General features: G+C 65.0%; 43 protein-coding genes and 2 pseudogenes. 24 read left to right on the forward strand and 21 right to left on the reverse strand.

What is annotated here, in order from left to right; all coding sequences use genetic code 11:
* A pseudogene (locus NCR38_RS06750) lies at positions 1–224 on the forward strand (transposase); the annotation flags it as partial.
* A 156-nt stretch (positions 225–380) separates the two neighbouring features.
* Positions 381–1766, forward strand: coding sequence for a glycosyltransferase family 9 protein (locus tag NCR38_RS06755; protein ID WP_250476652.1), 1386 nt, complete (start codon positions 381–383; stop codon positions 1764–1766).
* A 168-nt stretch (positions 1767–1934) separates the two neighbouring features.
* Here NCR38_RS06755 and NCR38_RS06760 read toward each other — a convergent pair whose 3' ends face one another.
* Positions 1935–2441 (reverse strand): CBS domain-containing protein, encoded by a 507-nt coding sequence (locus NCR38_RS06760; protein WP_061117318.1) that lies wholly within the window; start codon positions 2439–2441, stop codon positions 1935–1937.
* Positions 2442–2508: 67 nt separating this feature from the next.
* Positions 2509–2820 (reverse strand): zf-TFIIB domain-containing protein, encoded by a 312-nt coding sequence (locus NCR38_RS06765; protein ID WP_061117610.1) that lies wholly within the window; start codon positions 2818–2820, stop codon positions 2509–2511.
* 276 nt (positions 2821–3096) lie between these two features.
* Here NCR38_RS06765 and NCR38_RS06770 point away from each other — a divergent pair, with 276 nt between their 5' ends.
* Positions 3097–3780, forward strand: a complete 684-nt coding sequence (locus NCR38_RS06770; protein WP_250476653.1) for a carbonic anhydrase — start codon at positions 3097–3099, stop codon at positions 3778–3780.
* Positions 3781–3826: 46 nt separating this feature from the next.
* Here NCR38_RS06770 and NCR38_RS06775 read toward each other — a convergent pair whose 3' ends face one another.
* A complete protein-coding gene (locus tag NCR38_RS06775; RefSeq protein ID WP_061117317.1) occupies positions 3827–4372 on the reverse strand; it encodes a DUF4142 domain-containing protein in 546 nt (181 codons plus the stop codon).
* A 183-nt stretch (positions 4373–4555) separates the two neighbouring features.
* On the opposite strand from NCR38_RS06775, the gene NCR38_RS06780 reads away from it, so the two are divergent.
* On the forward strand, positions 4556–4780 hold the full coding sequence (locus NCR38_RS06780; protein WP_061117608.1) for a zinc ribbon domain-containing protein: 225 nt from the start codon (positions 4556–4558) through the stop codon (positions 4778–4780).
* A gap of 209 nt (positions 4781–4989) precedes the next feature.
* A complete protein-coding gene (locus tag NCR38_RS06785) occupies positions 4990–5265 on the forward strand; it encodes a DUF1488 domain-containing protein (RefSeq protein ID WP_061117316.1) in 276 nt (91 codons plus the stop codon).
* Positions 5266–5306: 41 nt separating this feature from the next.
* On the opposite strand, the gene NCR38_RS06790 is transcribed toward NCR38_RS06785, so the two are convergent.
* A complete protein-coding gene (locus tag NCR38_RS06790; RefSeq protein WP_250476654.1) occupies positions 5307–5762 on the reverse strand; it encodes a response regulator in 456 nt (151 codons plus the stop codon).
* Between the two features lie 105 nt (positions 5763–5867).
* On the reverse strand, positions 5868–6332 hold the full coding sequence (locus NCR38_RS06795; RefSeq protein WP_250476655.1) for a YqjD family protein: 465 nt from the start codon (positions 6330–6332) through the stop codon (positions 5868–5870).
* A 356-nt stretch (positions 6333–6688) separates the two neighbouring features.
* Between NCR38_RS06795 and NCR38_RS06800 the strand changes: the two genes are divergently transcribed.
* The gene (locus NCR38_RS06800) at positions 6689–7639 is read left to right on the forward strand and encodes a DMT family transporter (protein ID WP_250476656.1); all 951 of its coding nucleotides are present in this window, start codon (positions 6689–6691) and stop codon (positions 7637–7639) included.
* A gap of 5 nt (positions 7640–7644) precedes the next feature.
* Here NCR38_RS06800 and NCR38_RS06805 read toward each other — a convergent pair whose 3' ends face one another.
* The 3 genes from NCR38_RS06805 to NCR38_RS06815 form a co-directional block, all read right to left on the reverse strand.
* Positions 7645–8175 carry a cupin gene (locus NCR38_RS06805; protein ID WP_250476657.1) on the reverse strand — a complete coding sequence of 177 codons (531 nt, stop codon included), beginning with the start codon at positions 8173–8175 and terminating at the stop codon, positions 7645–7647.
* Between the two features lie 67 nt (positions 8176–8242).
* A complete protein-coding gene (locus NCR38_RS06810; protein WP_061117312.1) occupies positions 8243–8476 on the reverse strand; it encodes a hypothetical protein in 234 nt (77 codons plus the stop codon).
* A 30-nt stretch (positions 8477–8506) separates the two neighbouring features.
* Positions 8507–8833, reverse strand: a complete 327-nt coding sequence (locus NCR38_RS06815; RefSeq protein WP_250476676.1) for a hypothetical protein — start codon at positions 8831–8833, stop codon at positions 8507–8509.
* Between the two features lie 215 nt (positions 8834–9048).
* Between NCR38_RS06815 and NCR38_RS06820 the strand changes: the two genes are divergently transcribed.
* The 7 genes from NCR38_RS06820 to NCR38_RS06850 all read left to right on the forward strand — a co-directional run bounded on the left by NCR38_RS06820 (position 9049) and on the right by NCR38_RS06850 (position 20128).
* Positions 9049–9966: a LysR family transcriptional regulator gene (locus NCR38_RS06820; RefSeq protein WP_250476658.1), complete on the forward strand. Its 918-nt coding sequence runs from the start codon at positions 9049–9051 to the stop codon at positions 9964–9966.
* A gap of 162 nt (positions 9967–10128) precedes the next feature.
* Positions 10129–12426: a filamentous hemagglutinin N-terminal domain-containing protein gene (locus NCR38_RS06825; protein WP_250476659.1), complete on the forward strand. Its 2298-nt coding sequence runs from the start codon at positions 10129–10131 to the stop codon at positions 12424–12426.
* Positions 12399–14165 (forward strand): ShlB/FhaC/HecB family hemolysin secretion/activation protein, encoded by a 1767-nt coding sequence (locus NCR38_RS06830; RefSeq protein ID WP_250476660.1) that lies wholly within the window; start codon positions 12399–12401, stop codon positions 14163–14165. The genes NCR38_RS06825 and NCR38_RS06830 overlap by 28 nt, the downstream gene beginning before the upstream one ends.
* 8 nt (positions 14166–14173) lie before the next feature.
* The gene (locus NCR38_RS06835; RefSeq protein WP_250476661.1) at positions 14174–14827 is read left to right on the forward strand and encodes a FecR domain-containing protein; all 654 of its coding nucleotides are present in this window, start codon (positions 14174–14176) and stop codon (positions 14825–14827) included.
* Positions 14828–14838: 11 nt separating this feature from the next.
* Complete coding sequence (locus NCR38_RS06840; protein ID WP_250476662.1) at positions 14839–17097, forward strand: SLC26A/SulP transporter family protein; 2259 nt, start codon at positions 14839–14841, stop codon at positions 17095–17097.
* The gene (locus tag NCR38_RS06845; RefSeq protein ID WP_061117307.1) at positions 17094–19322 is read left to right on the forward strand and encodes a CHASE2 domain-containing protein; all 2229 of its coding nucleotides are present in this window, start codon (positions 17094–17096) and stop codon (positions 19320–19322) included. Before NCR38_RS06840 ends, NCR38_RS06845 begins: the two co-directional genes overlap by 4 nt.
* Before the next feature lie 20 nt (positions 19323–19342).
* Positions 19343–20128: a 3',5'-cyclic-nucleotide phosphodiesterase gene (locus NCR38_RS06850; protein WP_250476663.1), complete on the forward strand. Its 786-nt coding sequence runs from the start codon at positions 19343–19345 to the stop codon at positions 20126–20128.
* A gap of 42 nt (positions 20129–20170) precedes the next feature.
* Here the strand turns inward: NCR38_RS06850 and tehA are convergent, their stop codons facing one another.
* Both tehA and NCR38_RS06860 read right to left on the reverse strand, forming a co-directional pair.
* On the reverse strand, positions 20171–21220 hold the full coding sequence (gene tehA / locus NCR38_RS06855; protein WP_250476664.1) for a dicarboxylate transporter/tellurite-resistance protein TehA: 1050 nt from the start codon (positions 21218–21220) through the stop codon (positions 20171–20173).
* 129 nt (positions 21221–21349) lie between these two features.
* The gene (locus tag NCR38_RS06860) at positions 21350–21619 is read right to left on the reverse strand and encodes a hypothetical protein (RefSeq protein ID WP_250476665.1); all 270 of its coding nucleotides are present in this window, start codon (positions 21617–21619) and stop codon (positions 21350–21352) included.
* Between the two features lie 186 nt (positions 21620–21805).
* On the opposite strand from NCR38_RS06860, the gene NCR38_RS06865 reads away from it, so the two are divergent.
* Together NCR38_RS06865 and NCR38_RS06870 are read left to right on the forward strand one after the other, a co-directional pair.
* A complete protein-coding gene (locus tag NCR38_RS06865) occupies positions 21806–22249 on the forward strand; it encodes a diacylglycerol kinase (protein ID WP_250476666.1) in 444 nt (147 codons plus the stop codon).
* Between the two features lie 201 nt (positions 22250–22450).
* Positions 22451–22774 (forward strand): hypothetical protein, encoded by a 324-nt coding sequence (locus NCR38_RS06870; RefSeq protein WP_061117303.1) that lies wholly within the window; start codon positions 22451–22453, stop codon positions 22772–22774.
* A 7-nt stretch (positions 22775–22781) separates the two neighbouring features.
* Here the strand turns inward: NCR38_RS06870 and NCR38_RS06875 are convergent, their stop codons facing one another.
* Complete coding sequence (locus NCR38_RS06875) at positions 22782–24257, reverse strand: NCS1 family nucleobase:cation symporter-1 (RefSeq protein ID WP_250476667.1); 1476 nt, start codon at positions 24255–24257, stop codon at positions 22782–22784.
* A 164-nt stretch (positions 24258–24421) separates the two neighbouring features.
* Here NCR38_RS06875 and NCR38_RS06880 point away from each other — a divergent pair, with 164 nt between their 5' ends.
* The 5 genes from NCR38_RS06880 (at position 24422) to NCR38_RS06900 (ending at position 28929) form a co-directional block, all read left to right on the forward strand.
* Complete coding sequence (locus tag NCR38_RS06880; protein ID WP_250476668.1) at positions 24422–24592, forward strand: hypothetical protein; 171 nt, start codon at positions 24422–24424, stop codon at positions 24590–24592.
* 82 nt (positions 24593–24674) lie between these two features.
* Positions 24675–25586: a YihY/virulence factor BrkB family protein gene (locus NCR38_RS06885; RefSeq protein ID WP_061117301.1), complete on the forward strand. Its 912-nt coding sequence runs from the start codon at positions 24675–24677 to the stop codon at positions 25584–25586.
* Between the two features lie 67 nt (positions 25587–25653).
* Positions 25654–26553, forward strand: coding sequence for a DMT family transporter (locus NCR38_RS06890; RefSeq protein WP_250476669.1), 900 nt, complete (start codon positions 25654–25656; stop codon positions 26551–26553).
* Positions 26554–27044: 491 nt separating this feature from the next.
* On the forward strand, positions 27045–27824 hold the full coding sequence (locus tag NCR38_RS06895; RefSeq protein ID WP_250476670.1) for a hypothetical protein: 780 nt from the start codon (positions 27045–27047) through the stop codon (positions 27822–27824).
* A 40-nt stretch (positions 27825–27864) separates the two neighbouring features.
* Positions 27865–28929 (forward strand): GGDEF domain-containing protein, encoded by a 1065-nt coding sequence (locus NCR38_RS06900; protein WP_061117601.1) that lies wholly within the window; start codon positions 27865–27867, stop codon positions 28927–28929.
* Between the two features lie 13 nt (positions 28930–28942).
* On the opposite strand, the gene NCR38_RS06905 is transcribed toward NCR38_RS06900, so the two are convergent.
* Entirely contained in the window at positions 28943–29854 is a 912-nt protein-coding gene (locus NCR38_RS06905; protein WP_061117300.1) for a recombination-associated protein RdgC, read from the reverse strand.
* 53 nt (positions 29855–29907) lie between these two features.
* Positions 29908–30846: a DMT family transporter gene (locus NCR38_RS06910; RefSeq protein WP_061117299.1), complete on the reverse strand. Its 939-nt coding sequence runs from the start codon at positions 30844–30846 to the stop codon at positions 29908–29910.
* A gap of 112 nt (positions 30847–30958) precedes the next feature.
* Here NCR38_RS06910 and NCR38_RS06915 point away from each other — a divergent pair, with 112 nt between their 5' ends.
* Together NCR38_RS06915 and NCR38_RS06920 are read left to right on the forward strand one after the other, a co-directional pair.
* Entirely contained in the window at positions 30959–31429 is a 471-nt protein-coding gene (locus NCR38_RS06915; RefSeq protein WP_061117298.1) for an Lrp/AsnC family transcriptional regulator, read from the forward strand.
* Positions 31430–31518: 89 nt separating this feature from the next.
* Positions 31519–31839 (forward strand): hypothetical protein, encoded by a 321-nt coding sequence (locus NCR38_RS06920; protein ID WP_250476671.1) that lies wholly within the window; start codon positions 31519–31521, stop codon positions 31837–31839.
* Between the two features lie 80 nt (positions 31840–31919).
* Here the strand turns inward: NCR38_RS06920 and NCR38_RS06925 are convergent, their stop codons facing one another.
* Positions 31920–32075 (reverse strand): hypothetical protein, encoded by a 156-nt coding sequence (locus NCR38_RS06925; protein ID WP_250476672.1) that lies wholly within the window; start codon positions 32073–32075, stop codon positions 31920–31922.
* A gap of 191 nt (positions 32076–32266) precedes the next feature.
* On the opposite strand from NCR38_RS06925, the gene NCR38_RS06930 reads away from it, so the two are divergent.
* Positions 32267–33661, forward strand: a complete 1395-nt coding sequence (locus NCR38_RS06930) for a selenium-binding family protein (protein WP_061117295.1) — start codon at positions 32267–32269, stop codon at positions 33659–33661.
* A 20-nt stretch (positions 33662–33681) separates the two neighbouring features.
* A complete protein-coding gene (locus tag NCR38_RS06935; RefSeq protein WP_061117294.1) occupies positions 33682–34305 on the forward strand; it encodes a hypothetical protein in 624 nt (207 codons plus the stop codon).
* Positions 34306–34402: 97 nt separating this feature from the next.
* Here the strand turns inward: NCR38_RS06935 and NCR38_RS06940 are convergent, their stop codons facing one another.
* The 7 genes and pseudogenes from NCR38_RS06940 to NCR38_RS06970 all read right to left on the reverse strand — a co-directional run.
* A complete protein-coding gene (locus NCR38_RS06940) occupies positions 34403–35914 on the reverse strand; it encodes an efflux transporter outer membrane subunit (protein ID WP_250476673.1) in 1512 nt (503 codons plus the stop codon).
* Positions 35914–37110: an efflux RND transporter periplasmic adaptor subunit gene (locus NCR38_RS06945; protein ID WP_250476674.1), complete on the reverse strand. Its 1197-nt coding sequence runs from the start codon at positions 37108–37110 to the stop codon at positions 35914–35916. Before NCR38_RS06945 ends, NCR38_RS06940 begins: the two co-directional genes overlap by 1 nt.
* A 27-nt stretch (positions 37111–37137) precedes the next feature.
* A complete protein-coding gene (locus tag NCR38_RS06950; protein ID WP_250476675.1) occupies positions 37138–40326 on the reverse strand; it encodes an efflux RND transporter permease subunit in 3189 nt (1062 codons plus the stop codon).
* Positions 40327–40568: 242 nt separating this feature from the next.
* Positions 40569–41894 carry a phenylacetate--CoA ligase PaaK gene (gene paaK / locus NCR38_RS06955; RefSeq protein WP_061117290.1) on the reverse strand — a complete coding sequence of 442 codons (1326 nt, stop codon included), beginning with the start codon at positions 41892–41894 and terminating at the stop codon, positions 40569–40571.
* 48 nt (positions 41895–41942) lie between these two features.
* Positions 41943–43457, reverse strand: coding sequence for a 3-hydroxyacyl-CoA dehydrogenase (locus NCR38_RS06960; protein ID WP_061117289.1), 1515 nt, complete (start codon positions 43455–43457; stop codon positions 41943–41945).
* A 12-nt stretch (positions 43458–43469) separates the two neighbouring features.
* Positions 43470–44672: a 3-oxoadipyl-CoA thiolase gene (pcaF, locus tag NCR38_RS06965; protein WP_061117288.1), complete on the reverse strand. Its 1203-nt coding sequence runs from the start codon at positions 44670–44672 to the stop codon at positions 43470–43472.
* A 151-nt stretch (positions 44673–44823) separates the two neighbouring features.
* A pseudogene (locus NCR38_RS06970) lies at positions 44824–44955 on the reverse strand (phenylacetic acid degradation protein); the annotation flags it as partial.

Here is a 44955-nt window from a genome sequence, read left to right on the forward strand (position 1 = left end):
CCGAGCGGCTACACGTGAGCGTGCGGCAGATCGAACGGCTTGTCATGCGTTATCGTGCGGACGGTGCACGCGGTCTGGTGTCCGGCAAGCGCGCACGCACGAGTAATCACCGGTTGCCGGACGGCGTGGCGCAGCGTGCGCTCGCGCTGATCCGTGAGCGCTACGCCGATTTTGGCCCGACGCTGGCGTGCGAGAAATTACGGGAATGCCACGGCATTGAACTACTCAAACGAATCAGACGTTGCTCCATATTTCAAAAATTGTTGACCTTCTTAAACATTAATCAACGTTTTGAAATTTTTGTGCCAATAGCGTAGTCCCAACGTGCCCGCGCGCGCGTGCGCGCAATAATCCGGCATCAAGGAATCGACGCCTCTCTCATGATCGAACAATACGACGCGCAGCTTTCCGCCAAACTATTCGCAGGCGAGATCGACGAATGTTTCCGCTTTCTCGACGAGCGCGCCGCAGAGGACAGCCACCTTTCGGACTACTGGCATTGGCGCGCGGTCACGCATCTGCGAGGCGGAGATTTCAAGGAGGCGCTCGAGATTTGCTGCCGGCTTACGCGTGAATCGGAGTTCGGTTACCAGATTCATTGCATGAGCGATGTATGCGCGCACCTCGGCCTGAAAGAAGTCGCGCTCACCCTGATCGAATACTTCGCGCGCAAACCTTCCACCGTGCCCATCGGCGCCTTCTTGTGGCGCGTCTACGGCTGGCACTACCTTGGCGAGGTCGCGCGCGTCCTCCAGTTGAGCGCGGAAGGCATCGACGAACATTCGGCGTGCGTGCTCGGCCACCACCAGGGGCGCAGCGCGATGCGCCTGAACGGCATCGCGAGCGGCGTCGAGTTGATGCATCGCCACTGGTCGTCGCACGAGGCGCGGCGCGTGCTGTTCCCGCACGTCGACGTCGAACATTATTGGTGCGGATCGCGCGCGTTGCCGGCGCACATGACGTTCGTGTCGATCGCGTCGGGCCACGGCGATCACGTCAACTGGGCGCGCTACGCCGGAGCGCTTCAGGCACTGGGCGTGCAGATCACGTACGCCGACGGCTCCGATCACACGTATCGTTTCGTGATGCCCGAGGCCGAACGGCAACGAGACGCCGAAGCCATGCGCGCAGCAGGTTTCGTCGTGGCGCCCGATGGCTCCCAGTGGACGGAGCCTTTCGCCCTCTTCACCGCACTCTTCCCGGTGCTCGGCTATGCGTCCACGACGCGCTACATCGAGCCAGTCGATGCCAGCGCCACCGATGCCGTCGTCGATGAAATGCGACAGCGCGCGGCTGGACGACGCTGCGTCGGCATCTTCTGGTCCTCGTGCGAATCGGCGAACAATTTCGCCAATCGCAGTCTCAGCCTGCCCGATCTCGCGCCGCTTTTGGACAGTACGAACGATATTCACTGGGTCATCATGCAGCGCGGTTTCGAACGCAAGCGCTGGCTGAACGACCCGCGCGCGCACGATTTCGAGCGCTTCACGACGCTGCCCCCGGACATGACGCTCGCGCAGAGTGTGAGCATCATCGACAGACTCGATGCGTTCGTCGGCAACGACGGCGGACTGTCCCATATCGCGGGCGCGCTCGGCAAGCGCTGCTATCTGTTCCTCAATCAGGTAGCGGATTGGCGCTACGACAGCGATCCGCATCGCACGCCGTGGTATCCGACGATGCAACTGGTGCGCGCCCGTCGCCTCGGCGATTGGGACGATGTCGTGCGCAAGCTGCAACAGCATCTCGTCTCTGACATGCGCTGACGGTCGTGCAAACGGGTTAGCGATGCGTTGCCGGCTGGCCCCGCCCTGCGCCGCTGCAAAGCACGACCTCGACGATTGCCGCGCTCGAAAACATCAGCGTTCCTGACCAACTATCCGCGGCCGGCTTCATACTCGCCCAACCGCGGACAGCCGATCAAACCCGATCCACTACGCGAAGCGCGCCGCGAGCGTCTGCGGAATCGGGCTGCGCCGCGTGAGCGCGCACGTCGGCATGTCGTGGCGCGGGCCGCGCACGTAACTTTCCAACTGGTCGATGGCGAACTGCTGTTCCTCGATCAGATGCCGCACCATGTCGCCGATCGAAATCATGCCGACGAGCCCTCCGCCCTCGATCACCGGCAGATGACGAATGCGGTGCCGCGTCATCAGCGCCATGCATTCGTCGGTGTTCGTTCCGAGTCTCACGGCCATCACGGGCGCGGTCATGATTTCGCACACCGTGGTCGTGCGTGAGGCCTTGTCCTGCAGGATCACCTTGCGCGCATAGTCGCGCTCGGTGACGATGCCGCACACCGCGTCGCCCACCATGACGACGAGCGCGCCCACTTCCGCCCGCGACATCTGCGCCACTGCTTCGTACACGCTCGCCTCCGCGTCGATGGTGTGTACCGTCATGTCGCTTTTCGCCTTCAGGACTTGCTTCACCGTTGACATTTGCCGTTCTCCGTTGCTGTTTTCCGTAGCGTTTCAAAGCCTGCCCATGAGCCTCATGTTTTCGCGTTCAATCGAAATCGAAAAGGTCACCGAGAAACGATTTCTTGCGACGCGCGTGTTCACGCTTGCCGCGCTGATCGCCGTATTGATAGTCGTCGTGGCGATGGGTGCGGTGCTCGCGCTCGTGGCCGCGCTCGTGCCACTCCTCGCGTCCGCCCGCCTGCGCTTCGGCCGCCGACGCCTGCGCCGCGCGCCGGATGATCTGATCGAGTTCTCCACGGTCGAGCCATACGCCGCGGCATTGCGGGCAATAGTCGATCTCGATGCCCTCGCGCACGGTCATGAGCAGTTCGGTATCGGGGCACACGGGGCATTTCATGTCGATTCCTTTCTGATTGCTTTCGATGAAAGTCAATCTAACGGAAGAATCGAGATCGAAAAATGGGAGATTTTGAGCGCTTCAGTTCGGAAAAACCGAAGTAAGCGGCACACATCGGAGGATTGGCCGCGCGGGCGCGCATAGACTGCTCACGCGTGCTCGGAGCGGTACACACTTGCGATCCATCTCAAAACCCCGCAAGCTCTCGGTTTGAAACGGCGCGCGTCGCGCGCGCCGCAACCGCACACCAAAGGCCCCACGATGCCCGACAAATCGATGAGCGAAGAACGCGGCGGCGCCGAAACGCCCGATCTCCTGTATCTGCTGCAAGGCGCCGATGAATTCAGCCGCCTCGTTTTCCCCGACAGCGAAGCCCTTTTCAAGAGCCTAGCGCGGCGGCAGGCGCCGCACACACTCTTCATCACCTGCGCGGATTCCCGTGTCTCGCCGGAAATGATCACGCAGACGCGCCCCGGCGAACTCTTCGTATGCCGCAACATCGGAAATATTGTGCCGGCCTATGGCGAAATGCTCGGCGGCGTATCGGCGGTCGTGGAATATGCGGTGCTCGCGCTCAACGTGCGGCAAATCGTGATTTGCGGGCATTCGGACTGCGGCGCGATGAAAGGCCTCGCGTCCGGTGCAACAATCGCCGATGAAATGCCTACCGTCCATGCGTGGCTGCGCAATGCCGAAGCCGCACGCAGCGTCGTGATGGCGAGAAAGCTGGAAGAAGAGCGCATCGTCCAGGCGATGGTCGAGGAGAACATCCGCCTCCAACTCACTCACCTGCGCACGCATCCGGCGGTCGCCGGCAGGCTCGCGCTCGGCAAGCTCCAGGTGCAGGGCTGGGTCTACGACATCGGACGCGGCAAGGTGTCGGTCTTCGACGAAGCCGACAGCAAGTTCGAATCGCTGGAAGAAGCGCGCCTGCGCATGCTGCGCAAGGACGCGCGCTGATGCTCGCGCGACGCCGCGCGTGCTCCACGCGCGGCACGTCGTCGCTTTACTGCGCGCCCTTCTTCGCGGCTAAATCCTGCGCCATTTTCAGGTGCTGCTGAATCGTCGGCAGCGCTTTTTGCGCGGCCTGCTTGAGCTTCGCGTTCTGGCCTTCGTTCGCCTCCTTCTGGAAGACCTGCACCGCCTCCTCATGCCCCTGCACGCCCACCTTCTGGATGTACGCGGTATCGAATTCCTTGCCGTGCAACGGCTTCAGCGAGTCGAGCACCGACGTATCGGAGTTGTTCCTCGGCACCGTGACGCCGTGCGGCGCGGCCATCTTCAACTGCATCGCGAGCTTGGTGTGATCGGCCATCATGTGATGGGCGAAGCTTTTTACGTCCTTGTCCTGCGATTGCTTCGTGGCGAGCTTGGCGGCGTCGATCTCGGTCGATCCCGCCGCCGACGCGGCCTGCACGAACGCCTTGTCCACGGGCGCCAGGTCGTTCGCCATGGTCGTGCTTGCCGCCTCTGTTTGTGCGAGCGCGCCGAGCGGCAGCGTCGCGATGAGCGCCGCAGCGAGTGTCGTGCGCAGTTTTGCATTGCGATTCATGAGAATGGCCTCCTGAGCAGTTGATTCCCGATTGATTCCCGATCGATTCCCGGTTGATTCCCGATTGATCCGTTTCATTCGAGCAATGAAGGTGCCACGGCCTTTTCGCAGCCGGAACAAAAGCGCTGGCGTCTCGATTGCTAGACTGACTGGATCAGCGATCTTCTTCGAATGGAAAACGTCATGCCTGTCTACGATTACGAGTGCGCGGATTGCGGCGCATTCGAAGCCGTCCGCCGCATCGCCGAGCGCGACGATCCCGCGGCCTGTCCGCACTGCGGCGCGACGGCGGCACGCGTGACCATCGGCGCACCGAGCGTGGGCGGCGCGAGTTCATCCGGCGACGTCGCGGAGGGTGCCGGCAGCTACGGCATGTCGCATCGAGGCGGCTGCTTCTGCTGCCGCTAGCCCCGCTACGCCGCCACCGCGGGCACGGCCATTGCAAAGCCACCGTGCCGAACGTCCCGCGCATGGCGGGCGTATCATGCAAGACGACGATGCGCGGTGCGCAAGGCCGCGCGCAGTCGAGGGCATCGCCATCGCGGGCCGCTGACAGTTGCGGTTTTAGCGGTGATTGCGCTTAACGTGTTCCGATCGGATAACAGGAGGTGATAAGGATGACGATAGAGTTCAGCGGGCGGCGTCATGTCGTGGCGGCAGCGCGTGTCGCTTTCGAGGCCAGCGTGGACGGCCGCGAGGTATGGTGCAGCGTCTCCCTCGATGCGCTCAACGATCACTTCGGCAACAGCGGGACGTCGTCGCACGATCTCCTCTCCGCGTTCGAAGGAGGACGCGTGCAAATAGAAGACGCGGCCCGGCGAGCGCTCGAGCGCAACCACGGCCAGTCAGTCGAACTGGAAACCAGCGATTTCAAGGCATCCCGGGCGGTCTGAAGCATCGGGTCAGGCGGCGGCTCGTCGGCCGGCCGCCTGCGTCAGTCGGCATAGAAGCACTTCAGTACGTCGATCATCCACCATACCGGACAGGGCGTTCTGCAAAAGCCGTCGTAGCCGGCAGCACAGAGCGCATCGCGCGGGTCGCGTTGGGCATCGGCGGCCAGCGCGATCAGCAACTCGACTTCGCCTTCCATCCGATCCGCCGTCAATGCGGCGCGCAGCGCGCGCGCCAACGCGTGATCGTGCGCGTCACCGATGAGCGTATCGACGAACAGCACTTGGGGCCGCCAGTTGCAGAGAAACTGAAGGACGCCGGGCGCATTGCCGATCTGCAAAGCCTCGAACCCGCGCATCGCGAGCAGCAGCGCGAACGAATCGCCGACGTTCGTTTCCGAATGTACGAACAACACCCTTCGCGGACCGGCGAGCGCGGTGGTGACCGGGTTGAATATTTCGCACTTCTCGGTGCGGATGTCGTACGAACGTTCTTCCATGTCGGCCCGGCACCGCGAAAAAGCACATGCCGGTACCTCTAGTTCAGCAAGGATGAGGCCCGCTGTCATCCGCGAGGAGCCGCGAGAACCCGGTCGGCGGCTCGTTCAACGCGCGGCCAGCAGACCGACGATCAAGCCGCCGACCGCCGCCAGCGCGATCGACTTCCAGGGGTTTTCGTGCACGTAGTCATCGGTGCCTTCCCTTGCCTGCCGATAACGTGTCGCAACGACATCCTGAGCGCCCGCCAGCACGTCGCGCGCGCGGCGCGGCATAGGCCGGGACGGATGATACTGACTGCCCAGCCCCGCGCACGTCGTGGCGGCGGGCTGCGCGAGCACGGTCGGGCTGTCGCCGCCTTCGAGCACGCTGCCGTGCACGTGATACGGCGCGTACGCCGCCGGCTCGTGCGCCGTGGCCGGCGTAAGCGGCGTCACGCTCGCGCCCTGTCCGTGCGCCATGCCGGGCGCGAGCGCCGCTTCCATCGCGCTTTCGACCGACTTGCGGGTGAGCGGCGGATCGCCCGCCTGCATCGAATGAATCGGGGATGCGCTGCCGTTTGCATTGTCCATGGCTTTTCTCCGGTTGACTGCGTCCGTCGCATTGCAACATCCGCTATCCAACTTTCAATACAGCAAGAGTCGCACCGAATCCACATGCCGGCAACCCGCGTGCAAGCCGCCACGCACCCCGTGCCGCGCATGGCAATTTTTCTCACATAACGGTGAGAATTGCTCGTTTGTCGGCGTAAGCGCACGCGCCTACGATGCCGGCGTAGAGCGAAGCCGGGCGAGCGTCCCGAAAGAAGCGGCGAAGCCGAAACCACGCCGGCAGCGCTGCATCTTTCGTTTCACGCCGGGCCGAAACGTCGGGCCGCCACACGCCGATACGATGGCTTCGCCTCCCGACTCCTTTTGCGAAGCCCGCCATGAAGCCCGTCAATCTCGCTCAACTGTTCATCCTCGCCGCGCTGTGGGGCGGCTCGTTCCTGTTCATCCGCGTCGGCGTGACCGATCTCGGCGTCGCGCCGCTGATGGCATTGCGCGTCGGCATCGGCGCGTTATTTCTGCTTCTGATGCTCGCCTTGCGCGGCACGGCGCGACAGGCTTTCTCGACGATGCGCGAGCGCGCGTGGCCGCTTATCGTCGTGGGCGTGCTCAACTCTGCCGCGCCGTTCTGTCTGTTCGCTTATGCGGAGCTGACGTTATCGGCGGGCGTCACGTCCGTCATCAACGCGACGACGCCGCTCTGGGGCGCGCTCGTCGCGTACCTATGGCTCAACGACCGGCTCACGGGCATGCGCGTGGCCGGCCTCGCGATCGGTTTCGCCGGCGTGCTCGCGCTCGTCTGGAACCAGATGTTCGCGCACGACGCGAGCGCCGCGCCCGTTTCGCCGATGGCCACCGCGCTCGCCGCGCTGGCCGCGCTCGCGGCGTCCGCGAGTTACGGCGTGGCCGCGAGCTATACGAAAAAGCATCTGATGGGCGTCGATTCGCTGACGGTCGCCGCCGGCACGATGAGCGCGGCCACGCTCGTGCTCCTGCCGTTCGCGCTCTTCTTCTGGCCCGCGGGGACGGTATCGCTGCACGCGTGGGGCGCGGTGCTCGGACTGGGCGTCGCGTGCACCGGCGTCGCCTACATGATGTTCTTCCATCTCATCGCGGTGGCTGGGCCTGCGCGCGCGATCACGGTGACCTTTCTGATTCCGATTTTCGGGATCCTGTGGGGCGCGCTGTTTCTCGCCGAGCGTGTGTCGGTGGGGATGGCGGTGGCGTGTTCGATCGTGCTGATCGGCACCGCGCTCGCAACGGGCGTCGTCAAGCGCGTGCCGTTGCTCGGCGCGCGCCGGACGTCGTGCGCGAAGGAAAGTAAGGCCTGAGGCGGTCAGTGCCAGTGACGTGCGAGCGGCCCGTCTTCTCCGGCAACCGGATCGCTGCTCGGGAAAGGCAACGCTTCCATCGCGATGCGTTCGGCCTCGCTGATCGCATCGCGTCGAATATCCCACTGCTGGCCGGGCGGATACGCGCCGACCACCTGAAATCGGCGGCCTGCCGTCAGCAGACAATGGCCGGTGCCGGCGGGGAGAACGAGCGCATCGCCGGCGCTGACTGCGATCACGCGGCCGTGCGGACCGCCGAGAATAAGCTCAGCGTCGCCGGAAGCAATGCCGAGCGCCTCATGCGCCGTCGAATGAAAATGGTGATAGTCGAAAACGCTGTCGCGCCATTGCGGCGGCCAGCCGTTCTGCGCGAACAAGGCTTCGAAACGCGCGGCGCAATCGCCTTTCGGGTCGACCGCGCCGCGCCACACGAGTACCGGCAGACGTGAATTGTTCGGCACCCAGCCGTTGGGCGGCAGCATGAAGTCTTCGCAGCGCGCGCCTTGCGCGAGCAGGTTTACGGTTTGTTCAGCCATCTCGCGCATTCTCCCGAAGAGTCTGGGAAAACGCAGCAACGGCCGTTCCACTTCGTCTCGAGCCGCTTCAACGCCCGTGCCAGTGTCCGCCGCCGTTAGAAAAGCCGATGCCGAGCGACACCGACGGCGCCGTGTAATACCCGGGCCCATATCCGTAGCCATAAGCGGGCGCGTAGCCATACGCCGGCGCGGGCGCATAGCCATAAGGCGGCGCATAGACGCAACCGCCGAGCCCCGCGGCCAGCACCAATGCGACAGGCGCGATCAGCGCCCTGGTTCGAGTTCGAATTGAATTTTTCATGATGATGCCCTGCTTCCGGTTGTCTTCGGCTTACCAGTGGCGATAGCCATAGCCGCCGTGATGCGCATACCAGTCGCGGCGTCCCCAGTAGCGATAACCATCCCAGTACCGGTCGCCATGCCAGCCGACGACAACCGCGGGCGCAGGCGTGACGACGACCGGCGCCGGCTGATACACGACTGGCGGAGGCGGCGGCGCCTGATAAACGGGCGCAGGCGCGGCATACACCGGCGCCGCATAGACCGGCGCGACCGGCACCCCGAGATTTACACCGACACTCACGCCCGCCGACGCGGCTTCGCAAACGAGGCCCGCCGACAACGCGACTCCGATCCCGACCAAGCTCCTGATATTAATTTCGTCCTCTTCCGAGAAGTCGATCAAGCAGACCGCGATGCGATCCTGAATTCGCATGCAGCCATGAATCGATAGTAGCCGCGCCTCTTGCCCGCTGAGTTACAAGCCCTGTAACAGATGTGAACACTGAAACGAATGTGCGGAAAACGCCGCCGGTTGCACGCCCTTCTGCCGCCGTGGGATAGTTCCGGCTTCGTCAAACGGATGGCGGGCCAATGGACTTACTGCGCAGCATGAGGATCTTTGCGCGCGTGGCGGAAGCAGCGAGCTTCACGATCGCGGCGCAGCAAATGGACATTACGACGGCGCAGGCATCGCGCGCCGTCACCGAACTCGAGACGCATCTGCGCACGCGTCTTCTGAATCGCACGACGCGGCGCGTCGCGCTCACCGACGCCGGCAACCGTTATCTGACCCGCTGCAAGGAGGTGCTCGAGCTCGTCGATCTCTCCGAGGCCGAAGCGGGCGACGCGCAGGTCTCGCCGAGCGGCGTGCTGCGTATGCATGCGCCGATCACCTTCGGCCAGCATTACGTCGTGCCGGCGCTCACGCGCTATCTGGAGGAGCATCCGCAGGTGCGCGTCGAGCTGACGCTCTCGCAGCACGTGCCCGACATGCTCGACGAAGGCTTCGACGTCTTCCTGCAAGTCACCACGTCCACCCTGCCCGACTCGGCGCTCGTTTCCACGAAAATCTGCTCGATGCCGAGCGTTCTCTGCGCGTCGCCCGGCTATCTGAAGCGCGCGGGCGCGCCGCAGCGCATCGAGGATCTGACCGATCACACGTGCCTGCAACTCGTGACGACCTTCTTCCCGGTCGACCGATGGGTCTTCGAAGGCCCGCGCGGACAGGTGGAAGTGGAGCTCGAGCCCGGCCGGCTGCGCGTCAATTCCGCCGACGCGCTCGCCGTCGCCTTGTCGAACGGCCTGGGTATCGCCCCGTTGCCGATGCTCGCCGCGCTCCCGTGGCTGCAAAGCGGCGCGCTCGTGCGCGTGTTGCCCGAATGGGAACTGCAGACCATGACGATCTACGCGATGTATGCGTCCCGCCAGTATCTCGATGCGAAGATCCGCACGTGGGTTGCGTTCCTGCGCGAGTTCGTCGAAGGCACGCTCGCGCGCGAGCCGGCGTGAACGTCATATAAACATCGCATCCCTAAGACAAATAACGCGCGGGATGCGCTCAAACATTCTCTAAACGCGTAGTTGCAAGCATGGTTCGGAACACTAAACTGCTTGATGGTGCGCCTGCATTTGGCGACGACGATGCAGCGCAACAGAAAGGAGTCTGCCGACATGATCAAGGCTCTGCGCGCAAGCCCCGCCTCCTCCGCGCTGCGGCTGTGCTCCATCACGCTCCTGAGCGTGTTCTTCACGTTTGCGCACGCGGAGCCGACCGGCGCGCGCATCGTCGCGGGCTCCGGCTCTGTTACGAGCGCGGGCGCGAATACGTCCATTCAGCAGAATAGCGGCCGGCTGGCGATCGACTGGCATTCATTCAGCACGCGTCCCGGCGAATCGGTCACGTTCAATCAGCCGGGCGCGAACGCGATCGCGCTCAACCGCGTCGTCGGGCCGCACCCTTCGGCGCTCTTCGGCAAGCTCGACGCGAATGGACAGGTTTTCATCGTCAATCCGAACGGCGTGATTTTCGGGCCCGGCGCGCAGGTCAACGTCGGCGGATTGCTCGCGTCGACGCTCGATTTGTCGGCGAACGACTTCATGAGCGGCCATTACACGTTCGCGGGCGGCGAGCGCCACCATCATCATCGCGGCGGTGGCGCGGTCGTCAATCTCGGGACGATCGAGAGCGCGCCCGGCGGCTATGTCGCGTTGATCGGCACGCGCGCGATCAACGCCGGCACGATCGACGCGCCCGGCGGTTTCGCCGCGCTCGCGGCGGGCGAACGCATTGCCGTCACGCTCGGCGACCACAGCATGATCGGCCTGTCGGTGGAGCGCGGCGCGCTGAATGCGCTCGCCGCCAACCACGGGCTGATTCAGGCCGACGGCGGCCAGGCGTGGCTCGCCGCGAGCGCCGAGGATGCGCTGTTCGCCAACGTCGTGAACAACACAGGCATCATCCGCGCGCGCAGCGCCGTGCACCAGAACGGCGTGATCCGGCTCGTCGCGGACACGGGCGTCGTGCAGGTCGGCGGCACGCTCGACGCATCCGCGCCCAATGGCGGCAAGGGCGGCGTCATCGAGACGGCGGGCACGCAGGTGCGCGTCGCGCCCGATGCGCAGGTCACGACGGCGGCGGCCTCGGGACAGACCGGCACGTGGCGCATCGCGAGCGACTTCGCGGCGCTCGTCGGCGCGGACGATCCCATCGGACGGCGTTTCGGCACGATTCAGAGCGCGACGCTCTCGCGCGTGCTCGAATCGACCAATGTGTCGATCAGCGCCGCATCGCCTTCGGGCTTCGAGCCGTTCGGCTTCGTCCTGATCGATGGCCCGGTCGCGTGGCGCGGCGCGAATACGCTTTCGCTCGCGGCGCAAAGCGGCATCCGGCTCCACGCGCCCATCAGCGCGCCGCGCGGCACGCTCTCGATGACGACGGGCGGCACGGCCACGCAGCGCGCGCCCATCGAAGTAGCCAATGTCGCGCTGCGAGGCGGCACCGGCGCCTATCGACTGACGAACGCGGGCAATCGCATCGGCACGCTCGCCGCCGACGCCGGTTCGATCGCCCTCGACGATAACGCGCCGCTCACCATCGGCGGCGTCGCGGGTTTGACGGGCGTCTCGGCGAGCGGCGCGGTGACGCTCGCGGCGCCGTTGCTCACGCTCGCCGCGCCGATCGCGAGCCGCGCGAGCGGCACGGCCATCACGCTCGCGGCCGCGACCTTCGTCAACCGCGCGGGCGCGCGTGCCCTTTCCTCGCCGAACGGACGCTGGCTCGTCTACTCCGAGGCGCCCGATGCGGACGCATTCGGCGGTCTGCAAAGCGGCAATCTCGCGCTCTGGGGCGACGCGTACACGGGCGGCGCCGATGCGCGCGCCGCAACGTCCCCGGGCAACCGTTTCGCGTTCAATGCGCTCCAGCAAGTCACATTGACGGCGATCAACATCGACGTGCCGTTCGACATGCCCCGCACGCTCGGACCGAACGACGTCACGCTCGCGCTGCGCTACAACGGCGCGAACTATGGCGGCGCATTCGCCGACAGTCCGACGAAGCACGAACCTTTCGTCTTCACGGTGACGAGCACGGGCGCGGTGCCGGGCGCCGCGGTCGGCACCTACGCGATCACGATCACCGCGACGGGCGGCCCCACGGGCTACAAGATCACGACGCAAGGCGGCACGCTGCGCATCGCCGGCGCACCCGTGCAACCCGTGACGCCGCCCGTGCAGCCGGTGGCGCCGCAAGTGCCGCAAACGCCGGGAACCGCCGTCACAACCGCCGCGGTGCTGCCCGGCATTCTCGATTCCGTACGCACCGACGCCGCCAATCCCGCGCCTTTGTCCAATGCGACGCCCGGGCTTCAGCCCGAGTCGGCGCCGCTCGTGCAGCAGCGCACCGATTCGTCGAGCGACGGCAGCCGCCTGCCTGACGACGCATGGCCCGGTCACGTATGCCGCATGTGAAGCCCAGGCGCGTGCGACGCTTCGGGCCCCGCGAACGACGCCGCAGCGGCGCAGGCCGCCGGCTCGCCGTGCTTTTCGCGACGCTCGTCGCGGCGACGGCGCGCGACATGCGCGAGGCGCACGCGCAGGCACTGCCGAACGCGGGCAGCATCCTGCGCGAACAGCAGCAGCAATCGCCCGCGCCCGTGCCGCCCTCCGACCTTCGCCTGAACGTGACGCCCGCGCCCGGGCCGCCGCCCGCGTCGAGCGCGCCCGGCGGCATCCGCTTCGAGGTGAAAGGCTTCGAGTTCACCGGGAACACGCTTTTTCCGGCCGCGACGCTGCTCGACGTCGTGCGCCCGCTCATCGGCGCGGACCGTTCGCTGGACGACCTAGAAAGCGCGGCCGATCGCGTCAGCGCGTTTTATCGCCGGCATGGCTATCTGGTCGCGCGGGCCTACGTGCCGCCGCAGCAGATCGACAACGGCATCGTGCGCATCGCGCTCAGCGAGGGGCGCTATGGGCGCATCGGCATCGACAATCGGTCACGCACGCGCGATACGGTCATCGCGCGCTTTTTCGGCGGGCTCGAACCGGGCGACGTGATCGACGAGCACGCGCTGACCCGCGCCACGCTGCTCGCGCAGGACGCGGCCGGCACGACGGGCGCGAACGCGACGATCTCGCCCGGACTGCTTCCCGGCACGTCCGACATGACGCTGCAGGTGCCGAAGGCGCGGCCCCTGTCGGGCAGCATGCAGGCCGACAACTACGGCCAGACGACGACCGGCACCGCGCGTCTCATCGGCGCGCTGCAATGGAACAATCCGCTTGGCATCGGCGATCAGCTGGGCGCGCGGCTGCTCGGCTCGATCACCGGGCAGTTCTACGGCAACATCGGCTATACGGTGCCGCTCGGCGGCAGCGGCCTCGCGTGGGGCATCGGCTATACCCGCTCGACTTATTCGGTCGGCGGCCAGTTCGACGAACTCGACGCCTACGGCAGCGCGAACGTCTTCTCGACGTTCGTCAGCTATCCGCTGCTGCGCGCGCCCGCGGCAAACGTGTACACGACCCTCGGCTACGACCACAAGCTGCTGTCGGATCATCTGGGCGCGTTCGATTCCGTGAGCGACAAAACGAGCGATGTCGCGCGCCTCGGGCTGTCGGGCAATCTGACGCTCGAAAAAAGCATCACGACCTTCGACACGGGCATCCAGCAAGGCAACCTGCGCTTCAAGTCGCCGCAGCCGGAGCAAGTCGCCTCGCAGATCGCCGGCTCGTTCACGAAGTTCGTCTTCGCCGCCACGCATACGCAGGTGATCGGCGATCAGGCCAACGGCACGCAACTCTACTTCTCGCTCAGCGGCCAGGCGACCTCGCGCAATCTCGACTCGTCCGAACAGATCTCGCTCGGCGGCCCCTACGCGGTGCGCGCCTATGCGACCGGCGACGCGCCCGTCGACGAAGCGTATATCGCGACCTTCGAAGTGCGTCAGACGCTCAGGCAATCGCTCGTGCCGGTGCTCGTCACGCTGGCCGGTTTCATCGATACCGCCGCTGGCAGGATCGTCGCGCATCCGGTCGTGCCCGGCAGCGATCACGTGAGGCTGTCGGGACTGGGCGTCGGCGCCACCTTCACCGCGCCGCATGCGTTCCTGCTGTCGATGTCGTATGCGCACACCCTCGGCTACGTCCCGCCGACCCTCGGCACGGGCCACGCGAACCGCTTCTGGGTCGCGCTCACGAAGTCCTTCTGAAACCGATCATGACGCGCGCCCGACGATTCCTCCCGCTTCTGCTTCTCCTTCTGGCGATATCGGTGCGCGTGGCGGCGGCCGAGCCGGTCGCCACCATCACGGCGCTCGTCGGCAATGTCGCGATTCAAGGCGCGAACGGCGCGCAGCGTGTGGCGGCGGTCGGCGGCAACATCGAAAACGGCGACACCGTGCAGACGGGCGTCGCGTCCGAGATCGTGATGATCTTCACCGACAAGCAACGCGTGTATCTGAAGCCCGGCTCGGTCTTTCGCGTCGACGATTTCCGCTACGCGGCGAACGCGCCGCAGGAAGACCGCAGCTTTCTCTCGCTCGTGAAAGGCGGATTGCGCGCCGTGGACGGGCTCGTCGCGAAGGAAGGCAAGCCGGAGAACTATCGCGTGAAGACGCCGACTTCGACCATCGGCATACGCGGCACCGAATATTCCGTGACGGACTGCGCGAACCTCGAACCCGGCGGCAATGCGGATTGCAAGGGCGATCAGATCGTCGTCTATGACGGGCAGATCGTCGTGATCAATCAGGTGGACCGGCAGATCGTGCGCGCGGGCGAAGGCACGATCGTCATCAGCGCGCGCTCGCCGTTCGGGGTGCTCCCGGCGTCGCGCGTCACGCCGGTGGTGCCCTCGGCGGCGTGCCGCTAGCGGGAGCCGCGATGAGCGAGAACGCGAGCCGCGACACGAAACTCATGCGCGCGAGGCCCGATGCGAGCGCATCGAGCGGTCGCTCGGCCATCGCGGCGTTCGGCGTCGATGCCCTCGCGGGCGTGCTCACCGCGCTGCTCGCGCTCGCCTACGCCGCCGGCTATGGCGCGACGATCTTCTCGGCCGGGCTCACGCCGTGGATCTCCGCCGGCATGCCGACTGCGCTTCTGAGCTGCGTGATCGTCGCGTTCGTGGTCGCGCTGACGAGTTCGGTGCCCTTCATGATCGCGGGGCCGGATTCGAACGCGACGGCGCTGCTCGCGGGACTGGCCTCGTCCGTCGCGCTGTCGGTGCATGCCGCGGGCGGCGACGACGGCGCCGTGCTCGCCACCGTGCTGATGCTGATTGCGGTGTCGTCGCTGACGACGGGCGCGCTGCTCTTCGCGCTCGCGCACTGGAAACGCGGCAACCTGATCCAGTACATCCCGTTTCCGGTGATCGGCGGCTTTCTCGCGGGCACCGGCCTGCTCTTGCTCGAAGGCGCGCTGCGCGTGCTCACCGATGCGCCCGTCGGCGCCGCGACGCCGCGTCTTTTCATGACGCTGCCGTGGCTCGCGAGCGTGCCCGCGCTCGTCGTGGGGGTCGGCCTCTTCGTGCTCACGCGCATCACGCCGCTGTCGCGCTACGTGATCGTGTTGCCGTCGATGATCGCGCTCGGCATCGTGATCTTCTACGGCGGGCTGCACGGAGCGGGCAAGAGTCTGGAAGACGCGCGCCGCATGGGGCTGCTGTTTCACTACGAGTCGATCACCGGCATGCGCCTGCCGTTCTCGCTGCTGCACGACGCCTGGCTGCCGACGCTCGTCTCGCGCACGCCCGAGATTCTCGCCGTCGCCGCTGTCTCGTCGATGACCGTGCTGCTCAACGCGACGAGCATCGGCGTGACGACCTCGCGCGATGTCGACTTCAATCGCGAGATGCGCGCGGCCGGCATCGCGAACGTGCTGACCGGGCTCGCGGGCGGACTCGTCGGCGCGCAGTCGATGACGCGCACGATCACCAACTGGCGTCTCGGCGTACGAGAGCGGCGCGCGGGCGTGCTGGCGGCGCTCTTCTGCCTCGTCGTGGTCGCGCGCTTTCCGAGCCTGATGGCGCTGTTGCCGAAGCCCGTGCTCGTGGGGCTGCAGATCTTCATCGGCGCGGCCATGCTGAACGAATGGCTCATCAACTCGTTGCGGCGCCTGCCGTGGCACGACTATCTGCTGATTCCCGCGATCATGGCGATCATCGCCGTGTATGGGATCGTCGCGGGCGTGCTCCTCGGCGTGGTCGCCGCGTGCATGCTGTTCGTCGTGCGCTATGGCCGCGTGAGCTGCTTTCGCCTCGAATTCGACGGGCGTGGCCGGCGCTCGAACGTCGAGCGCACCGTCGACGAAAGCCGCGCGCTCGATGGCGAGGCGCGCGCGCTCTACGGCGTCGCGTTGCAGGGGTTTCTGTTCTTCGGCACCGCGTATTCGATCCTCACGCATATCCTCGCACGCCTCGAAGCGAGCGCCGATGCCCCCGATGCACGCCCGGGCGTGCGCTTCGTGCTCGTCGATTTCGCGCGCGTGCATGGCGTCGATGCGTCGAGCACCGCGAGCTTCGTGAGGCTGCGCGAGGCCTGCGCGCGCGCGAACGCGCAGCTCGTTTTGACCGGCCTTTCGCCGGGGCTGAAGGCGTGGTTCGCCAAAGGCATCACCGATACGAAACGCGCGAGCGGCCCGCATGAATTCGCCGATCTGGACAGCGGCCTCGAATGGATCGAAACGCAGATGCTGCGCGCGCTGGATCCGTCGCGTGCGACGCGCGCGGGCGGGTTCGCATCGACCTTGCCCGACACGCTCGACGCGCTGCGCCCGCATCTCGACACGCTCGCGCTCGCGCCCGGCGAGTACGTGTTCCGGCAGGCCGATCCGGGCGATTCGATCTATTTCGTCGAAACGGGACGCGTGACGGTGGCGCTCAGCGTCGGCGAGGGGCGCACGTTGCGGCTGCGCAGCTTCGGCGCGGGCACGATCGTCGGCGAAATGGCCGTGTACACCGGCGCGCGGCGCAGCGCGGACGTCGTCGCCGACGAGCCGACCGTCGTGCTGCGCCTCGCGCTCGCGACCCTGAAGCGACTGGAAAGCGACGATCCCGCGCTCGCCGCGCGCATGCACAAGTTCGTCGCGCGGGTGCTCGCGGCGCGGCTCGTCGCCGCGAACGAGCAGATCCGGGCCGCGCAATGAGTGCGCGCGAACTCTTTGCGTCCGTGCTCAAACGCTCGGGCGTGCGTTGGGTTCTGGGCCTCGCGATCGTCGTCGCGCTCGCGGGGCACGCGCTCGCGCGCTACGACATCCGCTTCATCGATTCGCTGGCCGCGATGCTCTACGACGCGAAAGTGCGCCTCTTCATGCCGCGCACGACCGATGCGCGCATCGCGATCCTCGACATCGACGAAAAAAGTCTCGCGGAACTCGGCCGCTGGCCGTGGAATCGCGCGCGCATGGCGACGCTCGCCGATACGCTGTTTTCGCGCGAGCATGTCGCGGTGCTCGGCTTCGACATGGTGTTCGCGGAAGCCGACGCGAGCTCGGGCCTCGCCGTGCTCGACGAGCTCGCGCGCGGCCCGCTCGCGGACAACGCCGCTTACCGGCAGGCGCTCGAGCGGCTCGCGCCGCGTCTGGATTACGATCAGCGCTTCGCCGATGCCCTCGCGGGTCGTCCCGTCGTGCTCGGCTATTACTTCTCGAATCGGGACGCATCGAGCGGCGCGATTCCGTCGCCGCTGATGAACGAGCGCGCGTTCGGCACGCATCCGTTCACGCTCTTCGACTGGACGGGCTATGGCGGCAACCTGAGCGCGCTGCAAAGCGCGGCGCGGCGCGCGGGTTATTTCAATCCGGTGATCGACTTCGATGGCTCCGTGCGCCGGGTGCCGCTCATCAGCGCATTTCGCGACGGCGTGTACGGCGCGCTCTCGCTCGAAGTGTTCCGCGCCCTTTTAGGCGATGCCTCGGTCACACCCGTTTTCGACGATCCGTCCGATCCAACGTCACCGCTCGCCGGACTCGCGCTCACGACGCCGCGCGGCACGCGCGTCATTCCCGTCGATGAGAACGGCGCGGCACTCGTGCCTTATCGCGGCACGACGGGCAGCTTCCCTTACTACTCCATCGCCGATGTGCTCGGGCAGCGCATTCCGGCGGGCGCGCTCGCGGGCAAGATCGCGCTCGTCGGCACGACGGCGCCGGGGCTGATGGATCAGCGCACGACGCCCGTCGGCGAGGTGTATCCGGGTGTCGAGGTGAACGCGAACCTCATCGCCGGCATGCTCGACGGCACGATCCGCTTCGAGCCGCCTTTCGCGGCGGCGTTGCAGGCGTCGATGCTCGTGCTCGCCGGCCTCGCGATGATCTTCCTGTGGCCGTGGCGCAGCCCCGCCCGCGCGACGCTTTCCAGCGCGATGCTGTTCGCTGCGATCGTCGCGGCGGATCTCTTCGCGTTCGCGCGGCTCGGCTGGTCGATTCCCGTGGCGTCCCTGCTGCTTGCCGTGCTCGCGCTCCATGTGCTCAACATGTCCTACGGCTATTTCGTGGAGGCCCGCGCGAAACGCTATTTCGCCGCGCTTTTCGGGCAATACGTGCCGCCGGAACTGGTCGAGGAGATGAGCCGGCATCCCGAGGACTACAGCATGGCGGGCCGTCGCGCGGAACTCACCGTGCTCTTCTGCGACGTGCTCGGCTTCACCGCGATCGCCGAGACACTGGAGCCGGAAGCGCTCGCGCGGCTGATGAACGAGTATCTCGGCACGATGACCGAGGTGATCCGCGCGCATCGCGGCACGCTCGACAAGTACATCGGCGATGCGATCATGGGCTTCTGGGGCGCGCCCGTCGACGATCCGGATCATGCGCGCCATGCGCTCGCCGCGGCGCTCGGCATGCGCGCCGCGCTCGTCGAACTGAACCGCACGCTCACGGCGCGCGGCTGGCCGACCTTGTGGATCGGCATCGGCATCAATACGGGACCGATGACGGTCGGCGACATGGGCTCGTCCGTGCGCAAGGCGTACACCGTGATGGGCGATGCGGTGAACGTCGCGGCGCGGCTCGAAGGACTGACGCGACGCTTCGATATCGACATCATCGTCGGCGAGGCGACGCGCGAGCGGGTGCCGGATGTCGTATTCCGCGAGATCGATCGCGTGCGCGTGAAGGGACGCGTCGCACCGATCGCGGTGTTCGAGCCGCAGCCGCCGCACGAACATGCCGATGCGCTCGCGCGCTGGCACGCGGCGCTCGCGCACTATCGCGCGCGCGAGTGGGACGAAGCGCAAACGCTACTCGCGACGCTCGCGGCGCAGTATCCTGAGCGACAGGTGTATGCGATCTATCGCAAGCGTATCGATGCGCTGCGAGGCGTCGCGTTGCCCGAGGACTGGGACTGCGTAAGCGCATTCGATACGAAATAGACCATCAGGCGGGGCGCATCATGAAGGTTCGGGTACTCGGCTGTAGCGGCGCGATCAGCAGCGGCCCGGTCGCGGCGAACGACGCCGGCGGCACGACCGCGCTGCTCGTCGATCACGACATCATGATCGACGCCGGCACAGGCGTCGCTGTTCTGACCGACGATGAGCTCGCGCGCGTCGATCATGTGTTTCTCACGCATTCGCATCTGGATCACATCGCGTATCTGCCGCTCATGATCGATGCCGTGGGCGATGCCCGCGACGCGCCACTGATCGTCCACGCGAGCCGCGCGACGCTCGACATCCTGCAGGCGCATATCTTCAACAACCTGATCTGGCCGGACTTCACGCGCATTCCTTCGCCGCAGGCGCCGGGCGTGCGGTTCAAAGCACTGGAGGTCGGCGAGCGCATTACGTTGAATGAGCGCACCGTGACGGCATTGCCTGCGCGACATACGGTGCCGTCGATGGGCTTCGCGGTATCGAGTGAGACAGCGTGTCTGGCTTTCAGCGGCGATACGACGACCAATCCCGCGTTCTGGGCGGCGATTTCGGCGTTGCCCGGATTACGCCATGTGATCGTCGAGACCGCGTTTCCTGATGCGCAGATCAAGCTGGCGCATGCGGCGCATCACTACTGCCCGAGTCTCATGGCGGATGATGTGCGCGGCGTCGAGATGAAGGCCGAATTGCTGATTTCGCATCTGAAACCGCCGCACGGCGCGCAGATTCTCGATGAACTGCGCGCCGCGTTGCCGGGAGTGTCGCTACGTGCGTTGCGCTCTGGCGAGGTGTTGATCTTGTGACGTCCCGCCGATAGTTGCATCGCTAATCGATTGCATCAGCGCTCAACGTGAGCCTGCTACGGCACGGCTTTCGATGGAGCGCACGTTGTCCTTGAGCGGTGTCACATTCGCGGGCGCGGCAGGCGTTGAGACCGGCAACAGGGTGCCTCGTGCAATCGCCCGCAGCGTCCCCGCGATCATGAGACCGATCACGACGTTCGCCACGACGAACGCCGCCGGCGCGATCCACACCATCGGCCCCGTCGCGCCGCGTTCGAGCATCCGGATCGCCATCGTCGGCAATGCGGCCGCGCCGAAGCTGAAGGCCCAGTACGAAGGCGTGAATGCGGTTTGACGAATCCACGGGACGAGACGCGTCAGCATCAGCGCCTGATAAAGACCGTAGCCGAGCAGCATGTAGGCGAACATATCCGGTACGCCATGCGTCATCGCGAGATACGACACGCCTCCGACGACCGGCGGCGCAAGCTGAATGCCGAGGCTCGGGCGCAGCGCTTCGGGCAGTGGCTCATGCACGGCGGCGCGATGCAGCACGATGGATTCGATCGCGAGCCACGAGAACACACCCGCGCCGAAGAACAACATGCCGAGTTGCGTGAAGCCGAGACCGGCCGCTGCCGTTCCTGCGACGAAGCTCGGCGCGACAGTCGGCAGATAGATCGCGGGCGTGATCAGCTCGGGCTTGCGGCCGCCTTGCCAGAACCGTCCTTGCAGATACGCGCCGAGCGCAAGCGAGCTCACCGCGCCAATCACGAAGAGCGCGATGGCGAAATCGCGCGAATATGCTTGCACGGCTTGCGCGGCGAGCATCGTCGATACCGGCACGAGGGCCGCGAACGAAGACTGCACCGGATGACGCATCTCGGCGACGGCCGCGTCGCGTTGCACGAGCCACTTGCGCCCGTAGGCGACGAGATACGCGAGCCAGACGACGAGCGCACTCGCCGTCAGCAGCGCGGGCACCGCCTCGGGAATCGTCCATACGCGGGCGGCCGCGCGCCATGCGCCCGCGAGCGCGAGCGAACCGACGGCGATGCCGAAGAACGCGACCGGCATCGGTGCATGATTGTTCGTACCATTGTTGCTGTCCATTGCCCTTCTCCGTAAATTTTCCGACGAAAGCGAAGGAGCGCGCTCGTCGTGTCGTTGGAGAAAGGTTAAGGGCGGCGGCCTTCCGCGCGAATGTCGCAGCGTCTCGTTGCGCTGCTCGCGCGTCTCAAATCATTCGCCGCCGCGCAGCTTCACGGCGATGTCGTGCCAGTCCTGCACCGCGTGCTTCAATTCGCGGCATAGCCTGGGGTCGAGCGCATCGAGACGTGACCACAAGACATCGAGCGACTTTTCGCGCGCCTCGAACACGGCTGCCGCCGCGAGCTTGCTCGCACCGGAGAGGCGCGCTTGCGCATCGACGCACTCCATGTACAGATGCGCGAGATGCGGATCGGCAAGCTCGACAGGACGTAGATGAACAGCGGTGAAGCGTGACTTCATGATGATTCCCCGGCTCTCTTTTAGTTATCGGCGTGAGTGCTTTCGCCTCGCGATTGCGCGACAGTATGAAGGTCCGGCGAATCCCCTGACAAGCCCATTCATCGCCGCTACGTGCGCTTCGGATCGGCAAACGTTTTCGTATCGGCACGTGCGATACACTCCGGCCAACGCGATAACATTCCCGTCATGAACCGGCCGACTGATTCCACTTCACGTTCTTCATCGACGCCCACGCAAGGTGCGCACGTCAAGCGGCGCGGCCCCTTGCGCGCCCTCTTCGCGCTGCGTCATTCATGGGCCGGCATGGCCGCCACATGGCGTGAGGAAAGCGCGTTTCGCCAGGAAGTGTGCCTCGCGATCGTGCTGCTGCCGATTGCCGCGCTCGTCGGCGTGAGCGCCGCGGAACGTGTGCTGCTCGCAGGATCGGTGCTGCTCGTGTTACTTGTCGAACTGCTCAACTCGAGCATCGAAGCGGCGATCGATCGCATCTCGCTCGAACGTCACGAACTCTCCGGACGGGCGAAGGATTGCGGCAGCGCCGCCGTCACGATCGCGCTCCTGATCGCCGCGATGACCTGGGGCGTGATCTGCGGCCCGCTCGCGTGGCACTGGCTGCACGCGCATCCATAAGCAACGAGGCCGTTTGCGCGCGGCGAATCACTTCGATACGAATGCATCGATATGCCGCGCAAGCGACGTGAGCGAGCGGCATGGGTTTCATCGAAGGCTCCGGGCGGAATAAAAAACGCAACGCGCGTCACGACAGCGGGGAATAATAGGCGGCGGATCGTGGGCCTTCAACAAGAGCTTAAGAAAAAGGAGTTCAAGCAGATGAATGGACTTTTCCGCTCGTGTTTTCTTCCCGCTGCCGCACTGGCGCTCGCCGCGTGCAGCACGCCCGTCGAGTTCTCGGCGAGCGCGAACCCGCCCTCATGGAACGATGCCAACGCCGATGCCGATTTCAGCGGCATGGACAATTCGATGTCCGCGTGCAAGGCCGCCGCGAAGAAAGCCGGCGCAGGCCGCTGCGTGCAGGTGCGCGCCTACGAGGCGTGCATGAAGGACAAGGGCTACATCACCGTGCTCGGCCCGGAGAATCCGCCGAACTGCGGCCAGCCCGAATGGGAGCAGGACGTGCGCAAGTGGATCAAATGAAGTCGTTCTATTGTCGATTCGCCATGCGCATCAGCACGACGTAGAGCAGCGCGCCCGCGGCCGCGCCGATCAGCCAGCCGAGATTGTTCGGCGGCAGAAGCTTTAGCATTTGGGTCGACAGCTCCCAACCGACCGAGATCGCGCCCGACAAGAGGAGCGCCGCGAGCCCGACCTTGTTCCAGCCGCCATCGTAGTAGAAGCGTCCGCCGGGCTGCATCGTGTAGAGATCGGCGGTCTTGACCTGCTGGCGCTTCACGAGATAGTAGTCGGCCATCATCACGCCGTACATTGGCGCGAGCACGGCGCCGAACACGGACACGAAGATCGTGATCGCCTTCGGGCTGTCGACGAAGATCCACGGGCACACGATCACCGCGAGTATCGACGCGATCAGGCCGCCCTTCTTGAAGTCCACATGCTTCGGGAACAGATTGGCGATGTCATAGGCGGGCGAGACGAAGTTAGCGACGATATTGATGCCCATCGTCGCGATGATGAAGGTGATGCTGCCGATCGCGACCCACACCTTGTTCTCGATGCGCGAGACGATCTCGACCGGGTCCATGATCATCGTGCCGAACACCTTTTCGCTGCCCGCTGTGACGATCACCGTGATGATTGCAAACGCAACGAAATTGAACGGCAAGCCGAGAAAATTGCCGATCTTCATCTGCCGCTCGCTCTTCGCAAAGCGCGAGAAGTCGCCGAAGTTCAGCAGCAACGCGGCGAAGTAGCTCACGACGAGCAGGGTCGCGTTGACCATCGCGTGCAGTTGCTCGTCGCCGGACAGCACCTTGCCCGAAAGCGTGAGATTGAGGCTGCCGAGACCCGCGCGGTACAGGATCCAGCCCATCAGCACGAACATCACGACATACACCGCCGGCCCGCAGAAATCGATGAACTTGCGGATGATCTCCATGCCGCGCTGAAAGATGATGAGCTGCAGCAGCCACATGAAAAGAAAGCTCACCCAGCCGAGCATGTCGAGGCGCAGAAAGCTCGTATCGCGCCACGCGGCGACCGACGGCACGAACAGAAGCAGCAGCGTCGCGACCGCCTTCGACGCGAAATACGTCTGCACCCCGTACCACACGATGCCGACCACGCCGCGGATCAGCGCGGCGAGATTGGCGCCCATCACGCCCATCGAGACGCGCGCCATCACGGGAAACGGAATGCCGTGCCTGAGGCTTGGCTTGCCCACCCAGTTCATCAGCACATACACGATGAGAATGCCGATGGTGAGCGCGAGCAGCACCTGCCAGCCGGAGATGCCGAGCAGAAAGAGGCTCGCGGCGAAGGTATAACCGCCGACGCTGTGCACGTCGGACATCCACATCGCGAAGATGCTGTAGCCGGTCCAGGTTCGCTTCGCGCGCGGTACGGGCGCGAGATCGTGGTTGTAGAGGCGTTCGTCGGCGTTGACGATTTCGGCGTCGGCGCCGAGCGCGTCGGCGGCGGAGGTTGCGTGGGATGCGGCCATGATGTCCTCCTGTGCCTTCGACGGGCGCGTGTTATGTACCTAGATTAATCCATCCAAAAGATGAAGGTGCATGCGGCAGTGCGCTGCGTCGCGGCATATTAAAGTCCGGCCGTGCGGCTGCCGTTATGTGAACCATGAGAAAACGACGCCTTAATTCCCGCGACATGAACGACGCTTTCGCCGCCGCAGCCGAGGCGCTCGCGCTTTTCTGCCGATTGCGCAACGTCGACGCGACCGAGCTTCCCGCGGGGGAAGTCGACACCCTGCTCGATCTTGCGTTCGAAGAAGCCGCGCAGCAGGCGGCCGCACGCAGCGAGGCGCGTCGCCCGGGCTGACATCTTCCGTGCGCGCGAGCGCATACGGGAGCGATACTTGCTCGTCCGGACAAGATGGGCAGCATCGCGCCGCGGAGGTTCCATGTCGAAGATTCTGGGCCCCGTGCTGGGCCCGCAGGTGAAAAGCGTCGCACGTCATCCTTTCGCCTTCGCGATGCGCACGCTGCGGGCTTTTCGCGCCAATCAGGGCATGCTGCTCGCGGGCGCGGTCGCGTACTACGCGCTTCTGTCCATCGTTCCGCTGCTGATCCTGATCGTGATCGTGCTGTCGAAATTCATCGGACAGCAGCAATTGCTCGACACACTCGCGCATCTGCTCGAATGGCTCGTGCCCGGCCAGGCGCGCGCAGTGGTACGTGAGCTCGCCAACTTTCTCGCCCATCGCGCGGTGCTCGGCTGGCTTCTGCTCGTCACGATGATTTTCTTCAGCTCGCTCGCTTTCACGGTGCTGGAGAACGCGATGTCCGTGATCTTCGTGCATCGCGTCGCGATCCGGCGGCGGCATTTTCTGCTCTCGGCGCTCCTGCCGTACTGCTACATCCTGTTTCTCGGCGTCGGCATGCTGATCGTCACGCTCGTCTCGAACGGCTTGCAGGCGATGGGCAGCAATAGCGTCGATCTGCTCGGCGTCGAGGTGTCGCTCAAAGGCGTGTCGCGGGTGTTGCTCTATCTGCTCGGCGTCGCCGGTGAGATTTTCGTGCTCACGTCGATCTATCTCGTGATGCCGGTCGGAAGGCCGTCGCTGCGGCTCGCGCTGCTCGGCAGCGTGACGGCGGCCGTGCTCTGGGAAATCACGCGCCACGTGCTCGTGTGGTACTTCGCGACGCTCTCGCAAGTGAGCGTCGTGTACGGCTCGCTCACGACGTCGATCGTCGTGCTGTTCAGCCTCGAAGCGCTCGCCACCCTGCTGCTCTTCGGCGCGCAGGTGATTTCCGAATTCGAGCGCTTCGGCATCGAAGGCAATGCGCCGCCGCAGCCTTTCACCACCGGCTGAAGCACTGCAGCATGCCTTCACGGCGCGCCCGCGCTACAGTGATGCGGCACCGTCCGGCACACTTCCGATGTCCAAGCTCACGTCTACGGCCGCCTCAGCCGCGTCCTCGCCGCATGGCGCGCGCGTGGCCGTGCTCACCGTCATCGCGATGCTCGCCTTCGCCGGCAACTCGCTCTTGTGCCGTCTCGCGCTCAAGGGCACGCAAATCGACGCTGCGAGCTTCACGCTCGTGCGCATCGCGTCGGCGGCGCTCGTGCTGTGGATGATGCTGCTCGTGCGCGGCGGCCATGTTCGCGACGATGCGCGACGCGCCGGCAACTGGACGTCGGCGCTCGCGCTCATCGTCTATGCTGCACCGTTCTCCTACGCCTACGTGCGGCTCGCGGCGGGCGCGGGCGCGCTGCTGCTCTTCGGCGCCGTGCAGGCGACGATGATCGGCTACGGGATCGCGATCGGCGAGCGTCTCGCCGCGACGCAGTGGCTCGGCCTGCTGCTCGCGCTCGCCGGCTTCGTGTGGCTTGTGCTGCCGGGACTCGCCGCGCCGGATCCGCTGTCGTCGGCGCTGATGATCGCCGCGGGCATCGGCTGGGGCGTCTACTCGCTGCGCGGACGCGGCCGGTCCGACCCCGTCGCCGAGACGGCGGGCAATTTCCTGCGCGCGCTGCCGTTCGCCCTCACCGTGTCGGCCCTCGCGCTCGCGTTCGCGCATGCGCGCTTCGATGTTGCGGGCTTCGCCTACGCCGTCGCATCAGGTGCGCTGACCTCGGCACTCGGCTATGTCATCTGGTACGCGGCGTTGAAAGGCTTGAAGCCTGCGACGGCCGCCACGGTGCAACTGAGCGTGCCCGTAATCGCGGCGGCGGGCGGCGTGCTGTTGCTCGGCGAACCGCTGACCGCGCGCCTCGCCGCGAGCGCGGTCGCGATACTCGGCGGCATCGCGCTCGTCGTATCGTCCAAACGCCGATGAGGGCATGTGGCGCGCACTCCACACCGAAAGTCCCGCCACGCGCGTATGTGCGCCACCTCACATACGTGCGGGAACTTCCTCTGAAGAATGATGTATGCGCCGCTCATCAAATCGGGGCTGGAATGAAGAATGCTGCAGAGTGGCCGAACCTGCTTCGCCATCGTCTCGCGCGATGCGGTGAAATCACGGCGCACCGGTCCGTCCGACCCTGCTCGCGCCCTTTTCGCCGGGTGTTGCGCGCGATCATCCGCATCTTCGTTCACGCGCCTCATCGCCGCCCCGGATTGTCGCGGTATGTGGCGCGAGTTACATTGTTTGGCAAAAAATGGCCCGGCAGTGCAGGCTGAACCGGCATCCGGCTGTGACGTTCCGCGCAGGCACATCGCATTCATTGTTCAGATGATGGGACGCGCGGGGCGAATATGGGCGAGCGCGCGCCGTGCGTCCGCGCTGGTCCGCTGTCTGACGAATACGTTCTGGAGAGCGCTGTCATGCCTCAGCACGCAAAGCTACCCGAGGAGAGCATCGCGGAGCACGCAAGTCCCGCGAATGATCCCACTGTCACCAATTCGCCCGAGACTGCAATCGATTACGACGACGAACCCGGCCCCATGCGCATGCCATTGCGTTTCGGGCGACTCGCGCTGTGGATGGCATCGGCGACCGCGCTCGGCATCGGCGTGCTCGGCACCGTGGCGTACGGCATGTGGTTCAACCACGATCAGCGGGTGTACGCCGAAGCGATGGCGAGCGCGCGCCGCACGCTCGGCATCGACCAGCCCGCCATCGCCGCGCAAACGCAGTCGGCGGGGGCCGTGGAAACGCCCCTGGCCGGGGCTCCCGGCAACGCGGTCCGCTATGCGTCGAACGATGGACCCGCGCCCATCGACACCGCATCGCTTGCCGACAATGCGCCGGTCGCCGACGCCGCCGACGAACCCACCGTCGCCGACACCGGCACGGACGGCTCCGACACGACCCTCGCGACGACGGCCTACGCGCAGTCCTCGACACGACCGTCGCAGGCCGACGGATCGACCGCCGCGCCCGTCCAGGGCGCCGCCGTGCAACGCCGCGGCGCGCCATCCGCGACGGCGCGGGCCGCCGCCGCGAATCGCGCCGGCAACGACTCCTACGCGCAGGCGCGCAAGCGCCAGGCGCACGCGAAGCGCGAGGGCGGTCTCTTCGCCCGCGTGGGCGCGTTTTTTAACCGAGTGAGCTATCGACACAATGTCCCGAACCGTCAGCGAGAGGAGTATTCACGCCCCTGAGGACACGCTGGCGGGCCGCGTGCGGCGCGCGCTCGAACGCATGCGCATGCCCGGCCCCGCGCCGCTCGCGGGCGCCGCATTGCTGTGCCTGCTGATCGGCCTGCTGTTCCTCGCGATGCAGATCCGCGCGATCTTTTCCGCGCAACTGCAACAGGAGTATGTCGGGCTCGTGCTCGAAGCGGTCGAGCGCGCCGATACCGCCCGCGCGGCCGCGCTGTCGCTGCAGAACGCCCCAGCCGGCGACACCCAGCGTCAGGCGGCTTATCGCGAGTCGCGCATCGAACTGGCGGCACGGCTCGCGGCGCTGCACGCGCTGGTGGCGGCAAGCCCCATGTCGGCGCCGTCCCTGCCCTCCGCCGTCCTCTCGCCCGCCACCGCGCTCGGCGAGGCGAGTTCCGCGCTCGATTCCACCTATGCCTGGTGGCGCACCGCTCGCGATCGCGCGAGCGCGGACGTGCGCGAACGCATTCTGAGCGTGTCGCATACGTTGATCGCGCTCTCGGCGATCGTCTTCGGCGTGCTCATCACCGCGCTCGGCATGTATGCAAAACGCAACCGGCAACTCCTCGGCATTTCCAACGAGTTCGAGCAGGCGTCGCTGCACGATCCGATGACCGGCCTGCCCAACCGCCGCAAGCTCTTCGCGGCGCTGGAGGAAGCGGCCAACGCGCTCGCGAGCGGCGCGCGCGGCTCGACGCGCATCGCGGTGCTGTACATCGATCTCGATGGCTTCAAGCGCGTCAACGATACGCATGGCCACCGCATCGGCGATGAATTTCTGATCGCGGTGTCACGCCGTTTCCGCCATGCGGTGCGCGGCGGCGATCTCGTCGCGCGCATCGGCGGCGACGAATTCGCGCTGCTCGTGAGCGAGTTTTCGAGCGATGGTGAACTGGCCGTGATCGCGCAAAGAATCATCGCGTGCGTCGGCGAAACCGATGCGCAGATGGGCCTGTCGCTCGTGCGCGCGAGCATCGGCATCGCGAGCTTCCCGGATCGCGTCAACGATTACTGGCGGCTCGTCGCCGCCGCCGACGACACGATGTACACCGTGAAGCGCAATGGCAAGAACGGCTACGCGTTCTCGCCGTCGCCGTCCGCCTGATTCGCCTGTTTCCCTACGCGGCGGCGCGCAGATCCTCTTCGCCGCCCAGTGCTTCGGTCAGCGCCGACAACATGCGCGCGAGTTCGCCCGTCATCAGGATGAAGTCGGATTCGAAGCGCTCGTCGTCGTTCGCGGCGGTGGGATCGGCGGCTTCCTTGATGACGTCGAGCGCGCTCACGCGCTTCAACGTGAGCGATGGCGTCAGCACGAAGGAAACGCGGTCATCCCACGTCATCGCGAGACGCATGCATTGCTTGCCCGCTTCGATATGCCGGCGCATGTCTTCGGTTTCGAGCGCGTGGCCGACATAGCGGACCGTCGCGTTGCCTTCGCCCGTCGAGCGCAGTTCGGTGTCGCGATCGAGCGTGAAGCCCGCGGGACCGTCGCCCGACAGCAGCCAGTCGGTCATCGCGGAAACGGGGGAGCGCGCGGTGCGCACGCTGGCGAGCGGCAGATCGGTGACGGACTTCACGAGCAAGCCGATGATGTCGTCGCACACCGTCGCCGACGACGAATCGATCGCAAGCCAGCCGTTCACCGGGTCGATCCATACGCGCGTATCTCGGCGAATGCTGAACGCGCGCGGCAGGAGTTCGTCGGTGACCTGCTCTTTCAGTTCGCGCAACTGCTTTCTGCCGGGTTTGAAGCCCTGCTGCTCTTCGATTTCGGCCGCGCGTTCCTTGACGAACTGCGTGACGACCGATGCGGGCAGGAGCTTCTTCTCCGCGCGATAGACGATGAGCGTCTGACGATTCGCCGTGTAGACGAGTTCATCGTCGCCGCGCGGCGAGACCCAGCCGCGCCGCTCGTTCTCGATGCTCGACGCCGCGTTGAACGCGAGCGGCGCGAGCCATTGCTGCATGTGTTGCGGCGTGACGGACCAGTGTGCGGGGAGACGGTGAAGCTGGAGGTTCTTGAACCACATGGCGCGGGATTTCGATGTAGTCGGAAAGGGGCGCCATTCTATACGAGTGCGCGTCAATCGTTCGCGCGCCGTTTTTGCGGCACGATCCGCCACTGCAGATTCACGCCCGCCGCCGCGAGCAGAATGAGCACCGCCCCGGCCACTTGCAGCCACGCGAGCCTTTGCCCGAACGCGAGCCAGTCGACGACGATCGCCACGACCGGATAGATGAACGACAGCGCGCCCGTCATCGCCGTCGGCAGCTTCTGGATGGCGCCGTAGAGCAGCACGTACATGAGTCCCGTGTTGACGATGCCGAGCATGACGAGATCGGACCAGCCGGTAATCGACGCGGGCGTCTGGTCGAAACGTGCGAACGGCGCGAGCATGACGATGCCGAACAGCACGTGCAGCATCGCAATCAGATGCGGCGGCGTGCCCTTCAGGCGCTTCGTGACGATCGACGATATCGCGTACAGGAACGCCGCGCCGAGCGCATACGCGATGCCTTCGAAATATTGCCCCGGCATCGCCAGCACGGCGGGCTCGACGCGCACCACCATCACAAGGCCGATGAACGCGACACCGAGCCACGCGATCGTCGACGCCGACACGCGCTCGCGCAGCACGACCACGCCGAGCGCCACAAGCATGAATGGCTGCGTGTTGTAGACGGTCGTCGCCATCGAGATCGACGCGCGCGAATACGCGGCGAACAGCAGCAGCCAGTTGCCGACGATCGCCACGCTGCCGAGCGCGACGAGCCCCATCATGCGCCACGAGAAATAGCGCTTCTTCAGAAAGCCGAACGCCGCGCACACGGCGACGAGCGTCGCCGCGCCGAACACGCAGCGAAAGAACACGACGTTCCACAGCGTCTGCCCCGACGACACGACGAGCCAGCCGATCGTGCCCGACATCAACATTGCGAGCGACATCTCGATCGCGCCGCGACGCAGTTCATTCGCGTTCGATGCGCCCGCAAAACGCGCATTGATTCTTTCCGTGTTCATCTCGTGCCCGCCATGCAATTTTCGATGGGTTCAAGTCTATCCGGGCGCTCGCGCTGAAACCATGCCTAGAATTAGGCAAGTGCATCTTTCGACCTTCGAATCCAAGGCCATCATGGGAAAGAACCTCAGCAGCGCGCCCCACGTGGGCATCGACGCCATCGATCGCGAACTCATCAACGTGCTCGCGAGCGACGGGCGCATCGCGGTGAGCGAACTTGCGAAACGCGTCGGCCTCTCGGCGCCGAGCACTGCCGAGCGCATGCGCCGGCTCGAAACGCAGGGCGTGATTCGCGGCTTCACCGTCGATATCGATCCGCGCGCGCTCGGCTACACGCTGCAGGCGATCGTGCGCGTGCAGCCGTTGCCCGGGCAGTTGCATCTCGTCGAGGACGCGATCCGGCGCATTCCCGAGTTCGTCGAATGCGACAAGGTGACGGGCGACGACTGCTTCGTATGCCGCCTCTTTCTGCGCTCGATCGAGCATCTCGACGACATTCTTTCCCGAGTGACCGAGCGCGCCGCGACGAGCACGGCCATCGTGAAAGCGACGCCGATCGAACGACGCCTGCCGCCGCTCGGCTGACTGAATCGCGCGTTTTTATGCGCAGACGAACGGCGTTACACTTGAGGCGCTTGCCGACGCATCACAGGTTTTGCGCGAGAGGAACGAACATGAGTGACTTCGACGCCAACCGCACCTTCCGCGGGCTTCCGCTGACATCCGAGCAGGATGCCGAAGTACGGCACTACATCAAAAAGAAAAAGCAGCGCGGCGAACCGTGGGATACGCCCGAACTGGAGGCGATGTTGCAGGACATGCTGGAGCCGCCCGCCGACGAGGACAGTGTCACCGAGGACGACACCGACGACGAAACGCGCTCGGTGGCGGAACGCGCGTCCGCGTTCATCGACGAAGGCATGGACCCGATCGAGAATAGCGAGGAATGGCACGCCGCGATGGAAGCCGAGGCGATGAAAGGGCCAAGACGCTGACGCGCTTCGCGCGCCGTGCGAAAAAAAAGCGCCGGTCGATGCCGGCGCCCTATCCGTTTAATTCACGTCCTGCTGCACGTTCAATGCCTGTGCCGCCAGTCACGCGGCGGATGGGAATCCAGCCAGCGCGCTTTGGGGGTATGGATATGCGGGTGCCGGTGATGCATCACGAGAACCACCGCGACGCATAGCACCAGAATGACTCCCGCCATCAGGCTGATCATCGGCTCGGCCATCGCTACCTCCTTTTTGGTCCAGGGGCGATGCCTGTATTCTAGGCCTTGTTTCCGCCGCCGATTCATGCGTCATGCGAAAGCTAAGCACAAAAGCATCGTTGCGCCGCGAGGGCATCGCAAGCGTGTCGCGTCCGCGTGTCCTATAGTGCTTTTGCAAGCGAATCGACGACGACACAACTGGGAGACGCAGCATGGCGACATGGAAACCGGATCCGAGCTTCTACCCTTCCCCGCGGCTCGCGGCGAAAGCGCCGCGTGAAACGCTGGCCTACGTCGCGACGTTCGATCCTGAACGCCAGACGCCCGACAGGATCGCCGTCGTCGATGTCGATCCGGATTCGCCGGACTACACGAAAATCGTCGGCGAAATCTCGATGCCCGATACCGGCGACGAGCTGCATCACTTCGGCTGGAACGCCTGCTCGTCATGCCTGTGCCCGAACGCGCCGCATCCGCACATGGAGCGGCGCTATCTCGTCGTGCCGGGGCTGCGGTCGTCGCGCATTCATATCCTCGACACGAAGCCCGATCCGAAGAAGCCCGTCATCGTCAAAACGATCGAGCCCGCGGAGCTCGCGGAAAAAACCGGCTATACGCGTCCGCACACGGTGCACTGCGGGCCGGGCGGGATCTATATCACCGCGCTCGGCAACGCCGAAGGCAAGGCGCCTGGCGGCGTGCTGATGCTCGATCAGCAGAGCTTCGATCCGCTCGGCCGCTGGGAAGTCGATCGCGGCCCGCAGCAGCTCGCGTATGACGGATGGTGGCATCTCGGCTACGACACGATGGTCACGAGCGAATGGGGCACGCCCGATACCTTCGAGAACGGCCTCGTGCCGGACTTGCTGCTCGGCGCGAAGTACGGCCGCAAGCTGCATTTCTGGGACTTCACGAAGCGCAGGCACATTCAGGAAATCGACTTCGGCGACGAGTATCAGCTCGTGTTCGAACTGCGCCCCGCGCACGATCCGACCAAGCCATACGGCTTCGTCAATTGCGTGATCAGCCTGAAGGATCTGTCGTCGTCGATCTGGACGTGGTATCGCGACGGCGACAAATGGGCGGTGAAGAAGATCATCGACATTCCCGCCGAGCCCGCCGATGCCGATGCGCTGCCGCCGCTCCTCAAAGGCTTCGGCGCGGTCCCGCCGCTCGTCTCGGACATCGATCTGTCCATGGACGATCGCTTTCTCTACGTGTCCTGCTGGGGCACGGGCGACATGCTGCAATACGACGTCTCCGATCCGTTCGCGCCGAAGCTGACGGGCAAGGTGCGCATCGGCGGCGTGGTCGCGCGCGCGACGCATCCGGGCGCCGCGAATGGCGCGTTGAACGGCGGACCGCAGATGGTCGAGGTGAGCCGCGACGGCCGCCGCGTCTACTTCACCAACTCGCTCTACGGCGCGGTGGATGCGCAGTTTTATCCAGAAGGCATAGACGGCTGGATGGTGAAGCTCGACGCCGATCCGAACGGCGGCCTCGCCGTCGACGACAAGTTCTTCATCGACTGGCCAAAGGGGCATCGGCCGCATCAGATCCGGCTGCAGGGCGGCGATTGTTCGTCGGATTCGTACTGCTATCCCTGAGACGCCGCGAGCCGCTTCGCATGGACGCCGCGTCGCCCGCGCTCCTCTTGACAGCCGCGGGCCTCGGCGCGTTTCACGGCCTCAATCCGGCGATGGGATGGCTCTTCGCGGTCGCGCTCGGCCTGTATGCGCAGAGCCGCCGTGTCGCACTGGTATCGCTCGTGCCGATCGCGCTGGGTCACGCGGCATCGGTCGCGCTCGTGCTCGCGGGCGCGCTCACGCTCGGCATGGTGATCGGCCATGACGTGCTCGCGCGCGCATCCGGGGCGCTTCTGATCGGCTGGGGCGTGTGGAGTGCGTGGCGCGGGCACCGCGGACGGCCGACCGTCGGCATGCGCACCGGGCTGGCGGGCCTCGCGCTGTGGTCCTTCGTGATGTCGAGCGCGCACGGCGCGGGGCTGATGCTCGTGCCGGCGCTGTTGCCGCTATGCACCGGCCAGCTTGCGAACACCGCGTTCGAAGCCACCGCGCTGGCGCTCGCCGTCCACACCGCTGCGATGCTCGCCGTGATCGCCGCGATCTCCATGTTCGCGATGTCCCTTCAGGAACGCGGCGGCCTAGGCTTTCTGCGCAGCGGCTGGATCAACGTCGATTGGCTCTGGAGCGCGGCGCTGATCGCATGCGGCGTGTTTCTGCTCGTCTAGCCTCGATGCGCGTTCCCGGCGTGTCTCCCGGCGCGCCGGAAAAAACGCACTTTGCATGCGTGATGCACGGTGGCATTTTGCATGCATCGTGCGGAATTCAATCCCGCTGCGACACTGCTTCGGCGCCAGGCAGTTCGACCGTGGTCCATCCACCGCCCAGCGCCTTCACGAGCGCAACGCTCGCCGCCATGCGCCGCCGTTCGATGCGCACCGCCGTGCGCTGATCCGACAGCACGATGGCCTGCGTCACCACGACGCTCAGATACGTGATCGCGCCGTTCTCGTAGCGGTTGCTCACCTTGCCGAGCGCGCGCTGGGCGGCATCGACGGCATCGCGCTGCGCTTCGCTTTCGCGGCGCAGCACTTCCAGCGCGTTCAGGTTGTCTTCCACTTGTCCGAACGCGGTCAGCACCGTCTGGCGATAATCCGCGACGTTCTCGTCGTAGGCGGCGCGCGCCGCATCTTGAGCCGCCGCGCGTCCGCCGAAATCGAGCACCGTGAACGCGAGTTGCGGCCCGAGCGACCAGAAGCGGCTCGGCGCTTCGAGCCACGACGTAAAACGCGTCGCTTCGAGACCGCCCGTCGCGGCGAGCAGCAGGTTCGGGAAGAACGCGGCCGTCGCCACGCCGACGCGCGCATTCGCCTCGGCGACGCGCCGTTCCGCCGCTGCGATGTCCGGACGCCGCTCGAGCAGCGCGGACGGCACGCTGAGCGGCAACACGGCGAGCGCCGCGGACGGATGCGGCGAATGCGCTTCGTTGAGCGGCGCGACATCGAGCGCGAAATTCGACGGATTTTCGCCGACAAGGATCGCGATCGCGTTGACGAGGCTCGTGCGCGTGGTCTCGAGATCGATCCGTTGCGCCTGCGTCGCGCGCAACTGCTCTTCCGCCTGGGCCACGTCCGATTCCGCCGCGACGCCGCCCGCGAAGCGATCGCGCGTGAGTGCGAGCGCTTTCTCATAGGCTTGCAGCGTGGCGTCCAGCAGCCGCTCTTCCTCAACGGTGCCGCGCAGATCGAAGTAGTTGGTCGCGAGTTCGGCCTGCATCGACAGAATCGCGCTTTGCAGGTCGGCCGCGCTCGCCTGCGCTGCCGCGCGCCCCCCCTCGACGGCACGCGAGATGCGCCCCCACAGATCCGGCTCCCAGGAGATTTGCGCATCGACCAGATAGTCGGGCACGGTGATGCCCGCGCTCGATTTGTACAGCACGTTCGACGACACGCGCGACTGATTGAATGCAGCATTCGCGGTGATCGTCGGGAAGTAAGCCGAACGCGCCTGCGCGGCCGCGGCACGCGCCCCGCGATAACGCGCAGCGGCAGCGGCAACGGTCTGGTTCGCAGTCGCGACGCGTTCTTCGAGCGCGTTCAGTTGCGGGTCGCCATACGCCTCCCACCAGGGCGCGCGCGGCTTCGCATCGGCGGGATGCGCGGGCTTCCAGTCTTGCGATGCCGCGGCGGACGCAGCAGGCGGCACATCGGACGGCGTCTGCGATTTATAGGCCGCGGGCACCGGCACGTCGGGCCGAACGTAATCCGGGCCGACCGCACAGCCCGCCGATGCGGCGATAGTTAGCCCTGCAACGATTCGGACCGATGCGCGCATCATCACGATTCGTTTCCTTCCTGCTTCGCCGCCCCGCCGCGCGCGCCCTCGCGTCCGATACGCACCGCCGCGCCGTCGATGATCGAATCGGGCGGATTCACGATCACACGCTCGTCGCCATTCAACCCGGAAACGATGGACACGCGCGTGCCGTAGTCCGTGCCGAGCATGATAGGCAGGAGCTTCACGCGATTGTTCGCATCGACGCTCGCGGCATGCACGCCATCGGGACGAAACAGCAGCGCATTGCCCGGCAGCATGAAGGAAGGATTCGCGCTCGTCAGACGAAAGCGCACCTGCGCATATGCACCTGCGAGCAAGTCGCCCGTCGGATTCTTTACATCGACTTCGACACGCATCGTGCGCGCGACGGGATCGACCGCGCCCGCCGTGCGCACCGTGACGCCGTCGAACTTGCGGTTGCGCTCCTCGTTGAGCAGCAACTCCGCGGGCAAACCGACCGAAATCATGCGCGCATACGCCTGCGGCACATCGACGAACACGCGCAACGTCGACGCATCCTGAATGTGAAAGAGCTCGCGGCCCGCACTGCCGCTGCCCGCATCGATCAACTGCCCGACATCCGTATTGCGCGCCGTGACGACGCCATCGAACGGCGCATAGATCTTTTGGAACGACACGAGCTGTTCGAGCCGCGACACGTTCGCCTGCGCCGCATTCAGCGCGGCTTCCTTCGCGAGCATGTCGCCGTTCTTTTCATCGGTTTCCTGACGCGACACCGAATTGTTCTTCAGCATCTCCGCCCAGCGTTGCGCGGTCGTCTTTGCAAGCAGATAGTTCGCGCGCGCCGTTTGCGCATCGGCGCGGGCCTGGCGAAGCTGATCGTTGATCTCGGGCGCATCGATCTCCGCGAGCAACTGCCCCTTCTTCACCTTCGTGCCGATATCGACGGTCCAGCGCTTCAGATAACCATTCGTGCGCGCGAAGATCGGCGCATCGGAGAACGCGCGGATATCGCCGGCCAACACGAGATCCTGCGACGCCTTCATGCGCGTCGGCTTGATGACTTCCACCGTCTGCACGCCATGCTCGTTCGCATCGCGCTCGAGTTCCGCATGCGCCGCGCGCCGCGAGAGTATGCCTTGCGCGACGAGCCCGACGACCACCACGAGCGCGATCACGAGCCATAAACGCCCTCGCCGCGTGATGCCCGATCGTTGCGACCCCTGCTCTTCCATTCTTGCTCCACCCACTGATCGATTGTTTTATTGCGCCGCTTCTCTGGCCGTGGCGCCTGGTCCCTTGCCGCGTGCTTCCATGCGCCGGTAGATCATCGAGAACACGACCGGCACGAAGAACAATGTCGCGACCGTGCCGACCATCAGCCCGCCGATCACCGCGCGCCCGAGCGGCGCATTCTGCTCGCCGCCTTCGCCGAGACCGATCGCCATCGGCACCATGCCGATCATCATTGCGAGTGCCGTCATCAGCACCGGCCTGAAGCGCGAGTAGCCTGCTTCGAGCGCGCAGCGCACCGCATCGCCGTGCTCGGCGAGCGCCGCGCGCGCGAAGCTCACCACGAGAATGCTGTTCGCCGTCGCGATGCCGATACACATGATCGCGCCCGTCAACGCGGGAATCGACAGCGTCGTATGCGTGAGGAACAGCATCCACACGATGCCCGCGAGCGCGCCCGGCAATGCGGTGATGATGATGAACGGATCGAGCCACGACTGGAAGTTCACGACGATCAACAGATACACGAGCACGACCGCGAGAATGAGGCCGAACGCGAGCCCGGAGAACGATCCGTTCATCGTCTCGACCTGGCCGCGCATGTCGATCGACGAGCCTTTGGGCAACTCGCCGCGCGCTTCGTCGATGATGCGTTGCACGTCGTCGGATACCGCGCCGAGATCGCGCCGCTCGGTCGTCGCATAGAGATTGATGGTGGTCTGCGCGTTGTAGTGATACACGACCGCATCGCGCGCGCCGCGCGATAGCGTTGCGAGCGCGCCGAGAATATTGGTCTTGCCGCTCGCGGACGTGACCGGAATGTTGGCCACCGATTGCAGCGAGTTCATGTCGTATTGCGGCGCCGTCGTGATGACGTTGTAGCTCACGCCGTTCACCGGATTGAGCCAGAACGTGGGCGTCGTCTGCTGGCTGCCGGAGAGCGTGATGAGCAGGTTGTTCGCGACGTCGCGCTGCGTGAAACCCGCTTGCAGCGCTTTGGTGCGATCCACTTCGACATTGATCGATGGCAGATCGGACGGCTGCTGGATGCGCGCATCGACGAGCCCCGGCACGCGGCGGATCTTTTCCAGCAAGCGGTTCGCGAGTGCGCGATTGGCCTGCGCATCGCGTCCGGTAATGGCGATGTCGATCGGCGCGGGCACGCCGAAGTTGAGAATCTGACTCACGATATCCGCGGGCAGAAACGAGAACGTCACGCCGGGAAACTCCTGCGGCAGGCGCTTGCGCAACTCATGGATATAGCCTTCGGTCGGCGCGTGATCTTCGTTCAGGCTGATGAGCACGTCGGCATCGGCGGAACTGACCGTACCCGTGTTGCTGTACGAGAGATTGATGCCCGACACCGGCAAGCCCATGTTGTCGATGATCGAGCGAATCTCGCCGCGTGGAATGAGTTGCCTGATGCGCGCATCGACGCGGTCGGTGAGTGCCGCCGTTTCCTCGATGCGCGTGCCGGTCTTCGCGCGCAAATGCAGCGCAATCACGCCTGAATCGATCGACGGAAAGAAGTCGCGTCCGAGGAACGGTGCAAGCCCGAGCGAAAGCAGGCAGCACAGCAGGAACAGCGATGCAAAGCGTCCCGGATGCAAAAGCCGCGCTTCGAGAAAACGTCGATATCGATTGCGCACGGATTCGAAGTGACGCTCGAACGCGAGATGGATGCGCACGAACGGATTGCGCGATCCCTTCATCGACTCGACATCGCCGCCCATGTGCTCGTGATGACGCAACAGGTATTTCGCGAGCGTCGGAACGAGCGTGCGCGAGAAGAAGTACGACGCGAGCATCGCGAACACGACGGCCTCGGCCATCGGCACGAAGAGGTAATGCGCGACGCCGGTCAGCAGGAACATCGGAATGAACACGATGCAGATCGAGAGCGTGGATACGAGCGTCGGCACTGCGATCTGTTGAGCGCCGTCGAGGATCGCCTGCTCCAGTTCCTTGCCCTGCTCCAGGTTCTGGCTGATATTTTCGATTGCAACTGTCGCATCGTCGACGAGAATGCCGACCGCCAGCGCGAGGCCGCCCAGCGTCATGATGTTGATGGTCTGCCCGATCGCGGAAAGCGCGACGATGGACGTCAGCATCGAGAGCGGTATGGAGATCGCGATGATGAGCGTCGCGCGCCAGCTTCCCAGGAAGAGCAGGACCATCAGCGCGGTCAGGCCAGCCGCGATCACCGCTTCGCGCAACACGCCCGACACCGATGCGCGCACGAAGAGCGATTGATCCGCGACCGGCTCGATCTTGAGCGAGTCGGGCACCATGCCGCGCAAGGTCGGCAACAGGTTCTTCACGCGCGCGACGATATCGAGCGTCGATGCATTGCCGCTCTTGTTGATCGTGAGTAAGGACGCGCGCGTGCCGTTCACGCGCACGATATTGGTCTGCGGCTGAAAACCGTCGCGCACATGGGCGACGTCCTTGATATAGATCGTGCCGCCCGGACCCGTGCGGATCGGGATGTCGTTGAGCCCTTCTATCGAGCCCGGGCTCGCGTTCAGGCCGACCGAGTACTCCGTCGAACCGATCTTCGTCGTGCCCGTGGGAAGAATGAGGTTTTGCGCGCTGATCGCATTGACGACATCGGTGGGCGCGAGGTTCTTCGCCTGCAGCTTGCGCGAGTCGATATCGACCATGATCTGCTGCTGCTTGCCGCCATAAGGCAGCGGCACCGACGCGCCCTGCACGGTCGCGAGTTGCGTCTTCAGGAAGCTGTTGCCGAAGTCGTAGAGCTGCTGCTCGGTGAGTTCAGCCGAGGACAACGCGAGCCGCAGAATCGGCACCGTCGATGCATTGAAGCGCAAGATGTTGGGCGGCGTGATGCCGGGCGGCAGCGAGCGCAATTGCGTCTGCGAAAGCGCGGTGATTTCCGCGATCGCTTCATCGACATTCGCGTTCGGCTGAAAGTAGATGCGAATCACCGCGATGCCCGGCAGCGATTCCGACTCGATGTGCTCGATGTCGTTGACCGCCACCGACAAGCCGCGTTCGTAATTCAGCGTGATGCGGCGCTCCATCTGATCGGGCGGCAGGCCCGTGTACGACCAGATGACGCTGACTACCGGAATATCGATGTTGGGGAAGATATCGGTCGGTGTGCGCAGGATGACGAGCGGACCGATGATCAGCAAGAGCAGCGACAGGACGATGAACGTGTACGGGCGCTTGAGCGCGAGTCTGACGATCCACATCTAAATTCTGCCTGCCCCGTTTGGTGTTCGTTATTCGAATACTGTTCGACGACTGCGCGAATGCACCCGCTACGATGACACAACAGAAGCTTACAAAACAATTCGCGCAAACGGTTGCGAGGGTTTATGCGGAAAGATTTCTGCAGAAGAATGCGGAGCCGCACCGGAAATGGAACAAGTGCTTCCAATTGGTGGGAATCGAATGGCGCCTCGCGGAACGCGAGGCGCTGAATAAACAGGGTTCAGACGGTTGCGGAACGTAGATCGAGCACGCGTTTCGCCTTGCCCGTTGCAGTCGTCGGCAGTGCGCCGGAATCGAGCACGCGCACTTGCGTCGATACGCCGACCATCGTCTTCACGCGGCTTTGCAACTCGCGCGACAGACCGGCACGTTCGCTCTCGTTCAACGTCGCGCAGACTTCGGCGCGCGCTTCGACCGAAACCGACAGCGAATCCATGTGGCCCTCGCGCGATACGCACAATTGATACTGACCGCTCAAACGCGGAATCGCGAGAACCAATTCTTCAATCTGGCTCGGGAACACATTCACGCCGCGAATGATGAGCATGTCGTCCGAGCGGCCCGTGATCTTCGCGAGGCGGCGCATCGAACGCGCGCTCGGCGGCAGCAAAGACGTGAGATCGCGCGTGCGGTAGCGGATCATCGGCATCGCTTCCTTCGTGAGCGACGTGAAAACGAGCTCGCCCGTGGCGCCTTCGGGAAGCACCTCTCCCGTCACCGGATCGATGATCTCGGGATAGAAATGATCTTCCCAGATGGTCGGGCCGTCCTTCGTTTCGATGCATTCGCATGCGACGCCCGGACCCATGATTTCCGAAAGCCCGTAGATATCGAGCGCCTGAATGCCCGCGCGCGTTTCGATCTCGCTGCGTAAGCCCTGGCTCCACGGCTCCGCGCCGAAGATGCCGATCTTGAGCGACGTGTTGGCCGGGTCCATGCCCTGTCGCGCCATCTCGTCGAGCAGATTCAACATGTACGAAGGCGTGACGAGTATGATTTTCGGCTCGAAGTCGCGGATCAGTTGCACCTGCTTCTCGGTCTGGCCGCCCGACATCGGCACGACCATGCAGCCCAGACGTTCCGCGCCGTAGTGAATCCCGAGGCCGCCTGTGAAAAGGCCATAACCGAAGGCGTTATGCAGCGTATCGCCCTTGCGCCCGCCCGCGGCGCGAATCGAACGCGCGGTGACGTTCGCCCATGTGTCGATATCCTTCGCCGTGTAGCCGACCACGGTCGGCTTGCCTGTCGTGCCGCTCGATGCATGCACACGCACGACCTGATCCCGCGGCACCGCAAAGAGTCCGAAGGGATAGTTGTCACGTAAATCGGTTTTCGTCGTGGTCGGAAACCGTGCGAGATCGGACAGCTCGCGCAAGTCGTCGGGATGCACACCTGCCGCGTCGAATGCGCGACGATAGTGCGGCACGTTCTCATAGGCGTGTCGCAACGTCCACTTCAGGCGTTCGAGTTGCAGCGCCTGAAGCTCGTCACGGCTCGCGCGTTCGATCGGTTCCAGTTCGCTCTGCTGTGCAATGGTTTGGACCATGGTTGTCTCCTGCATGAATGATCGATGAGTGAATGACGCGAATTCGCTTTAGTGGAAGCGTTGGTCTGAATAGCGCAAGCCAGCGATGAGTGGCGATGCGCGATAGCGGTCTTCGCCGTAATGCGCCGTGAGATGGAGCAACACATCGTGAATGCGCGCGATGCCGATGCGCTCGCCCCACGCAAGCGGCCCGAGCGGATAGTTCACGCCCTTCTCCATCGCGAGATCGAGATCCGCGCTCGTGCAGACGCCCTGATTCACCGCCTCCGCCGCTTCGTTGACGAGCATCGCAACGGTGCGCATCACGGCCATGCCGGCGATATCTTTCAATGGCACCACGGCATAGCCAGCCTTCGTCAGTGCGCCGGCTGCGGCAGCGTAGGCATCGTCGGCGCATTGACGCGCTCGCGTGATCGCGACGCTTTGCGCGGTCGCATAATCGAGCGCGAGATCGATCAGCACGATGTTGTCGATGCCGAGCGCGTGCGCGCGTTCGGTGGCGGTGCGTCCATCGGTCAGAAAGAGATAAGCATCGTCGATTTGCGCGACGAGGCCGGGCATATCGTTACGGCTCGCGCTCGCTTCGGCGAGGCGCGCTTGCAGTCGCTCATACAACGGGGCGCTTTCACCGGGCACGATCTTCGAAGGCGTGCGCGTATGCGTCTCGATGCGCGCAGCAGGCTTCGCGGCGTTGGCGCCATAGTCATAGAAGCCGCGTTCCGTCTTTCGACCCAGAAAGCCCGCATTCACCAGTTCCTGCTGAATCAGCGAAGGCGTGAAGCGCGGATCGTTGAAGTACGCGTTGAACACCGATAGCGTCACGGCGAAGTTCACATCGTGACCGATCAGGTCCATCAGTTCGAACGGGCCCATTCTGAAGCCGCCCGAATCGCGCATGACGGCATCGATGGAAGCTGCGTCCGCGCCCTGCTCGTTGAGCACGCGCAGAGCTTCGGCATAGAAGGGCCGCGCCACGCGATTGACGATGAAACCCGGCGTCGACCTTGCATGAACCGGCCTCTTGCCCCATGCGGCCGACGTCGCGTAGACCGTTTGCGCAACGTCATGCGATGTTGCGAGTCCACGCACGACTTCGACGAGCGCCATCAGCGGCGCGGGGTTGAAGAAGTGCATGCCGACCACACGCGACGGATGCTTCAGGGGCGCAGCGATCGCCGTGATCGAAATCGACGACGTGTTGGTCGCGAGTATGCACTCGGGCGTGACGATGCTTTCGAGTTCGCTGAACAATGCACGCTTGACATCGAGCCTCTCGGCGACGGCTTCGATCACGAGCGATGCCGTGCGCATGTCCGCGAGGTTCGTCACGCTATGCGCGCGGTCGATGGCCTTGTGTCCCGTGGCCTGATCGAGCCTCTTCTTGTCGATCAGGCGCTGCACGTTGGCCGCGATGCTCGAGCGCGCCTTGTCGAGCGCTTTCCCGTCGAGATCGTAAAGCAGCACGGTGTGTCCCGCGAGTGCCGCGACTTGTGCGATGCCCGCGCCCATCGCCCCCGCGCCGATCACGCCGACGACCGCCGATGACTGAATGGCCTGTGTCATGTTTCGCAGCCCTCAGACGCGCTCGATCGCGATGGCGATGCCCTGGCCCACGCCGATGCACATCGTGCACAGCGCATAGCGGCCGTTGCGGCGTTCCAGCTCGTACAGCGCGGTCGTGACGAGACGCGCGCCGGATGCACCGAGCGGATGGCCGAGCGCAATGGCGCCGCCGTTCGGATTCACGCGTGGATCGTCTTCGGCGAGACGCAGTTGACGCAGCACCGCGATGCCTTGCGATGCGAAGGCTTCATTGAGTTCGATGACGTCGAACTGTTCCAGCGCGAGCCCTGTGCGCGCGAGGAGCTTCTTCGTCGCGGGCGCGGGACCGATGCCCATGATGCGTGGCTCGACGCCCGCCGTCGCCATGCCGATGATGCGTGCGCGCGGCGTAAGTCCGTGGCGCCGGGCCGCCTCCTCGTTCGCAATGATGAGCGCACACGCACCATCATTTACGCCCGATGCATTGCCCGCCGTCACGCTGCCGTCAGGGCGCACGACGCCCTTCAGTTTGGCGAGCGTTTCGAGCGTGGTTTCGCGCGGATGCTCGTCGCGATCGATCGCGATCGTTTCGCCCTTCTTTTGCGGCACGTTCACTGCAACGATCTCCTGCGCGAGCGTGCCATCGGCCTGTGCGCGCGCGGCGCGTTGCTGGCTGCGCAGTGCGAAGCGGTCCTGCGCATCGCGCGTGATGCCGAAATCGACGGCGACGTTTTCCGCGGTCTCGGGCATCGAATCGACGCCATAGCGCTCGCGCATTGCGCGATTGATGAAACGCCAGCCTATGGTGGTATCGAAGATGTCGGCCGACCGCGAGAACGCGCTCGACGCCTTGCCCATCACGAAAGGCGCACGCGTCATGCTCTCGACGCCGCCCGCGAGATAGAGCGAGCCATCGCCCGCCTTAATGGCGCGCGCCGCGCTGCCGACCGCATCCATGCCCGAACCGCACAAGCGGTTGATTGTCGAGCCGGGTACGTCGATGGGCAAGCCCGCCAGCAGGCCCGACATGCGCGCGACGTTGCGGTTGTCCTCGCCTGCCTGGTTCGCGCAGCCGTAGATCACATCGTCAACCTGCGTCCAGTCCACCGATGCATTGCGCTTCATGAGCGCGGTGATGGGCACGGCGCCGAGGTCGTCGGCGCGGACGTCCTTGAAAACACCACCATAGCGGCCGATGGGCGTACGAATAGCATCGCAGATGAAGGCTTCAGTCATGACAAGTCTCGATGTGGAGGATGATCGATCACAACGAAGCCGTGCAATGGTTGCATTGCTAACGACTTCGCGCTTGAATTGATTGATTGGAAATCTTCGGCTTCACACGCATCGTTGCGATGCGCGTCTTTCGCTGCAGCAAGAACGACGTTCAGCGCTCGTCGAAACTCACGACCACCCGCTCGCTCACCGGATGACATTGGCAAGTCAGCACGAAGCCGTCATCGATTTCATGTTGTTCGAGCGTGTAGTTCTTTTCCATCTTCACTTCGCCTTCGAGCAC

It is taken from the genome of Caballeronia sp. INML1 (assembly GCF_023631085.1).
Lineage (GTDB): Bacteria > Pseudomonadota > Gammaproteobacteria > Burkholderiales > Burkholderiaceae > Caballeronia > Caballeronia turbans.

Coding starts and splice junctions, on each gene's coding strand:
- NCR38_RS06755 (WP_250476652.1), top strand. CDS start 381: ATGATCGAACAATACGACGCGCAGCTTTCCGCCAAACTATTCGCAGGC.
- NCR38_RS06760 (WP_061117318.1), bottom strand. CDS start 2,441: ATGTCAACGGTGAAGCAAGTCCTGAAGGCGAAAAGCGACATGACGGTA.
- NCR38_RS06765 (WP_061117610.1), bottom strand. CDS start 2,820: ATGAAATGCCCCGTGTGCCCCGATACCGAACTGCTCATGACCGTGCGC.
- NCR38_RS06770 (WP_250476653.1), top strand. CDS start 3,097: ATGAGCGAAGAACGCGGCGGCGCCGAAACGCCCGATCTCCTGTATCTG.
- NCR38_RS06775 (WP_061117317.1), bottom strand. CDS start 4,372: ATGAATCGCAATGCAAAACTGCGCACGACACTCGCTGCGGCGCTCATC.
- NCR38_RS06780 (WP_061117608.1), top strand. CDS start 4,556: ATGCCTGTCTACGATTACGAGTGCGCGGATTGCGGCGCATTCGAAGCC.
- NCR38_RS06785 (WP_061117316.1), top strand. CDS start 4,990: ATGACGATAGAGTTCAGCGGGCGGCGTCATGTCGTGGCGGCAGCGCGT.
- NCR38_RS06790 (WP_250476654.1), bottom strand. CDS start 5,762: ATGGAAGAACGTTCGTACGACATCCGCACCGAGAAGTGCGAAATATTC.
- NCR38_RS06795 (WP_250476655.1), bottom strand. CDS start 6,332: ATGGACAATGCAAACGGCAGCGCATCCCCGATTCATTCGATGCAGGCG.
- NCR38_RS06800 (WP_250476656.1), top strand. CDS start 6,689: ATGAAGCCCGTCAATCTCGCTCAACTGTTCATCCTCGCCGCGCTGTGG.
- NCR38_RS06805 (WP_250476657.1), bottom strand. CDS start 8,175: ATGGCTGAACAAACCGTAAACCTGCTCGCGCAAGGCGCGCGCTGCGAA.
- NCR38_RS06810 (WP_061117312.1), bottom strand. CDS start 8,476: ATGAAAAATTCAATTCGAACTCGAACCAGGGCGCTGATCGCGCCTGTC.
- NCR38_RS06820 (WP_250476658.1), top strand. CDS start 9,049: ATGGACTTACTGCGCAGCATGAGGATCTTTGCGCGCGTGGCGGAAGCA.
- NCR38_RS06825 (WP_250476659.1), top strand. CDS start 10,129: ATGATCAAGGCTCTGCGCGCAAGCCCCGCCTCCTCCGCGCTGCGGCTG.
- NCR38_RS06830 (WP_250476660.1), top strand. CDS start 12,399: ATGGCCCGGTCACGTATGCCGCATGTGAAGCCCAGGCGCGTGCGACGC.
- NCR38_RS06835 (WP_250476661.1), top strand. CDS start 14,174: ATGACGCGCGCCCGACGATTCCTCCCGCTTCTGCTTCTCCTTCTGGCG.
- NCR38_RS06840 (WP_250476662.1), top strand. CDS start 14,839: ATGAGCGAGAACGCGAGCCGCGACACGAAACTCATGCGCGCGAGGCCC.
- NCR38_RS06845 (WP_061117307.1), top strand. CDS start 17,094: ATGAGTGCGCGCGAACTCTTTGCGTCCGTGCTCAAACGCTCGGGCGTG.
- NCR38_RS06850 (WP_250476663.1), top strand. CDS start 19,343: ATGAAGGTTCGGGTACTCGGCTGTAGCGGCGCGATCAGCAGCGGCCCG.
- tehA (WP_250476664.1), bottom strand. CDS start 21,220: ATGGACAGCAACAATGGTACGAACAATCATGCACCGATGCCGGTCGCG.
- NCR38_RS06860 (WP_250476665.1), bottom strand. CDS start 21,619: ATGAAGTCACGCTTCACCGCTGTTCATCTACGTCCTGTCGAGCTTGCC.
- NCR38_RS06865 (WP_250476666.1), top strand. CDS start 21,806: ATGAACCGGCCGACTGATTCCACTTCACGTTCTTCATCGACGCCCACG.
- NCR38_RS06870 (WP_061117303.1), top strand. CDS start 22,451: ATGAATGGACTTTTCCGCTCGTGTTTTCTTCCCGCTGCCGCACTGGCG.
- NCR38_RS06875 (WP_250476667.1), bottom strand. CDS start 24,257: ATGGCCGCATCCCACGCAACCTCCGCCGCCGACGCGCTCGGCGCCGAC.
- NCR38_RS06880 (WP_250476668.1), top strand. CDS start 24,422: ATGAACGACGCTTTCGCCGCCGCAGCCGAGGCGCTCGCGCTTTTCTGC.
- NCR38_RS06885 (WP_061117301.1), top strand. CDS start 24,675: ATGTCGAAGATTCTGGGCCCCGTGCTGGGCCCGCAGGTGAAAAGCGTC.
- NCR38_RS06890 (WP_250476669.1), top strand. CDS start 25,654: ATGTCCAAGCTCACGTCTACGGCCGCCTCAGCCGCGTCCTCGCCGCAT.
- NCR38_RS06895 (WP_250476670.1), top strand. CDS start 27,045: ATGCCTCAGCACGCAAAGCTACCCGAGGAGAGCATCGCGGAGCACGCA.
- NCR38_RS06900 (WP_061117601.1), top strand. CDS start 27,865: ATGCGCATGCCCGGCCCCGCGCCGCTCGCGGGCGCCGCATTGCTGTGC.
- NCR38_RS06905 (WP_061117300.1), bottom strand. CDS start 29,854: ATGTGGTTCAAGAACCTCCAGCTTCACCGTCTCCCCGCACACTGGTCC.
- NCR38_RS06910 (WP_061117299.1), bottom strand. CDS start 30,846: ATGAACACGGAAAGAATCAATGCGCGTTTTGCGGGCGCATCGAACGCG.
- NCR38_RS06915 (WP_061117298.1), top strand. CDS start 30,959: ATGGGAAAGAACCTCAGCAGCGCGCCCCACGTGGGCATCGACGCCATC.
- NCR38_RS06920 (WP_250476671.1), top strand. CDS start 31,519: ATGAGTGACTTCGACGCCAACCGCACCTTCCGCGGGCTTCCGCTGACA.
- NCR38_RS06925 (WP_250476672.1), bottom strand. CDS start 32,075: ATGGCCGAGCCGATGATCAGCCTGATGGCGGGAGTCATTCTGGTGCTA.
- NCR38_RS06930 (WP_061117295.1), top strand. CDS start 32,267: ATGGCGACATGGAAACCGGATCCGAGCTTCTACCCTTCCCCGCGGCTC.
- NCR38_RS06935 (WP_061117294.1), top strand. CDS start 33,682: ATGGACGCCGCGTCGCCCGCGCTCCTCTTGACAGCCGCGGGCCTCGGC.
- NCR38_RS06940 (WP_250476673.1), bottom strand. CDS start 35,914: ATGATGCGCGCATCGGTCCGAATCGTTGCAGGGCTAACTATCGCCGCA.
- NCR38_RS06945 (WP_250476674.1), bottom strand. CDS start 37,110: ATGGAAGAGCAGGGGTCGCAACGATCGGGCATCACGCGGCGAGGGCGT.
- NCR38_RS06950 (WP_250476675.1), bottom strand. CDS start 40,326: ATGTGGATCGTCAGACTCGCGCTCAAGCGCCCGTACACGTTCATCGTC.
- paaK (WP_061117290.1), bottom strand. CDS start 41,894: ATGGTCCAAACCATTGCACAGCAGAGCGAACTGGAACCGATCGAACGC.
- NCR38_RS06960 (WP_061117289.1), bottom strand. CDS start 43,457: ATGACACAGGCCATTCAGTCATCGGCGGTCGTCGGCGTGATCGGCGCG.
- pcaF (WP_061117288.1), bottom strand. CDS start 44,672: ATGACTGAAGCCTTCATCTGCGATGCTATTCGTACGCCCATCGGCCGC.